General features: G+C 34.9%; 51 protein-coding genes, 1 tRNA gene and 1 other annotated feature (2 of these 53 only partly in view). Of the genes, 29 read left to right on the top strand and 23 right to left on the bottom strand.

The genetic code is table 11. The features are described 5' to 3' along the window. The 3 genes in view from trpD to trpE are tightly spaced (at most 11 nt apart) and all read right to left on the bottom strand, a layout consistent with a single transcriptional unit that may run on beyond the window. Positions 1-273, bottom strand: partial view of an anthranilate phosphoribosyltransferase gene (trpD, locus tag E5Z56_RS04150; protein ID WP_138156662.1) — the 5' portion only. Its footprint begins 738 nt before the window's first position; 273 of the gene's 1,011 nt are visible here — the first part of the coding sequence; the start codon lies at positions 271-273; its stop codon lies off the left edge, out of view. An 11-nt stretch (positions 274-284) separates the two neighbouring features. Beyond that, positions 285-854, bottom strand: a complete 570-nt coding sequence (locus E5Z56_RS04145) for an anthranilate synthase component II (RefSeq protein ID WP_138156661.1) — start codon at positions 852-854, stop codon at positions 285-287. Further along, positions 851-2,308 (bottom strand): anthranilate synthase component I, encoded by a 1,458-nt coding sequence (trpE, locus tag E5Z56_RS04140; protein WP_138156660.1) that lies wholly within the window; start codon positions 2,306-2,308, stop codon positions 851-853. Before trpE ends, E5Z56_RS04145 begins: the two co-directional genes overlap by 4 nt. A gap of 56 nt (positions 2,309-2,364) precedes the next feature. Next, positions 2,365-2,612: a binding site (T-box leader), on the bottom strand. Positions 2,613-2,735: 123 nt separating this feature from the next. Here trpE and E5Z56_RS04135 point away from each other — a divergent pair. Beyond that, the gene (locus E5Z56_RS04135) at positions 2,736-3,632 is read left to right on the top strand and encodes a DMT family transporter (RefSeq protein ID WP_408638846.1); all 897 of its coding nucleotides are present in this window, start codon (positions 2,736-2,738) and stop codon (positions 3,630-3,632) included. 13 nt (positions 3,633-3,645) lie between these two features. Here the strand turns inward: E5Z56_RS04135 and E5Z56_RS04130 are convergent, their stop codons facing one another. After that, a complete protein-coding gene (locus E5Z56_RS04130) occupies positions 3,646-4,740 on the bottom strand; it encodes a lipase family protein (RefSeq protein WP_175405370.1) in 1,095 nt (364 codons plus the stop codon). A 167-nt stretch (positions 4,741-4,907) separates the two neighbouring features. On the opposite strand from E5Z56_RS04130, the gene htpG reads away from it, so the two are divergent. The 11 genes from htpG (at position 4,908) to E5Z56_RS04075 (ending at position 16,824) form a co-directional block, all read left to right on the top strand. Next, a complete protein-coding gene (gene htpG / locus E5Z56_RS04125) occupies positions 4,908-6,803 on the top strand; it encodes a molecular chaperone HtpG (RefSeq protein WP_175405369.1) in 1,896 nt (631 codons plus the stop codon). Between the two features lie 136 nt (positions 6,804-6,939). Further along, positions 6,940-7,743, top strand: a complete 804-nt coding sequence (locus E5Z56_RS04120) for a putative RNA methyltransferase (protein WP_138156656.1) — start codon at positions 6,940-6,942, stop codon at positions 7,741-7,743. Between the two features lie 21 nt (positions 7,744-7,764). Further along, entirely contained in the window at positions 7,765-9,198 is a 1,434-nt protein-coding gene (gene pyk / locus E5Z56_RS04115; RefSeq protein ID WP_138156655.1) for a pyruvate kinase, read from the top strand. Positions 9,199-9,200: 2 nt separating this feature from the next. Then, entirely contained in the window at positions 9,201-9,698 is a 498-nt protein-coding gene (locus E5Z56_RS04110) for a shikimate kinase (protein ID WP_138156654.1), read from the top strand. A gap of 320 nt (positions 9,699-10,018) precedes the next feature. Continuing rightward, on the top strand, positions 10,019-10,231 hold the full coding sequence (locus E5Z56_RS04105) for a FeoA family protein (RefSeq protein ID WP_138156653.1): 213 nt from the start codon (positions 10,019-10,021) through the stop codon (positions 10,229-10,231). Between the two features lie 44 nt (positions 10,232-10,275). Continuing rightward, positions 10,276-10,497, top strand: a complete 222-nt coding sequence (locus E5Z56_RS04100) for a FeoA family protein (protein ID WP_022505945.1) — start codon at positions 10,276-10,278, stop codon at positions 10,495-10,497. Between the two features lie 60 nt (positions 10,498-10,557). Continuing rightward, the gene (gene feoB / locus E5Z56_RS04095) at positions 10,558-13,074 is read left to right on the top strand and encodes a ferrous iron transport protein B (RefSeq protein ID WP_138156652.1); all 2,517 of its coding nucleotides are present in this window, start codon (positions 10,558-10,560) and stop codon (positions 13,072-13,074) included. A gap of 32 nt (positions 13,075-13,106) precedes the next feature. Next, positions 13,107-13,277 carry a FeoB-associated Cys-rich membrane protein gene (locus E5Z56_RS04090; RefSeq protein ID WP_138156651.1) on the top strand — a complete coding sequence of 57 codons (171 nt, stop codon included), beginning with the start codon at positions 13,107-13,109 and terminating at the stop codon, positions 13,275-13,277. A gap of 169 nt (positions 13,278-13,446) precedes the next feature. Next, positions 13,447-14,145: an ABC transporter ATP-binding protein gene (locus tag E5Z56_RS04085; protein ID WP_138156650.1), complete on the top strand. Its 699-nt coding sequence runs from the start codon at positions 13,447-13,449 to the stop codon at positions 14,143-14,145. A 12-nt stretch (positions 14,146-14,157) separates the two neighbouring features. Then, positions 14,158-16,404 (top strand): FtsX-like permease family protein, encoded by a 2,247-nt coding sequence (locus E5Z56_RS04080; RefSeq protein WP_138156649.1) that lies wholly within the window; start codon positions 14,158-14,160, stop codon positions 16,402-16,404. A 24-nt stretch (positions 16,405-16,428) separates the two neighbouring features. After that, complete coding sequence (locus tag E5Z56_RS04075) at positions 16,429-16,824, top strand: heavy-metal-associated domain-containing protein (RefSeq protein ID WP_138156648.1); 396 nt, start codon at positions 16,429-16,431, stop codon at positions 16,822-16,824. A 19-nt stretch (positions 16,825-16,843) separates the two neighbouring features. On the opposite strand, the gene E5Z56_RS04070 is transcribed toward E5Z56_RS04075, so the two are convergent. The 3 genes from E5Z56_RS04070 to E5Z56_RS04060 form a co-directional block, all read right to left on the bottom strand. After that, positions 16,844-17,650: a DegV family protein gene (locus E5Z56_RS04070; protein WP_138156647.1), complete on the bottom strand. Its 807-nt coding sequence runs from the start codon at positions 17,648-17,650 to the stop codon at positions 16,844-16,846. Between the two features lie 107 nt (positions 17,651-17,757). Then, a complete protein-coding gene (gene trpS, locus E5Z56_RS04065; protein WP_138156646.1) occupies positions 17,758-18,753 on the bottom strand; it encodes a tryptophan--tRNA ligase in 996 nt (331 codons plus the stop codon). Between the two features lie 11 nt (positions 18,754-18,764). Then, entirely contained in the window at positions 18,765-19,958 is a 1,194-nt protein-coding gene (locus E5Z56_RS04060; RefSeq protein WP_138156645.1) for an aminotransferase-like domain-containing protein, read from the bottom strand. A 194-nt stretch (positions 19,959-20,152) separates the two neighbouring features. On the opposite strand from E5Z56_RS04060, the gene E5Z56_RS04055 reads away from it, so the two are divergent. Together E5Z56_RS04055 and E5Z56_RS04050 are read left to right on the top strand one after the other, a co-directional pair. Then, positions 20,153-21,451 carry a DHHW family protein gene (locus E5Z56_RS04055; RefSeq protein WP_175405368.1) on the top strand — a complete coding sequence of 433 codons (1,299 nt, stop codon included), beginning with the start codon at positions 20,153-20,155 and terminating at the stop codon, positions 21,449-21,451. Positions 21,452-21,481: 30 nt separating this feature from the next. Continuing rightward, complete coding sequence (locus tag E5Z56_RS04050) at positions 21,482-22,171, top strand: bis(5'-nucleosyl)-tetraphosphatase (protein WP_175405367.1); 690 nt, start codon at positions 21,482-21,484, stop codon at positions 22,169-22,171. A 1,538-nt stretch (positions 22,172-23,709) separates the two neighbouring features. Here the strand turns inward: E5Z56_RS04050 and E5Z56_RS04045 are convergent. Next, entirely contained in the window at positions 23,710-24,840 is a 1,131-nt protein-coding gene (locus tag E5Z56_RS04045) for a DHHW family protein (protein WP_138156642.1), read from the bottom strand. 104 nt (positions 24,841-24,944) lie between these two features. On the opposite strand from E5Z56_RS04045, the gene E5Z56_RS04040 reads away from it, so the two are divergent. Then, positions 24,945-25,340 (top strand): ComEA family DNA-binding protein, encoded by a 396-nt coding sequence (locus E5Z56_RS04040; protein WP_022505957.1) that lies wholly within the window; start codon positions 24,945-24,947, stop codon positions 25,338-25,340. Between the two features lie 45 nt (positions 25,341-25,385). Here E5Z56_RS04040 and E5Z56_RS04035 read toward each other — a convergent pair whose 3' ends face one another. Both E5Z56_RS04035 and E5Z56_RS04030 read right to left on the bottom strand, forming a co-directional pair. After that, positions 25,386-25,604 (bottom strand): helix-turn-helix domain-containing protein, encoded by a 219-nt coding sequence (locus tag E5Z56_RS04035; protein WP_138156641.1) that lies wholly within the window; start codon positions 25,602-25,604, stop codon positions 25,386-25,388. Between the two features lie 12 nt (positions 25,605-25,616). Then, a complete protein-coding gene (locus E5Z56_RS04030) occupies positions 25,617-26,093 on the bottom strand; it encodes a DUF2975 domain-containing protein (RefSeq protein ID WP_138156640.1) in 477 nt (158 codons plus the stop codon). 167 nt (positions 26,094-26,260) lie between these two features. On the opposite strand from E5Z56_RS04030, the gene E5Z56_RS04025 reads away from it, so the two are divergent. Next, on the top strand, positions 26,261-26,923 hold the full coding sequence (locus tag E5Z56_RS04025) for a hypothetical protein (RefSeq protein ID WP_138156639.1): 663 nt from the start codon (positions 26,261-26,263) through the stop codon (positions 26,921-26,923). A gap of 56 nt (positions 26,924-26,979) precedes the next feature. Here E5Z56_RS04025 and E5Z56_RS04020 read toward each other — a convergent pair whose 3' ends face one another. The 3 genes from E5Z56_RS04020 to E5Z56_RS04010 all read right to left on the bottom strand — a co-directional run bounded on the left by E5Z56_RS04020 (position 26,980) and on the right by E5Z56_RS04010 (position 30,147). Continuing rightward, positions 26,980-29,175 (bottom strand): polyribonucleotide nucleotidyltransferase, encoded by a 2,196-nt coding sequence (locus tag E5Z56_RS04020; RefSeq protein WP_138156638.1) that lies wholly within the window; start codon positions 29,173-29,175, stop codon positions 26,980-26,982. Positions 29,176-29,383: 208 nt separating this feature from the next. Then, the gene (gene rpsO, locus E5Z56_RS04015) at positions 29,384-29,647 is read right to left on the bottom strand and encodes a 30S ribosomal protein S15 (RefSeq protein WP_022505962.1); all 264 of its coding nucleotides are present in this window, start codon (positions 29,645-29,647) and stop codon (positions 29,384-29,386) included. Positions 29,648-29,793: 146 nt separating this feature from the next. Then, positions 29,794-30,147, bottom strand: coding sequence for a helix-turn-helix transcriptional regulator (locus E5Z56_RS04010; RefSeq protein WP_138156637.1), 354 nt, complete (start codon positions 30,145-30,147; stop codon positions 29,794-29,796). 404 nt (positions 30,148-30,551) lie between these two features. Here E5Z56_RS04010 and E5Z56_RS04005 point away from each other — a divergent pair. Beyond that, a tRNA-Thr gene (locus E5Z56_RS04005) sits at positions 30,552-30,626 on the top strand. A 1,096-nt stretch (positions 30,627-31,722) separates the two neighbouring features. Here the strand turns inward: E5Z56_RS04005 and E5Z56_RS04000 are convergent. From E5Z56_RS04000 to E5Z56_RS03975, 6 genes are all read right to left on the bottom strand, one after another. Then, complete coding sequence (locus E5Z56_RS04000) at positions 31,723-33,372, bottom strand: S1C family serine protease (protein WP_138156636.1); 1,650 nt, start codon at positions 33,370-33,372, stop codon at positions 31,723-31,725. A 24-nt stretch (positions 33,373-33,396) separates the two neighbouring features. Beyond that, a complete protein-coding gene (locus E5Z56_RS03995; RefSeq protein WP_175405366.1) occupies positions 33,397-34,764 on the bottom strand; it encodes a sensor histidine kinase in 1,368 nt (455 codons plus the stop codon). Positions 34,765-34,847: 83 nt separating this feature from the next. Beyond that, positions 34,848-35,537, bottom strand: coding sequence for a response regulator transcription factor (locus E5Z56_RS03990; RefSeq protein ID WP_138156634.1), 690 nt, complete (start codon positions 35,535-35,537; stop codon positions 34,848-34,850). 184 nt (positions 35,538-35,721) lie between these two features. Next, the gene (locus E5Z56_RS03985; protein ID WP_138156633.1) at positions 35,722-36,939 is read right to left on the bottom strand and encodes a DegT/DnrJ/EryC1/StrS family aminotransferase; all 1,218 of its coding nucleotides are present in this window, start codon (positions 36,937-36,939) and stop codon (positions 35,722-35,724) included. 213 nt (positions 36,940-37,152) lie between these two features. Continuing rightward, positions 37,153-37,422, bottom strand: a complete 270-nt coding sequence (spoIIID, locus tag E5Z56_RS03980) for a sporulation transcriptional regulator SpoIIID (RefSeq protein ID WP_138156632.1) — start codon at positions 37,420-37,422, stop codon at positions 37,153-37,155. 60 nt (positions 37,423-37,482) lie between these two features. Then, positions 37,483-38,349 carry a metallophosphoesterase gene (locus E5Z56_RS03975; protein ID WP_138156631.1) on the bottom strand — a complete coding sequence of 289 codons (867 nt, stop codon included), beginning with the start codon at positions 38,347-38,349 and terminating at the stop codon, positions 37,483-37,485. 252 nt (positions 38,350-38,601) lie between these two features. Here E5Z56_RS03975 and E5Z56_RS03970 point away from each other — a divergent pair, with 252 nt between their 5' ends. The 9 genes from E5Z56_RS03970 to secA all read left to right on the top strand — a co-directional run bounded on the left by E5Z56_RS03970 (position 38,602) and on the right by secA (position 53,404). Further along, positions 38,602-39,114, top strand: a complete 513-nt coding sequence (locus E5Z56_RS03970; protein ID WP_138156630.1) for a CYTH domain-containing protein — start codon at positions 38,602-38,604, stop codon at positions 39,112-39,114. A 22-nt stretch (positions 39,115-39,136) separates the two neighbouring features. Continuing rightward, positions 39,137-40,003 (top strand): methylenetetrahydrofolate reductase [NAD(P)H], encoded by an 867-nt coding sequence (gene metF / locus E5Z56_RS03965; RefSeq protein WP_138156629.1) that lies wholly within the window; start codon positions 39,137-39,139, stop codon positions 40,001-40,003. Continuing rightward, a complete protein-coding gene (locus E5Z56_RS03960; RefSeq protein ID WP_138156628.1) occupies positions 40,000-40,632 on the top strand; it encodes a vitamin B12 dependent-methionine synthase activation domain-containing protein in 633 nt (210 codons plus the stop codon). The genes metF and E5Z56_RS03960 overlap by 4 nt, the downstream gene beginning before the upstream one ends. Beyond that, positions 40,632-42,992, top strand: a complete 2,361-nt coding sequence (locus tag E5Z56_RS03955) for a homocysteine S-methyltransferase family protein (protein WP_138156627.1) — start codon at positions 40,632-40,634, stop codon at positions 42,990-42,992. Before E5Z56_RS03960 ends, E5Z56_RS03955 begins: the two co-directional genes overlap by 1 nt. 201 nt (positions 42,993-43,193) lie before the next feature. Then, complete coding sequence (locus tag E5Z56_RS03950) at positions 43,194-45,095, top strand: polysaccharide biosynthesis protein (protein ID WP_138156626.1); 1,902 nt, start codon at positions 43,194-43,196, stop codon at positions 45,093-45,095. Between the two features lie 28 nt (positions 45,096-45,123). Continuing rightward, positions 45,124-46,953 (top strand): glutamine--fructose-6-phosphate transaminase (isomerizing), encoded by a 1,830-nt coding sequence (glmS, locus tag E5Z56_RS03945; protein ID WP_138156625.1) that lies wholly within the window; start codon positions 45,124-45,126, stop codon positions 46,951-46,953. A 105-nt stretch (positions 46,954-47,058) separates the two neighbouring features. Next, positions 47,059-48,834, top strand: a complete 1,776-nt coding sequence (locus E5Z56_RS03940) for an FtsW/RodA/SpoVE family cell cycle protein (protein WP_138156624.1) — start codon at positions 47,059-47,061, stop codon at positions 48,832-48,834. A 39-nt stretch (positions 48,835-48,873) separates the two neighbouring features. After that, positions 48,874-50,301, top strand: a complete 1,428-nt coding sequence (locus E5Z56_RS03935) for a penicillin-binding transpeptidase domain-containing protein (RefSeq protein ID WP_138156623.1) — start codon at positions 48,874-48,876, stop codon at positions 50,299-50,301. 226 nt (positions 50,302-50,527) lie between these two features. Further along, the gene (gene secA / locus E5Z56_RS03930) at positions 50,528-53,404 is read left to right on the top strand and encodes a preprotein translocase subunit SecA (RefSeq protein WP_138156622.1); all 2,877 of its coding nucleotides are present in this window, start codon (positions 50,528-50,530) and stop codon (positions 53,402-53,404) included. Positions 53,405-53,596: 192 nt separating this feature from the next. Here secA and E5Z56_RS03925 read toward each other — a convergent pair whose 3' ends face one another. Genes E5Z56_RS03925 through E5Z56_RS03915 form a run of 3 tightly spaced genes read right to left on the bottom strand, consistent with a single transcriptional unit; the run spans position 53,597 to position 56,055 of the window. Next, on the bottom strand, positions 53,597-53,875 hold the full coding sequence (locus tag E5Z56_RS03925; protein WP_138156621.1) for a hypothetical protein: 279 nt from the start codon (positions 53,873-53,875) through the stop codon (positions 53,597-53,599). Beyond that, positions 53,862-54,734, bottom strand: coding sequence for a 16S rRNA (adenine(1518)-N(6)/adenine(1519)-N(6))-dimethyltransferase RsmA (gene rsmA / locus E5Z56_RS03920; RefSeq protein WP_138156620.1), 873 nt, complete (start codon positions 54,732-54,734; stop codon positions 53,862-53,864). Before rsmA ends, E5Z56_RS03925 begins: the two co-directional genes overlap by 14 nt. Position 54,735: 1 nt before the next feature. Beyond that, positions 54,736-56,055: an RsmB/NOP family class I SAM-dependent RNA methyltransferase gene (locus tag E5Z56_RS03915; protein WP_138156619.1), complete on the bottom strand. Its 1,320-nt coding sequence runs from the start codon at positions 56,053-56,055 to the stop codon at positions 54,736-54,738. 53 nt (positions 56,056-56,108) lie between these two features. On the opposite strand from E5Z56_RS03915, the gene E5Z56_RS11650 reads away from it, so the two are divergent. Next, positions 56,109-56,273: a hypothetical protein gene (locus E5Z56_RS11650; protein ID WP_022504740.1), complete on the top strand. Its 165-nt coding sequence runs from the start codon at positions 56,109-56,111 to the stop codon at positions 56,271-56,273. 109 nt (positions 56,274-56,382) lie between these two features. Here E5Z56_RS11650 and E5Z56_RS03910 read toward each other — a convergent pair whose 3' ends face one another. Continuing rightward, positions 56,383-56,922 (bottom strand): N-acetylmuramoyl-L-alanine amidase family protein, encoded by a 540-nt coding sequence (locus tag E5Z56_RS03910; protein ID WP_138156618.1) that lies wholly within the window; start codon positions 56,920-56,922, stop codon positions 56,383-56,385. Positions 56,923-57,066: 144 nt separating this feature from the next. Between E5Z56_RS03910 and E5Z56_RS03905 the strand changes: the two genes are divergently transcribed. Both E5Z56_RS03905 and E5Z56_RS03900 read left to right on the top strand, forming a co-directional pair. Continuing rightward, complete coding sequence (locus E5Z56_RS03905) at positions 57,067-57,468, top strand: Fur family transcriptional regulator (protein WP_138156617.1); 402 nt, start codon at positions 57,067-57,069, stop codon at positions 57,466-57,468. A 30-nt stretch (positions 57,469-57,498) separates the two neighbouring features. Continuing rightward, positions 57,499-57,671: the 5' portion of an NADH peroxidase gene (locus E5Z56_RS03900; protein ID WP_138156616.1), read on the top strand. 370 nt of this gene lie beyond the right edge of the window; only the first 173 of its 543 coding nucleotides appear in the window; the start codon lies at positions 57,499-57,501; its stop codon lies off the right edge, out of view.

Raw genomic sequence — 57,671 nt, 5'->3', positions numbered from 1 at the left:
GGAAATGTTGAATGTACCTGTACCGTCACCACCTGTACCTACAATTTCCATAACCTTTACTTTAGGGTTAATGTGTAGAGCCTTTTCTCTCATAACTGTTGCACAAGCTGTGATTTCGTCAATAGTTTCACCTTTCATCATAAGTGCTGTTAAGAATGCACCAATCTGTGCCTCAGTAGCTTCACCACTCATAATTTCGTTCATAACTTGCTTTGTTGTATCTATATCAAGATTTTCTCTTTTACTTAGTTTTACAATTGCTTCTTTAATCATTTTTTACATCCTTACTTTATGTCTAAAAAGTTTTCAAGTAGTTTCTTGCCACCAACTGTCAATATGCTTTCAGGATGGAACTGTAGTCCGTAGATTTCATAATCTCTGTGTTTTACTGCCATTATTTCACCCATATCATCAGTTGAAGTAACAATTAATTCTTGTGGTAAAGTTTCTTTTTTTGCAATTAGTGAATGGTATCTTGCACCTACCATTTTGTCACCCATACCATTAAATATTTTGCAAGTTGGGTCAATGTTTAGTGTGCTTTTCTTGCCATGCATTAGCTTTTTAGCATGAGTGATTTCTGCACCGAAAACTTCACAAATAGCTTGATGACCAAGGCATACACCTAAGATTGGTTTCTTGCCCTTAAAGTATCTGATTACATCTTCACAGATACCGGCATCCTTTGGATAACCCGGACCGGGAGAAATAATAATGTGGCTTGGATTTAGCTTTTCGATTTCTTCCACAGTCATTGTATCATTTCTGATAACCTTAATGTCCGGATTTACACTACCGGCAAGTTGAACAAGATTGTAAGAAAAACTATCGTAGTTATCAATTAGTAAAATCATACTTCTTCAACCTCCCCGGCATTCTTAATTGCATTCATTACTGCAAGTGCTTTGTTGTAGCTTTCCATATATTCATTGTGTGGGATACTGTCTGCTACAATACCACCACCGGCTTGAACATAAACTTTGTCTTTAATTTTTGATGCCATTCTGATTGCGATACAAGTATCCATATTGCCATTAAAGTCAATGTATCCGATAGCACCACCATAAACACCTCTTGGGCATTTCTCTAATTCTTCAATAATCTCACAAGCTCTAACCTTTGGTGCACCTGAAAGTGTACCGGCAGGTAGTACTGCCTCAATTGCATCAAATGAATCAACAGTATCAAGTGCATCACTTTGTACTTCTGAGCAAATGTGCATAATCTTTGAGTATCTTAAAACTTTCATATATTCTGTAACTGTAACAGAATTGAACTTTGAGATTTTACCAATATCGTTTCTGCCTAGGTCAACCAGCATATTGTGTTCTGAAAGTTCCTTTTCGTCTTGTAGTAGGTCTTTCTCTAGTGCAATATCCTCTTCTTCTGTTTTGCCTCTAGGTCTTGAACCGGCAATAGGGAATGTTGTCATTCTGCCGTTTTGGTATCTTACCAAAGTTTCAGGTGAAGTTGAGATAATCTCATTTTCACCGATTTTCATAAATACCATATAAGGACTAGGGTTTGTAACTCTAAGTACTCTGTAAGCATTTAGTAGGCTACCCTCATATTTTGTTTCAAATCTTCTGCTGATAACTGCTTGGAAAATATCACCGTCAAAGATATATTCCTTAGTTTTGTTTACTGTATCGGCATATTCTTCTTCGGTAAAGTTTGACTTAAACTCAACATCCTTGTAAGAAGTCAACTTGCTTACAGGTGTTGGGTCATTAATCATTTTAACGATTTCATCAATATCATTAATAGCCTTGTTGTACTGATTTTCAAGGTCATTGGTTTTCATATTTACAATAACAGTGATTTTCTGTTTTAGGTGGTCGTAAGCAATTATTTTGTCACAAAGCATAACATCAAAGTCGTTAAATTCACTTGACTTTAACTTTAGTGTTGGTTCAGCATAACCAATCATTGAATAACCGTAGTAACCAACCAAACCACCTGTGAAAGGAGGATTACCCTTGATTGTAGGTGTTTTGTAGTGACTTAGGTATTCTCTTAATACTGTTAGAGGTTTCTTGGTTTCTACTACCTTAGCACCCTCACCTTCAATAGTAACAACACCGTCTTTGCAGTAAAGTCTTGCCTTTGGGTCAAATCCAAAGAAACTGTATCTTGCCCACTTTTCTCCACCTTCGATACTTTCCAGTAGATAGTAGTTCTTGTATTTGTCTGCTATTTTTCTTAATAATGTAATGGGAGTGATAACATCAGCATAAATTTCCTTGCTAACAGGAATAACATCATATTCTTTATACTGTGCTACCTGATCAAAACTTGGTGAATACATAGGTTTCTCCTTTCTCTTTAGTAAAAATTATAATAAAAAAAGCCCTTGTCCCTAGATAAAGGGACAAAAGCTGTAATAAACTTCTGCGGTGCCACCCAAATTGGTACAATAGTACCCACTTTACATATGCTAACACATACTCCTTGTTGTAACGGTCAAGGTTTCCGTCAGTACCTACTTTATAAAAATATTTCAGTCTGCCCTCTTGAGTCCATTCCAAATGATTTTAATTATTGTCTTGCACCATCCGACAACTCTCTATAAATCTCCATCAAATGTACTTACTCTCAATCAACGGTTTGTGACAAATTATTTAACTACTAAAATTATAAAACTAAATTAAAAATATGTCAAGAGAAAATTGACACTAATTTTTATTATGATATAATTTATTAATGAAAATGTATTTTATATTTGTGGAAAAGAAGTGGAGTTTTTGAAAATTAATAAAAAGTATAAAGGTGTTATCTATATTATATTGTCAGCATTTTGCTTTGCCTTTATGAATTTCTTTGTAAAATTATCAGGTGACTTGCCAACAGGTGAAAAGGCATTTTTCCGTAACTTTGTAGCATTTTTCTTTGCACTGTTTATGGTACTAAAGGACAGGAAGAACTTTCACTTTAACCCTAAAAACTTAGGACCGTTGCTTTTAAGGTCATTGTTTGGGGTGTTTGGAATTCTGTGTAACTTCTATGCTATTGACCATTTGGTACTTAGTGATGCCTCAATCCTTAACAAAATGTCACCATTCTTTGTAATTATCTTTTCATTTATAATATTAAAAGAAAGGTTAACTTTGCCACAAGGTTTAATTGTGTTTGGTGCATTTATCGGTGCATTGTTTGTTATTAAGCCTGACTTTTCAAATGCAGATTGGTTTCCGTCATTAGCCGGATTTGTTGGTGGTGCTTGTGCCGGTTTTGCTTATACAATGGTTAGACTTCTTGGCACTAGAGGTGAGAAAGGTAGCTTTATAGTACTGTTTTTCTCAGGATTTAGTACAGTTGTATTATTGCCTTTAATGTTAATGGACTTTAAAATGTTTACACCGTTTCAGTTCTTTGCTTTGATAATGGCAGGTCTTTCTGCTGCCGGTGGACAATTCGGTATTACAGCAGCTTATACCTATGCACCGGCTAAGGAAGTTTCTGTTTATGATTATAGCCAAATTATCTTTGCTGCCGGTTTAGGATTCATTGTTTTCGGTGATGTACCGGATGTTTATTCATTTATCGGCTATGGAATTATTATATTAATGGCAATTATTATGTTCGCTTATAACAATAACTTGTGGATGTTTAAAAATAGGAAAGCTAAATAAAACTGACCTCCAACTAGGAGGTCAGTTTTATTTTTTGGGTATTTAATAATGAAAGGTAGGTTAGTGGTGAATGTGCAAACATAGCACAAGAGTTGTTTGCATTACCTTGAGAAAGTAGCATAGGTACATCAATACCACTTGAAAGAAATTCGGTAAGTGGTGCAAATTCCGATAGCTTTGTAGCAAGTAGTGTTATACCGGCAGAAAAACTTTCTTTGTCATTAAAAATATCACAAATTATTTGAAAGTATTTGTATAGAGTGATGTATTCTTCATCTACTAAATATCCTTTGTGGTAGTACTCATACGGGTTACTTGCCAGGTGTAATGTTGTATCTATAAAGTTATCCACACTTTCGTTGCAATCTTTGAAAGAAACAAAGTTACTGCCGGAAAGTTCATTGAAAGATTTTTTCAGCTTTTTGTAGTTAATATCCCTTAATTTAAATTTAATTGTGTTACCGTAACGGTTATAACCCCATTCTCTGAGGGGACAATGGGTAATAAAGTCATCTTCGTACACAAAGTTATATATATTGGAAAACCTATGACTGTAGGTGTCATCCTTTGAAGTAACATTAGGACAAGCAAAAGTATAGGCAAATACATTTTCTCTGCCATCTTTTATTAACTCAGATGCCAGTAAATTTGCCAATGCACCACCACGAGAATGACCGGTAAAAATAATGTTGTCTGTTGTGCTAATGTACTTCTTAATAAGTGGCTTTAAAAACCCTATTGTGTCGTAATAACCTTGATGAGTGTCCTCAAGTCCTGTACGAAAATTATTGTACCATTCTTCACCTAAAGTACCTCGGATAACAATAAACACATTGTTATCCTTTTTTGCTATGGCAATTGATGCAGTATTTTCTTGTGGCTTAAAGTAAAGAAGTTCTATGTGGGTAAATTCAGTATCTAAAAATGCCCTTTTCATACATTCTTCATCATAACTGCAACAACAGAAAGTGCAACATAACCTGGCTAAGTTAAGGTCAAGTGTCTTAGATTTTAAGTATTCATCACTGTAAATTACGGGAATAGTAATTTCTTTCTTAAAGTATTCATCAGTAAATTTAACATTATACTTGCTTAAAGTTTCTATCATAATCATCACCACTAAAAGTATGCCCTGTATTGTGTATATTTTTCATAAAATGTATATTTTTTAATATTTATTCTTGACTTTATCTGCCCTTAGTTGTATATTAGTTTATAGAGTTAGCACTCTAAAGTTGAGAGTGCTAAAAATTATTTAAAAGAGGATTGATTAAAGTGGCTAAGAAACAGTTTAAATCAGAGTCAAAAAGACTACTTGATCTTATGATTAATTCAATTTATACAAACAGAGATATTTTTCTAAGAGAAATTATTTCTAACGCAAGTGATGCCATTGACAAACTTTGTTTTAAGAGTTTAACTGACCAAAATGTTGGTATGAGTAGAGAAGATTTCAAAATTGAAATCGGTACAGATAAAGAAAACCGTACAATTACAGTTAGTGATAATGGTATCGGTATGGATGAAGATGATTTGGAAAATAACCTAGGTGTTATTGCTTCTTCAGGTTCATATAAGTTTAAGCAAGAAATGGACAAGGACGATAAGGAAGACATTGATATTATCGGTCAGTTCGGTGTAGGTTTCTACTCTGCATTTATGGTAGCAAAGGAAATCACAGTTATCACTAAGAAGTATGGCAGTGACAAGGCTTATAAGTGGCAGTCAACAGGTGCTGACGGTTACACAATTGAAGAATGTGACAAAGACACAGTTGGCACACAGATTATTATGAAGTTAAAGGATAACACAGATGAAGAAAACTATGATGAGTACCTAGAACAGTACAAGTTGTCTTCATTGATTAAGAAGTACAGTGACTATATCCACTATCCAATTGAAATGGAAATGAAGAAGTCCAGAGTAAAGGAAGACAGTAAGGATAAGGAACATCCTGAGTATGAGGATTACTACGAAAAGGAAACTCTAAACTCAATGGTTCCAATTTGGCAAAAGCCTAAGAAAGATGTTACAGAAGAAGAGTACAACAACTTCTATATGGAAAAGTTTATGGACTATAACCCACCACTAAAGGTTATTACAACTTCAGTTGAGGGTGTTGTAACATACAAGGCTATGCTATTTATCCCATCAAAAACTCCATTTAACTACTTTACTAAGGAATACAAGAAAGGTTTGCAACTTTATTCTTCAGGTGTCCTAATTATGGATAACTGTGAGGATTTGCTACCTGAACATTTCCGTTTTGTAAAGGGTGTTGTTGATTCTCCTGATGTATCTCTAAATATTTCAAGAGAAATGCTACAGCAGGATAGAGTTCTAAAGCAGATGGAAAAGACTCTTGAAAAGAAGATTAAGAACGAACTTGCATCAATGCTAAAGAAGGACAGAGAAAATTACGAAAAGTTCTATTCAGCATTTGGTGTTCAGCTAAAGTATGGTTGTGTTGCCGATTACGGTATGCATAAGGGTGAACTGCAAGACCTATTAATGTTCTATTCTGCTAAGGAAAAGAAGAACATTACTCTAAAAGAGTATGTTGAAAATATGAAGGAAGATCAGAAGTATATTTACTATGCAACAGGTGAAAGCATTGAGTCTATTGACAGACTACCTGTACTTGAACTTCTAAAGGAAAACGACTACGATATTCTTTATATGACTGATGAAGTTGATGAATTCTGTATGCAGGCACTTAGAGAATACGGTGAAAAAGAAATTCGTTCAGTTCTTAACGATGACCTTGGTTTACCTGAAGAAAATAAGGAAGAAACCGAAGAAGAAAAGTCACAGAGTGAGGGTACAATCAACTTTATGAAAGAAACTCTCGGTGACAAGGTTGCTGATGTTGTTGTAAGTAAAAAGCTAAAGAATTACCCTGTTGTACTGACTGCAAAGGGTGGAGTTAGCTTTGAAATGGAAAAGTACTTTGCACAGATGAACCCTGAGGGTGGTATGAAAGCACAGAGAGTACTTGAAATCAACCCTAACAGTGACAGTATCAAGGCTATGATGAGCTACATTGATACAGATATGGAAAAGGCAAAGTCCTACTGTAAGCTACTTCTTGCACAGGCTGAACTAATGGCAGGTCTTGAAATCGAAAATACTGCCGAATATAGTGAACTTGTACTATCATTGATGAAGTAATTTTTAAAAAATAAAAATAAATTTTTAAACTACCTTAATTTTTGCCAAAATTAGGGTAGTTTTTTTGTTATTTAACCTTAATTTATCTTGAAGTATTACCTTTCCCGTGATACAATAAACAGAGGAGTTGGGTAATATGTTCACTTGTCCTATTTGTAAGGAAAGTTTACAGTTAAATGGAAAATCTCTTGTATGCCATAATAACCATTGTTTTGATTATGCAAAACAAGGTTATGTAAACCTTCTGCCTGTACAACAGAAGAAAAGTTTACATCCGGGAGATAATAAAGAAATGCTACTTGCAAGAAAGAATTTCTTGTCAAATGGTCATTATGAGAAAATTTTAGATAAAGTTGCAAGTCTGATTAAAGAGTATTGCAGTTCTTTTGATTGCTACTTGGATTGTGGTTGTGGAGAAGGCTACTATACTTGTGGTATAAAGGAAAGAACAAATTTTGCTAATGTTATCGGCACAGATATTGCTAAAGATGCAGTGAGAATGTGTTGTAGCAGAAGTAAAGAAATTAACTGGGCAGTTGCTACTGCCTCCCATCTACCTATAAAGAGTAACAGTGTAGATGCAATTACTGCAATATTCTCACTTTTAGTACCTGAAGAATATTTTAGGGTGCTAAAAAGTGGTGGTATAGTGGTAGAAGTTACTGCCGGTAATAACCACTTAATTGAATTGAAACAGCAGATTTATGATACTGTTTTCAAACAAGATAAGCATCAAAAAGATGTTGGTGACATTTTTGATACATTGTATCAAGGTAACATAGATTTTAAACTTCATTTGGAAGGTGATGATTTAAAAAATTTGCTTACTATGACACCACATATTAATAGAATAAAGGAAGAGAAGAAATCAAGGCTATTTTCTCTTAACTCGTTGGACTTAACAGTTGACTGTCAGGTCAGAGTTTTGAAAAAGCCATAAAAGAAGTGAGGTACAAGGATTATGAGACAAACAAAAATCATTTGCACTATTGGCCCTGCATGTAATGACAAGGAAACTATCCTAAAGATGATTGATGCAGGTATGAATGTTGCCCGTTTCAATATGTCACATGGTGACTATGGGGAACTTGAAAAAACTTTTGCTACTGTAAAAGAAGCTATTGCCGAAAGTGGCAAGAATGTGGCACTTCTTTTGGATACAAAAGGTCCTGAAGTAAGAATCGGTCACATTGATGGTGGCAAAACAGAAATCGTTGAAGGTCAAGACTTTACTTTCTTTAGAGATGAAGTTGTTGGTAACAACGAGGGTGTTTCTATTAGTTATCCTAAACTTATTAAGAAACTAATGAAATACAATAAGGCAAAAGGCTTGAAGCTACTTCTTGATGACGGTAAAATTTCTATGCAAGTCAAGAAAGTGCTGGAAGACAGAATTGTTTGTAAGGTTCTTGTTGGTGGTGAACTTGGTTCTCGTAAGAGTATCAATATTCCTGATTACAACATTGATATGCCTTATGTTAGTAAGAAAGACAGAGAAGATATTGATTTTGGTATCAAAATGGGTATCAATGTTATTGCAGCATCATTTGTTAGAAACGGTGATGATGTTCGTACTTTAAGAGATTATGTTGAGTCTATCGGTGGTGAACATATCGGTATTATCTCAAAGATTGAGTGTCAGTCCGGTGTTGATGATATTGATGAAATTCTTGATGAATCCGATGGTATTATGGTTGCCAGAGGTGACATGGGTGTTGAAATTCCATTTATGGAAATTCCTGAAATCCAGAAGGCACTTATCTTTAAGACTGTTTTAAGAGGTAAGTTTGTTATTACTGCTACTCAGATGCTAGAAAGTATGACTACTTGTCCTAGACCTACAAGAGCAGAAATCTCCGATGTAGCTAACGCAGTTTATGACGGTACTTCAGCAGTTATGCTTAGTGGTGAATCTGCTGCCGGTATGTATCCTGTAGAAAGTGTTCAGGCTCTGTCATCTATCTGTGAAGAAGCTGAAGCACATAGAGAATTCTCTAACCTAGAGTCTTTAATTCAGACATATGAAATCGGTTCTTCACTTCGTCAGAACCTATGCTATAGTGCAAAGCAAATTGCCGAAAACATTGGTGCAAAGGCAATTATTGTAGAGTCAGCAACAGGTCATGTACCAAGAATTATGGCACACTTTAGACCAAAGTGTCCTATTATTGCAGTTGTTACTGATGAAACAGTATGCAAGAAACTTTGCCTATATTGGGGTATTGTTCCTATTCTTTGTGATGAGAAAAAGACTGTTGAAGAAATCACAAATCAAAGTAAAAAGAAAGCACTAGAAACAGGTCTTGTTAAGAAAGGTGACACAGTTATTGTTCTTACTTCAACTCGTGCATTAAACAGAGCAGGAACTGACACTCTAGTTATAAGAGATATTTAAGTATGAATAATATAGTTTTGATAGGTATGCCAGGCAGTGGTAAAAGTACAATAGGGGTAATCCTTGCAAAGAGGCTGGGATACGACTTTGTCGATACTGATAACTTAATCAGCGACAGAGAAAAAACTACATTACAAGATATAATTGATAAAAAAGGTGTTAGCGAATTTTTGAAGATTGAGGGTATTGTGGGTGAAGAACTGAACATTGACAACACAGTTATTGCAACCGGTGGTTCAATGGTTTTTTCCGACAGTGCTATGAAAAATCTTTTGAATGGTAGCAAGTGTGTGTTTATTGATGTTCCTTTACCTGAGATTAAACGCAGAGTAAAGAACATTGATACAAGAGGTATCGCTATGGAAAAGGATGATACCCTTGATACTTTGTATGAAAAGCGTATGCCAAAGTACAGAGAATATGCCGACATTACAGTTGAAGTTAAGCAGAACAGCAAGATTGATAATGTTGTCAGCAAAATACTTGATAAGCTAAAATAATTTTCATCCCTGCAACAAGGAAGTTGCAGGGATTTTTTGTTTTCTATAGTATTTTAATTTTCATAATTTGAATATGAAACTAGATTTGTAAAAATGTACAATAGGTATAGTAAGCTATGACTAACTTATTTAATAATATGCTGAAAATCAGTCTATATGGGAAAAATTCAGCTTTTATTGTTGACATTAGCACTAGCTAACTATATAATTAAGTGTAGGTTAGCTGGTACTAACCTTTTATTTAGACTTATAGGTTAGTCTAAACTAATTTAAATTAGTCTAAGCTAATCGTAAAAACCATATGAATTAGAGGGATGATTATGATGCCATTAACATTTCTAAACCCAGGTGAACAGAACATTATCAAAAGAGTAGGTGGCACACCTGAAATGAAGAAACATCTTGCTGACCTAGGATTTGTAGTAGGTGGTAATGTTACAGTAATTAACGCAGTAGGTGGTAACATTATCGTTAATGTTAAGGAAACAAGAGTAGCCATCAGTAAAGAAATGGCTCAAAAAATTATGGTCTAATATTTTTAATAATAAATATACATTTATTAGCGAGGAGGAAAAGTATGAACACATTGCGTCAGGCTAAAGTAGGCGACACAGTAAAGGTAAAGAAACTCCATGGTGAAGGTGCTGTTAAGCGTAGAATTATGGATATGGGCATTACCAAAGGTGTAGATGTAAAAATTCGCAAGGTTGCTCCACTTGGCGATCCTGTTGAAGTTACTGTTCGTGGTTATGAGCTTTCTCTAAGAAAAGCTGATGCCGAAATGATTGAAGTAGAATAATTTTTTTACATAATAGTTAGCTTTTGCTTACTATGATTATGAAAGAGAGGAAATTACACAATGGATTTGAGAATTGCCCTTGCCGGTAACCCAAACTGTGGTAAAACAACATTGTTTAATGCCTTAACCGGTTCTAATCAGTTTGTTGGTAACTGGCCAGGTGTTACAGTAGAAAAAAAGGAAGGTAAGCTAAAGAAACATAGTGGTGTTGTTATCACTGACCTTCCGGGTATTTATTCACTTTCTCCTTATACTCTGGAGGAAGTTGTTGCAAGAAACTATCTAATCGGTGAAAGACCTGATGCAATCCTAAATATTGTTGACGGTACTAACCTTGAAAGAAACCTATACTTAACAACTCAGCTTGTTGAACTTGGTATTCCTGTTGTTGTTGCTATCAATATGATGGATGTTGTTAAGAAAAACGGTGACACAATCCGTACAGAACAACTTGCTAAGGAACTTGGTTGTAAGGTTGTTGAAATCTCTGCTCTAAAGGGTACAGGTATTTCAGAAGCTGCCGAAGCTGCTATTGCCAGTGCAGAAAGCAAGAAGATTGCTCCTATTCATCCATTTACAGGTTCTGTTGAACATTGTCTTGCTCATATTGAAGAAGCTGTTGTTCACGATATGCCTGAAGAACAGCAGAGATGGTATGCAATTAAGTTGTTTGAAAGAGATGAAAAGGTATTAGCTCAGCTAGACCTTTCTGATGAAATCAAAAATCACATTGAACACGATATTGCAGAAGTTGAAACTGAACTTGATGATGACTCAGAAAGTATCGTTACTAACGAAAGATATATTTATATTTCTTCTATTATCCACGATTGCTACAAGAAGAAACATAAAGACAAAATGACAACTTCCGATAAGATTGATAGAGTTGTTACTAACAGATGGGCTGCTCTTCCAATCTTTGCAGTAATTATGTTTGCAGTTTATTACATTGCAATTTCAACAGTTGGTGCTTGGGGTACTGACTGGGTAAACGATAACCTATTCGGTGACGGTTTCCACCTATTCGGTATCGGTTCTTCTCAGTATGAAGAATTAAATGATGAATATTCAGAAGCTGATGAAATCGTAAACGGTTATATTTCATATGCTGAAGAAAAAGGCTATGATACAGAGGCAGTTTCTACTGCTCTTGATACTGAGGCTGATGACTTTGACTCAGCTAAAGCAAAATCAGCTTTAACTGCTTTTGCAACAGATATTGAAAACTACAAGGGTATTGACTTCTCAAAGGCTACATATTCAGTAGAAGATGAAGAAACTCTTGCTACAGAAGATGTTACTGCTACACTTGCTGAATTTAAGGATGCAGTTGCTACAGTTGAAAAGTATAACTGTGAAGCTCCTGACCCTGCAGAATACGGTGTATGGGTTCCGGGTATTCCTGAGCTTGTTTCTAACGGTCTTGATAGCATCGGTTGTGCTGATTGGCTATCAGGTCTAATCAATGACGGTATTGTTGCCGGTGTTGGTGCTGTTCTTGGTTTCGTACCTCAGATGCTTGTTCTGTTTATCCTACTTGCTTTCCTAGAAGCTTGTGGTTATATGGCTAGAATCGCATTCGTTATGGATAGAATTTTCCGTAAGTTCGGTTTATCAGGTAAGTCCTTTATCCCTATGCTAATCGGTACAGGTTGTGGTGTTCCGGGTATTATGGCATCAAGAACAATCGAAAATGAACGTGACCGTAGAATGACAATTATGACAACTACATTTATCCCATGTAGTGCTAAGACACCGTTTATCGCTATGATTGCCGGTGCATTGTTCGGTGGTTCTGCTTGGATTGCTACATTTGCTTACTTCCTAGGTGTTGCTGCAATTATTGTTTCAGGTATTATCCTAAAGAAAACTAAGATGTTCTCAGGTGATCCTGCTCCATTCGTTATGGAACTTCCTGCTTACCATCTACCAACAGTAGGCAATGTTCTTCGTTCAATGTGGGAAAGAGCTTGGTCATTCATTAAGAAAGCCGGTACAGTTATCCTACTTGCAACAATCCTTGTTTGGTTCTTATCATACTTCGGTTTTGTAAACGGTTCATTCCAGATGCTAACAGAAGACCAGATGGATAGTAGTTTACTTGCTATTATCGGTAATGCAATTTCTTGGATTTTTGCACCACTTGGTTGGGGCAACTGGCAAGCAGCCGTTGCATCAGTTACAGGTCTTATCGCTAAGGAAAACATTGTTGGTACAATGGGTATCCTATACGGTGGTGCAGGTGGTACTGTATATCAGGCAATGGCAGATGCATTCACTCAGGTTAGTGGTCTATCATTCCTAGCATTCAACCTACTATGTGCTCCTTGCTTTGCTGCTATCGGTGCTATGAAGAGAGAAATGAACAACGCTAAGTGGACACTATTTGCAGTTGGTTATCAGTGCGTATTTGCTTATGCAGTAGCACTAATGATTAACCAGTTTGGTAACCTATTCACAGGTAATGTTCAGGTTGTTGGTCTAATCTTTGCAATTCTTGTACTTGCATTCATTATCTTTATGCTTGTTAAGCCTTACAAAGAATCTAACAAACTTACAGCTAAGGTTAAAGTTTAATATAAACTAAAATTTTAAGGGAGGATTTATATATGCTTACATGGTTAGTAAATAATTTAGCAACAATTATAGTTGGTCTTATTGTACTTGCAGTAGTTATCTTGATTGTAAGAAAGCTACGCAGTGACAAGAAAAAAGGTAAATCTTCCTGTGGTGGTAATTGCTCAGGATGTGCAAACTGCCAATATTGCCATCATAAATAAGAAGAAGGAGATACGGTGGTATCCCCTTTATTTGCCTTTATGGTTAGTTTAGGCTAACTAATTCTTAAAAACCTATTGACTTTGGAAGAAATTGAGAATATAATAAAAATAACATATGAGTATATATTCATATGAATAAATATTCATAAATTAAAATAGAGGTGAGATTATGACATTAATCCTTGAAGATATTAAGAAATCTTTTGGTGAGGAAGAGAACAAAACAGAAGTACTAAAGGGTATCTCTTGTGAAATCAAAGACGGCAATATTTGTGTATTGCTTGGACCTTCCGGTTCAGGTAAATCAACACTACTTAACATTATCGGTGGAATTGAAAATTCCGACAGTGGCAAAATCAAAATCGGTGATGAAGTTGTTGGTGAAATGAAAGAGAAAAAACTAACTCAGTATAGAAGAAAGCATTTGGGTTATGTTTTTCAGTCCTACAACCTTATTCCTAACTTAACTGTTAAGGAAAATATTGAAGTAGGTGCTTATTTAAGCGACAAGCCACTTGATATTGATGAACTGTTAAAGACTTTGGGACTTTGGGAACATAAGGACAAGATTCCTAATCAGCTTTCAGGTGGTCAGCAACAGAGAACTGCTATTGGCAGAGCAATTGTAAAGAACCCTGATATTCTGCTATGTGATGAACCTACAGGTGCTTTGGACTATAACACTTCTAAAGAAATTCTAAAGTTGATTGAAGATGTTAACAAAAAGTTTGGTAACACAGTTATCCTTGTTACTCATAACGATGCAATTAAGAATATGGCAGACCAGGTTATTAAACTAAAGGACGGTCAAATTCGCCATAATGATATGAATGAAAAGAAAATTCCTGCTATGGAACTTGATTGGTAAGGGGGAATAAAAATGAAAAACCCTTTGTATAAACGAGTTCCCAGAGAGTTGAAAAGTGATTTTGGTAAGTACATTGCATTGTTCCTATTCTTGTGCTTAACTATCACTTTAGTTTCAGGCTTCTTAGTTGCCGACGGTAGTACACTTGCTGCTTATAATGAAAGTTTCAGTAAGTACAATATTGAGGACGGTCACTTTACTTTAGCACAAAAAGCAGACAATAAATGGCTTAGTGACCTTGAGGATAAGGAAGATATTAAGGTTTATCCTATGACTTATAAGGATAAAACCATCAACAAAAAACATACAATTAGAATTTACAAAAACAGAAAAGATATTAACAAAGTTGATGTAATGAGTGGAAAACTTCCTAAGGAAGATAACGAAATTGCTATTGATAGATTGTATGCAGAAAATAATAACCTTGAAATTGGTGACAACCTAAAGATACAAAACAAAAATTACAAAATAGTAGGTTTAGTTGCACTTTCCGATTATACTGCATTGTTTAAGAATAATACGGATATGATGTTAGATGCAAATAAATTTACAGTATCTGTTGTTACCGATAAAGGCTTTAACAGACTAAATGACAACGGCGTTAAGTATTGCTACTCTTGGGACTACAACGATAAGCATATGTCTGAGGATGAAATCAATGACAAGGCTGATGATATACAAGATGAAGTAGCTAAAACCGGTATGGTAACTGACTTTGTAAAAGAAGCCGACAACACTGCAATTCACTTTGCAGGTGATGATATGGGTGGTGACAGAGTTATGTTTATCTGGTTACTGTATATCATTATGATTGTACTTGCATTTGTATTTGCAGTAACTACCCGTAATACTATTGAGAAAGAAAGTTCTGTTATCGGTACACTTAGAGCCTCAGGTTACTCAAAAGGTGAATTGCTAAGGCACTATATTGTACTTCCTGTTGTGGTAACAATTCTATCTGCTATTGTAGGTAATATTTGTGGTTATACATTTATGAAAGGCTATATGGCCGGTATGTACTACCACAGTTATTCACTTCCAACATATGTTACAAGGTGGAATGGTTATGCCTTTGTAATTACAACTATTGTACCGGCATTAATTATTCTTGTGGTAAATGTTATTGTACTTGCCTATACACTTTCACTTTCACCACTTAAATTCTTAAGACATGACTTAAAGAGAAAGAAAAAGAAAAAGGCAGTTAAACTTCCTAACTGGAAGTTCATTACAAGATTTAGAGTGAGAATAATTTTACAAAACCGTTCAGCATATATTATGATGTTTATTGGTATTATTCTTGCCAATGTGCTACTTGTATTTGGCCTGATGATGGCACCACTGTTAACTCATTTTAAGTCAGAAGTTATGGACTCTAAGATTGCAAACTATCAGTATATTCTAAAAGCACCTGTTGAAACTGACACAAAAAATGCAGAGAAATATTGTGTTAGAACACTAGAAAATGATAAGGGTGAAGAAATTACCGTTTATGGTATTGAAGAAAATTCAAAGTACCTAAAGGATAAGGACTTGCCAACAGGTGATGGGGAAGTTCTAATGGCTAGTAGTGTTATTGAAAAGTACAGTCTAGATACTGACACTGACTACACTTTAACAGATAAATATACTCACGATAAATACAAGTTCAAAATAAAGGACAGTTATAAATACCCTGCAACAATGGCAGTATTTATGACTAGAAGTGAGTTTAATAAAGTATTTGATAAGGACAAGGACTACTACACAGGTTACTTCTCAAATACAAAGATTAAAGATATTGACGAAAGCTATATAGCATCAACTATAACCGAACAGGACTTAACAGTTATGGCTGATCAGCTTGATGACTCAATGGGTCAGATGTTTATTATAATCGGTGGTTTCTCTATAATGCTATTTATCTTGGTAATTTATCTACTTGCAAAGATAGTGGTAGAGAAAAATGCAAAGTCAATTTCTATGGTAAAAATTCTTGGATATAATGACCATGAAGCAAGTAAATTGTACAACACCTCAACTGCAATTGTAGTTGCAATATCATTACTGTTAAGTATGCCAATATGTAATTATATTATTAAGGGTTTGTACTTTGCTATGATGCAAGACTTTAACGGTTGGTTAACTTATTATATTGCACCGTATGTACTGCCTTTAACCGTGGTTATCGGTGGATTAAGTTACATTGTGGTTCACTTTATCCAAAGTAAAAAGATTAAGAAAATCCCTATGTCACAAGCACTTAAGGATATGGAATAATTTTAAATCAAGGAGAGAAGATTTATGGATGTTTTTCAGAAACCTGCTTTTTGGGGAATTATTGCAGTTGTACTGATTGTAGTATTTGCAATTTTCGTAATAAAAAGCTATGTGAAAAAACTGTCAGAAGGATGTTGTGGTTCTTCCGGTGGGGATAAAGTAAAGAAAATTAAGGTTAAGGATAAGGATAAAAGTCACTATCCATATAAAGCAATTCTTACTGTTGACGGTATGGTGTGTCAAGGATGTGAAAGCAGAATTGAAAACACCCTCAATAACCTTGAGGGTGTGTGGGCAAAGGCAAATGCCTCTACCAAAGAAGTAACCGTATTGATGAAAAATAAGATTGATGAAAAAACCTTAAAGAAAACAGTAAACACCATCGGTGCTTATACTGTTATGAAATATAAAGAAGTTTAATTTATAGGCAGTTGTACTGTTACCTTTTTACATATGCTACACCAAAAGCATTAGGTCCGGTATGACTGCCTATTACTGCACCTACATTTACTAAGGAATGGTTGTTAATTGGTAGTTTGTCCGATAGTAGCTTTTCTTTCAGCTTAACACCCATTGAGTGGTTATCGGCATACATAATGTGAAATGGATAGGAAAAGTCAGGGTGATTTTTCATAACCTTATTTGCAATATAGTTTATTCCTCTTTGAGTGCCGATACACTTGTGAATAAGTGTGATTTTTCCATTCTCAATAGCTACAATAGGCTTAATTGTTGACATCATAGAGGTTTTGATTCTGCCACCTTTCAGTAGGTATTCAGGTGAATCAACACAAGCCATAACCACAATTCTTTTCTTTAGTTCCTCAATTTTCATAACAATTTCTTTAGCTGAAATACCTTGATTTTTCAGTTTGATACTTTCTTCAATAAGTATCCTCATACCGGCAGATGCACTTTCACTGTCTATAGGGTAACAGTTAAAATTGGTACAGCAGTATTTTGCATTTTGATAAGTGCCACTTATTTTGGAGGATAAGAAAATTCCAATATAGGTGTCACCGTTATTCTCAAGTAAATTGAAGAAATCCTCAGGGGATGGTTGTGATGTTGTTGGCTTTTCTTTCTTTAGCTTTAGCAGTTTGTAGAAACCTTTTTTGGTAAGGTTAATGTTCTCTTTGTAAGTAATATTGTCAAAGGTAACTGAAAGTGGAACACACTTAATATCAAGAATTTCAAGTTCATTTGGCTCTAAGTCAGCACCTGAGTCGGTAATAATTTTTATCATTTTTATCCCTCATAATATAAATTTTACCTTAATATTATTTACAGAATTTTTTTGAATATTAAAAAAGCGACCTTCCGTTTTGAAAGGTCGCCATAATTTTATGTTGATTATTTAATGTAACCGATTTTCTTCATTACCTTGTCAAGAGTTCTTTGGCTGAAGTTCTGAGCAAAGGCATCTGCCTTTTTCCATGTTTCTTCCATATATGCTCTATCCTTGATAATTCTGTTGTATTCATCTTGGATTGGTCTTAGGTGTTCAACAACTGCTTCACCTACAGCAGTCTTAAAGTCACCGTAGCCTTTACCGTCAAATTCCTTTTCAATCTGTTCCATTGTTTTGCCTGTAACTGCACCGTAAATTGTCATTAGGTTGCTGATACCCGGCTTATCTTCGCTAAAGTAAACCTTAGTGTCTGTGTCTGTGATAGCTCTCTTAAACTTCTTCATAATAGTTTCAGGCTTATCAAGCATATATACACAACCATTAACATTTTCATCACTTTTACTCATCTTGCTTGATGGGTTTTGTAGTGACATAACTCTTGCACCGTTCTTAGGTACAAAGCCCTCAGGAATCTTAAATACATTGCCGTATAGACCATTAAATCTTGTTGCAATATCACGAGTGATTTCAAGATGTTGCATCTGGTCAGCACCAACAGGAACTTTGTCTGCCTGATAAAGTAGAATATCGGCAGCCATTAGTGCAGGGTAAGTAAACAGACCTGCGTTAATGTTGTCAGCGTGTTTACGGCTTTTATCCTTAAACTGTGTCATTCTTGAAAGTTCACCGAACTGTGTATAGCAGTTTAGAATCCAAGCTAACTGTGCATGAGTTGTTACATGGCTCTGAATGAAGAAAACACTTTTCTCAGGGTCAATGCCACAAGCTAAAAGCAATGCGTACATATCAAGAATATGCTTTCTCATTTCTTTAGGGTCTTGTCTTACTGTAATTGTGTGTAGGTCAGCAAGAGCATAAAAGCAGAAGTATTCGTCCTGCATTGTAATCCAATTCTTAATTGCTCCAAGATAGTTACCAAGAGTCATTGAGCCACTTGGCTGAATAGCACTTAAAACAATAGGTTTCTTTTCTCCCATTTTATTTTACCTCACTTAATATAATTTTCAGCAGTTTTTGCAAGTAGTTTAATTCCCTTTTCCAACTGTTCATCAGTAGGTGTTGAGAAGTTCACTCTAAAGGTGTGACATTCTTCACTTTCGTCAGTTAGGAAAGCGTTTCCGGGAACAACACAAACTTTGTTTTTGATTGCGTCTTTACAAAATTCTTGCATATCTACATAATCCGGCAAAGTACACATTGTGAATAATCCACCGGTAATTTTTGCATAAGTAATGCCCATTGGTACAAGATATTTGTCCATAAGGTCCATCATAAACTGTGCTTTTTTTCTGTATAGGTTTCTTAGCTTTTCAAGGTGAGCGTCAAAGTCATACTTTGTCATCAGTTCGTTACAAACCATCTGTGACCAAATGTTTGTATGAACATCATTACCTTGTTTGCAGACAACCATCTTCTGGAAAATAGGCTTAGGTGCAATAACATAAGCAACTCTAATTCCCGGAGAGATAACCTTACTCATTGAACCGGCATAAAGCACAATACCCTCATCATCAAAGCTTTTGATACAAGGAATGTACTCACCACTGTATCTAAGGTCACCGTATGGGTTGTCCTCCAGAATAAGCACATTATATTTTTTAGCAAGTTCATACATTTTCTTTCTTTTCTCAAGACTCATTGTAATGCCTGATGGGTTCTGAAAATTAGGAATAGTGTAGATAAATCTTGCGTTTTTGTGTGTTTGCAGAGCTTTTTCGAGCTCTTCCATATTCATACCGTCATCATCAATCTTTACACCTACAAGTTTTGCGTTATAACTTCTAAATGTGTTTAATGAACCGATAAATGAAGGTGCTTCTGTAATAACCACATCACCCTCATTTACAAGGGACTTTGTAGCTAAATCCATAATCTGTTGTGCACCTGTTGTGATTAAAATATCATCAAAGTCTTTGCCGACATTGTGGTGACTTTTCATATATTCCTTTAGTGTTTCTCTTAGCTGAGGATAACCCTCGGTAACACTGTACTGTAAAACACCGATTGGGTTTTCTTCTAATAATCTTGAAGATATTTCCTTGATTTCTTCAATAGGAAAAGCCTCAGGACTGGGATTACCTGCTGATAAAGATACAACCTCAGGATCAGCAGCATATTTAAAAATTTCTCGAATGGCAGATGGCTTTAGTGCCTGAACTCTGTCGCTGAAAGAGTATTCCATAAGTTTTACCACCTTTATTTATATAGAATTATTCTATCATATTATTGTGAAAAGTGCAACAATCTAGGTTTCTATAATATGTTTTGCAAATTATCGTATTTTCTGTTGTAATTATGTTGATTTTGTATTATAATTATGTTACCTATCTATGGGATATTATTTATATGAAATATGAGCAAAACGGAGAGAATAATATGTCAAGTAAAAGATACTCTGATGAAGACAATGTAACTCGTTCTTATAGTGACGATTTTTATAAACAATTTGCTGATAAATACGGTGAAGTAGATTTAGAAAGCAGTGCTAAAAGAAGAAGAGACAGAGCAAGAAAAAGAGAAGCTAAGCGTAGAAGAAGAAACAACAGAATTAAACTTATTGTTTCCGGTATTGTGCTTATTGCAATCGTAGTGACAATTGTTATATTTATTTGCACAGGTATCAAAAGTTGTGTAAACAGTAATAAGGATACTCAAACAGGTGGATTTAAGACAGTTGAAAGTTCTAAAGTAAGCAAGACAAGCAGTTCTTCAAAGGCTACTTCAAGTAATATTGATGACAGTGATCCACTTCAATTTGTTACACCTAGTATTAAGGATGACAACAGTAGTGGTACATTTAGCTCAGTAAACGGTGCAGTTTATTTATGGAAAGACTCAGCTTATGAAATCTTTGGTGCATCTGCTGACAGAAGTGATATGTACTCAGATGTTATTAACAAAGCTACCGAAAAGCTGGGTGACAGCATTAAGGTATACAGTATGATGATTCCACTTCATACAGAAATGAATCTACCTGAAAGATTACAGAGTGAAGCCGGTGCAACTTCTGAAGCTGACAACATTAAGAATGCTTACAGTAAGTTTGACAAAGCTCAGCCAATTAATATTTATAATACATTAGCAAAACATAATAGTGAATATTGCTACTTTAATTCCGATCACCATTGGACAGGTCTTGGTGCATATTATGCATACACAGCATTCTGTGAACAAACAAACCAAAAGCCAATGACAATTTCAGAAGAAGGTACACACAAGATTGAGGGCTTTACAGGTTCATTCCACACATATGGTTCAGGTCTGACAGATACTGTTTATTATTATGATTTACCATATGACACAACTTGTAAACTATATGCCGACCCTAACGGTGAACCACAGGATGCTGACATTTACTACGAAAATGAAACATCAGGTGAAAACACATACGGTGTATTTATTAACGGTGACCAGCCTAAGTTTATTATTAATTCTCAGTGTGGTACAAATAAAAAGATTGCAGTTGTTAAGGAAAGTTTCGGTAATGCATTCGTTCCGTATCTATCAGCTAACTATAGCGAAATCCATGTTCTTGATATGAGGAGTTGTGGTGTTACCGATTTGAAGAAATATTGTGAGGACAACGGAATTACAGAAGTTCTGTTTATGAACAATGTAATGTCGGCTAACTCTGCTGACAGAATTGCCGATATGGAAACTGTTATCGGTAAATAAGATACTTTGTTTTTTAAGGAGGTGAAATCAGTGCTTGGAAGAAAGGTAAGCGTAAATTTATTTGGACAACTAACAGATGGTTTGTATAGTGGTTACTTTACCGATGAAAAAGGTGATAATGTAAAGGCATTTGTACTTTCAAAGAACGAAGTTGAATTTGTAGTGTCAGGTCAAGTTATCGCCATTATTACCCTAAAGAATAACGAACAAAGAGCCATTGTTGCACCGGATAGAGAGATTTACTATGAACCACAGATTCTTGATATTATCAGCAAATCAAGTAGTGTTGAGATTAGTAACATTAACTGCCTTTACGAAAAAAGTTGTGGAGCATTGATTTTCTACCGTAATAAACAAGGTGTCAGAATACTATTGGTTAAGAACCACAATGGCCGTTATTGGAGTTTTCCAAAAGGTCATATGGAACTTAATGAGTCCGAAAAAGCTACTGCTATTCGTGAAATCAAGGAAGAAACAAACCTTGATGTTAAGATTATTGACGGCTTTAGAGAGGTTAGTGACTATTGCCCATTTGGTAATATTAAGAAGAGAGTTGTCTTTTTCTTAGCACAAGCCTTTACAGATGATGTTGTTGACCAACCGGAAGAAATCGACAGTCATATTTGGGTTGATATTCAACAAGCAAGAAAGAATTGTACCTACGAAAATGACTTGCGTGTAATTGATAAAGCCGAACTTCTTATTAATCAGTCAAAGTGATTTTTAGTAAGTGGTGTGTTGATTTTATAAATTTGGGTTTTATCGGTTAGTGGATAAAATAGCCGATAATAAAAAATTAACTTGTAGATATAATTGATAAATCAAGAATAGAATTTAATTCAATTTAGTCCAATAAAGATAAATAACTAAAATTCTAAGGCGTACATTGTACGCCTATTTTTTTACCCTTTTATTTGATAAATTAGTTTTTTAATTTTGTTTCTGCGTTACGATAAATTAATTTTGCAAATTTGGGTTTTTCAATTTTGTCTGTTGGTAAAGGTGAGAATGATAAATTTGGGTTTGTGGAGATGTTGTATTATAAAAAATGTAAACTATGTGCTTGTATAAACTGTAAATTATGTGATTGCACAATTAATAATATAACAATATTTTGTAGCATAAACAGTACCGATTTTTATATCATATTATGGCTCACAGTTGTAGGGGCGAACAGTGTTCGCCCGTTTAATAGTAAAATGTTTTATGTAACTTAGTCCTATGTAGAAACTAAAAATTATAACTTACCATATAGGGCAAAGTACCTATATAAAGGTTAGTTTGTAACGGGACATCAATGATGTCCCCTACACCTGTAACTCATAATTTTTCTTATATTTTATAGTTAGAAATAGAGGAAAGTTTCAGCTATGATGATATTTTAAACAAGTTTAAAATATCAATCACTCCTTCAGTCGATTTATAAAAGGTAAATTGCCGTACCGTCAATTTACAATCGACAGCTCCCTCAGCGAGGGAGCCTTTGTCTTTACTATAATTTTAATTATTTATTAGTCTGTACTATTTAAAAAATTTGTGTACTAGTTTTTTAGATTTGTACAAACTGTGTCTGCCTCCCTCGCTGAGGGAGGTGTCACCGAATGGTGACGGAAGGAGTGATTGGAATTGTAAATTCATTTACAATTCCATATTAACTGAAACTATCAAATAGCACCACAAACCCTAATTTATATAACTAACCTTATTTCATAACCAACATAAAAAGAAAATTAATAACTTAAAACTACAAAGAAAAATATCAAGCAGACCGAGAGGGAGCAAAAGGGACTTTTGCCTCACAGTCTTTGATTTATTAATTTATTTTATTTATTTAATTTATTATATTGTTGGGTTTTGATTGGGAAGTGATTGGGTTCTGTTTGGGTTTTTAATGTGTTTTGACTGTTTGTAAAAAAATAATTATCCGGAAAAAACTAGATAAAATCTATCCTACGGAAATTAAATTGAATGTTAGAAAATTAATAAATAATTGGGTGATGGGTGTTGAAGAATTTAACTTTAGTAAATGTAATGAAAACCAATAATTGGTGTAATTATTCCGATTATATATAATGAAAAATCAAGAAATAGGTGCAATTGCTTTAAATATATACATATAATTGTAGGCTGATAATACAATCATCTCAATGCAATTATTGCATTTTCATAAGAAAATTTTCATAAAAATAACGGCTATAACTTGTGATTATAGCCGTTTAATTATGTGGTTATTAAGTTGAAATTCACTTAAAATAAAATCATTCAAGGAATGCAAAGTCCTTGTCAGCTAGGAAGTTGTCAAGTTCCATACAAACTAAAACTTTGTCAAATTTAGTCTTTGAACAGATTTCTTCACTGACAGATTTCTTGTAATATCTCATATCAACCAAAGTAACTTCACTAAAGTTTTCACTAAGGAATGGTGCTAAACAATGACTAAAGCTATCTTTGATGATTAGTAGCTTTTTGTTGTTTTTACAATCAGGATTCTTAATTGTAGTAATAGGGTTGTTGCCGTTTAGAAATACTGCATATTTGTCAGCACCCTTTAGCTGGTCAGTAAAGTACATTGAATTGTACTTTGTTGTGATACCGTTTGCAGTAATACTGCAAGTTGACTTGTTGTTAAGATTGTTCCAAATCTCGATAGTATCACTTTCGTTTAGCCAAAAACCTGATGTGTTGTATGTTGTGCCTAGGAAGTCATTGGCAGTTTGAATAGTGAACTTGTCCCTAGTTGCAGGTTTAATATTCCATTTACTGCATAGCTGATTATAAGCTAAATAAGCACCCTTAGTAGTCCAATGGTGGTCTGTTTTGTAGTAAATCTGAGTATTATCCTTGTTGGCATTAAAAGTGTTTCTAAGGTCAATATTAGAAAGATTATTCTCACTGCAATACTTGTTTATTGTGCTGAAATATTCATCATCATTGTACTTTTCGTGAATATGTGGTAGCACATTATCCATTATGTAACCTGTTGACGGTACAATCATCAGAGAAGTATCAATGCCTGTCTTTTGCTGAAAATCAGATACAACAGAAAGGTTAAGGTCAAGCCTTTCATTAGTAGCAGGTTTGTTGATTAAGTAGCCGTTTTTGCACTTATAAACACCATCACTGCCGTTGTTAAGTACAATCAAGTTAGAGTAACTGTTGATACCCATAAATGCATCACGCATAACCATATGGTCGTTTATGTAGTCCTCAAACTTAGATTCAAAAGAACCATCGGTTAATGTTGTGGCTGAAACTTCCGGAAAAGTCTGTAAGTATCTTTTTTCTTTTGGGCTAAAGTCACTTTTAGGTACAACCCAAAATAGTATAGCAAATACCCCGATAAAGGCAAGGAACATTATAGATATAAAATATTTTGATTTGTTGGTCATAACTCCACTCCATTCTCATTTAATTTTATATCTTTTCACATATTAAGTCAATTAATTAATTGTATTAATTTTTGGTGCAGTGTATAATTATATTGGTGATTTTTATGAAGAAAAAGTTATCTCCCGAAAAATTAATTGTAATAGTTGGAATTATCTTTGCTACAGTTCTTGTTTTGGTCAATGTGTTCTTTGACTTTGTACCTCATACAGTAAAAACTGAAAATATTAATGCTACTGCTACAACTGAGTTTTCCACATATTACAACCAAAATGTGAATAAAAAGACCTATACAACTACCCAAAAAGTAATTGTAAATATAAATACTGCATCGGTACAGGAGCTTTGCACTATAAGAATGATTGGTGAAACTAAAGCTAAAGCAATTGTAAATTATAGAGAAAAGTATGGTGCATTTAAGGATAAAGGAGATATTGTAAAGGTTTACGGTATCGGTGAAAAGACTTATGAAAAAATAAAGGATAGTATTTGTGTAAATTAAAGTTTATAATTACAAATCCCCTCTCAATGAGAGGGAAATTTTTTGTCATTTTTCAGTTTTTCTATATTCCAATAAATCTGCCGGTTGACAGTCAAGTGCCTCACATAACTTTGCTAAGGTGCTAACTCGAATTGCTTTAGCCTTGCCGTTTTTCAGTACAGATATGTTGGCTATAGTTATTCCTACTTTGTTGGCAAGTTCAGTAACACTCATTTTCCTTTTAGCCAACATAACATCTATGTTAAAAATTATTTCTCCATCCATTTTATATTCTCCTTATATTGTTAGGTCATTTTCTTCTTTAATTGTTGTTGCCTTACTTGTGAGATATGAAAGAATAAATGAAGTAATAGCAATGGCTATGCCAATAACAAATATTAAAATCTCACATAGGTATAGTGGAGTATTGATTGTGCCTAGTAACAGAAAAGTTGTGTCACCGATAAAGTGACATACTGATGTGATTAATGCCAAAATACCTATAACTTTAAGCCTTCTGGAATTATCCTTGCAAAAAGCACCATCTGTTGAAATTGTATTAGCAATTCTCCAACCATGATATAAAACTGCATAGCATGGAATACCGGTAATAAGGAGAAAAATCATCCAAGGTAAATTTTCTGTTGTGTTAAGTGGATAGCCGTTTATAAAGTCAAAACCTTTGAAAACAGTAATGCCATAAAGGACTATACCACATATACCGAAGATTATAATTATAACTTTCATAAGGTTAGATAAATTTTTGCTTGTCATAAAATCACCACAAAATCATATTTTATTACACATATATTATAACAACTACTATCCTATAAGTCAATAATTATTTATCGTAATTCAATAAATTATTATTGACATTTGTGATTTTGTGGAATATACTTTAGCTAAAGAAAATAGTTTTTCTATAGAATGAGGTGCATTTTATGAAAAGTAGCAAAGGTAAAGCTATATTAATAAGCATAGGTGCTTGGGTACTGATAGTTATAATTTTAATTATGAGATTTTATCTTCCTTTCTTTGCTTTTTTTACAGTTAGTGATGTAATAGATTTTTTTACCAAAACACCTATTATTGATGTGGTGACTGTAGATAAAGGTGATGTACTTAGTAAATATGATATTGATATTTTGAAAAGTGATGTTATAAAGAATAAGTCAATTGAGAAAAATTATTACAGAATTTACTCTTCAAAAGACCCTATAGATAATCTTCTTGACACTGATGTTGACTTAAAAACAATAGAACCTTTTGAAATAGATAATGCTGAGATATATTCTTATAGCTATTTTACTTCCTATAATGATGATGAACCTGTACCACCAAGTAAATTATCTGACGAAAATGGAAAGACAGTAGAAATAACACCTGTACTGGATGATATTCTTGATGCAGTTGAAAAGGAAAAACATAATAAAATTAATATGAAAATATTTAATGACAACGGTGACTATTATGTTTATCTTGAACTTAATACAAATTGGTGGTATCCTTGTGAACTGTATCATTATGATAAGGGCAGTAAGTCTTTGGATTTGATTTATCAATTTGATGGGGAAGAAATTGTTGGAATAAAGAAAATTAAGTAACAGAAAAGGGTTGAAGTTTTAAAACTTCAACCCTTAATTTATTAGCTTAGATTAAATTATCTTCTGCCGTTTCTGTTGTGATTGTTATGAGGTCTTCTTGGTCTATCTTCAAAAGTATTTTCAGGAGTTAAACCGTCAACTTCAATTAGAACAGCTCTTCTTGAAAGATTTAGTCTGCCCTTATCGTCAATTTCTTCAACCTTAACTCTGATAACATCACCAACATTAACAACATCAGTAACCTTTTCTGTTCTCTTAACATCAAGCTTACTAATGTGGCATAGGCCTTCCATACCCGGAGCAATTTCAATAAATGCACCGAAGTCCATAATTCTTGTTACCTTACCAATATAGATAGCACCGATTTCAGGACCATTAGCAATCATTTCAATGATTGAAAGAGCCTTCTTGCACTTTTCTGTATCAATACCGGCAACAAATACATTTGCACTTTCGCCTTCTTCTGTAATGTCAATCTTAACTTCACATTCAGCCTGAATTTCCTTGATAACCTTACCACTCTTACCGATAACTTCAGAAATCTTATCTGCAGGAATCTGAGCAGTGAACATCTTAGGAGCATACTTGCTTAGTTCATGTCTTGGTTCAGGAATAGCCTTTAGCATAACTTCATCAAGAATGTAATTTCTTGCTTTGTGAGTCTTTGCAAGAGCTTCCTTAACCATTTCAGGTAGTAGACCTGAAATCTTAAGGTCCATCTGAATGGCTGTGATACCGTCCTTAGTACCGGCTACCTTAAAGTCCATATCGCCGAAGAAGTCTTCAACACCCTGAATGTCAACCATTGTCATCCAGCGTTCGCCTTCAGTAATAAGACCACAAGAAATACCTGCTACAGGAGCTTTGATTGGAACACCTGCGTCCATAAGTGCAAGTGTTGAACCACAGATTGAACCCTGAGAAGTTGAACCGTTAGAAGAAAGAATTTCTGATACAAGTCTTAATGTGTATGGGAATTCTTCAACTGATGGAATAACAGGCTTTAATGCTCTTTCTGCTAAAGCACCGTGACCGATTTCTCTTCTACCGGGACCTCTGCTTGGCTTTGTTTCGCCTACTGAGTAACTAGGGAAGTTGTAATGGTGGATATATCTCTTTGTTTCTTCTTCATCAATACCGTCAAGATACTGCTGTTCAGAAACAGAACCTAAAGTAGCAACTGTAAGAACCTGAGTCTGTCCCCTTGTGAACATACCTGAACCGTGAACTCTTGGAAGAATACCAACTTCAGAAGCTAGTGGTCTAATATCGTCCATACCTCTGCCGTCAACTCTCTTCTGTTCGTCAAGTAGCCATCTTCTTACGATTGTCTTCTGAGTTTTGTACATACATTCGTCAATCTTTGCTTCTTGTTCAGGATAGATTTCGTCGAACTTTTCATGAACTGCATCATAGATTGGAAGTAGTCTTTCGTCACGAATGTTCTTGTCGTCTGTATCCATAGCAACCTTAACATCAGCTTCAGCAAAGTTGTAAATTGCTTCAAACATATCGTGATCAGGTTCATTTGATGGATAGTCAAACTTTGGCTTACCGATTTCTTCCTGAATATTCTTGATAAACTGGATAATTGGCTGGTTAGCTTCGTGACCTGCCATAATTGCCTTGTACATTGTGTCATCATCAACACAGTTTGCACCTGCTTCAATCATAGCAATTCTTTCTGATGTTGAAGCAACTGTTGTTGCCATATCAGAAACTGCTCTCTGTTCAAGTGTTGGGTTAATAACGATTTCGCCATCAACTAAACCTACTGAACAAGAAGAAACAGGACCGTTCCAAGGAACATCAGAAATTGAAATAGCAATTGAAGTACCAATCATAGCAGCAATTTCAGGCTGACAATCAGGGTCAACTGACATTACTGTACATACGATTGAACAGTCATTTCTCATATCCTTAGGGAATAGAGGTCTGATTGGTCTGTCAATTACACGAGAAGTAAGGATAGCCTTTTCTGAAGGACGACCTTCTCTCTTTAGGTAAGAACCCGGAATCTTACCTACTGAATACATTTTTTCTTCATAGTCAACAGATAGTGGGAAGAAGTCAACTCCTTCTCTTGGCTTTTCAGAAGCAGTACAAGCAACATGTACAACTGTTTCGCCATATCTTACAAGACAAGCACCGTTAGCTAGCTGAGTCATTTTACCTGTTTCAACAACCAGTGGTCTGCCTGCAAATTCTGTTTCAAATTTTCTGTACTTATCAAATACCATTGCTTTGTTCATATTTGCAATACCTCCTATAAATAAATTTTGTTTACAGGATTTTCGGTTTTAGCAATAAAACCACCACATAAAATATAAATAAAAAGCATAAATATGTGTTCGTTTTACTGCTAAATGCACTGGGAAAATCCTGTAACTACTTATTGCAAAAAAGTTTTTTTATCAAAACAAGGGCAAAGGGAAAACCCTTCGCCCTAAATTTTTACTATTACTTACGGATACCAAGTCTCTTAATGATTGAACGATATCTTTCGATGTCAACCTTTGTAAGATACTTAAGTAGGCTCTTTCTCTGACCGATCATCTTGTATAGACCTCTTCTTGAGTGATGATCCTTTGGATGCTGCTGTAGGTGAGCAGTTAGGTCCTTAATTCTCTTTGATAGAAGTGCAATCTGTACTTCAGGAGAACCTGTGTCGCCTTCGTGAGTAGCATATTCCTGCATAATAGCAAGCTTTTCTTCTTTTAGCATTGTGTTTTCCACCTTTCATTATTTATCGCTTTTTTCACAGGTTAAGGAAACAGGAAATCCACATTGTGGCATACTCCATAATCCGTGATTAAGCTATCTTGTGTATTATAACACAGTAAAGATAATTTGTAAATAATTATTACAAATTATTTTAAATTCTTTAGAAATTCTGCTCTCTCTTCAGGACTCATTGCTCTTAGAGAAATAATGAACTGTTGTTCCTCTTTAGTAAGGTTATAAATCGCCTCATCACCCTTTGCTCTTAGGAAAGAATCCTTAATACTCTTAGGGTTCTTTTCTGACGGTAATAAATCATCATATGTGATACCGAAAATCTTGATAAGCTTGTGTAAGGTATCAATAGATGGTTCTGTCTTACCGGTTTCGTAATAAGTATAGGTTGTACGATTTATGTTTAAAGCGTCAGCAACCTGTTGCTGAGTCAGTAAAGAATTTTTACGGTAAATCTTTAATAGATTACCTAGATTTTTATTTGCCATAACAACACCCCTATTTTAGTATTAGATTTCAGCTATTTTAATATTACTTAAACAAAAGTAATTGTTGTTAGGTGAATTTTCTATACTAAATGATTATAAGTTTATTATAGCTTTTTATTATTGGTATGTCATATATTTGTCTTATTAATTTCACTTTTAGTGAATAAGTTTTACTGTTCTTTGAATAAATATATTAATATCTTTCTATATATTGACAAAATAGTGAGGAAAGCTTATATTATTTATGTTGCTTAGTGTTAAATAATTATTAGTATTTGTACTTAAACATATAATCAATCACATATTGTGCTGGAGTAATTCAGTGATATTATGCTAGAATAGTTTAGTGATATTGCGCTAGAGTAATTCAGTGATATTATGCTAGAATAGTTTAGTGATATTATGCTAGAGTAGTTCAGTGGTAGAATAATTGCCTCGTAATCAATAGGTCGTGGGTTCAATTCCCATCTCTAGCTCCAAAATCCAGTAGGGAAACCTGTTGGATTTTTTTCTTTTGTCTTTTAATTTTGATTGTGTTAATTTATAAAATTAGGGTTTTTCAATTTTGTCTGTGGGTAAAGGTTAGTTTAATAAACTTATCTTTTCAATTTTGATTGTGGGTTAAGATAAATCAGCAATATAAATTAGGATTTGTGGGGATGTTTATGTAATATAGGTTAATTAGATATTAACCGATTAATTCAACTAATTAATAGCTTTTTCCCTCCTTCAGTCATTCTTTAAAAGGTGAATTGCTTTGCAATTCACGAATGACAGCTTCCTCGTCTGAGGAAGCCTTTGTCTTTACCGTAATTTCTACTAAATAATAAAGTCTGTATTATTTCAAAAATTGCGTATTATTTTAGATTTGTACAGACTATTTTGCCTCCCTCGCTGAGGGAGGTGGCTTTGCGTAAGCAAAGACGGAAGGAGTGATTGGAATTGTAAATTCATTTACAATTCCATATTAACTGAAACTTTTCTCTATTTCTAACTATAAAATATAAGAAAAATTATGGGTTACAGTTGTAGGGGCGAACATTGTTCGCCCGTTTAATAGTAAAATGTTTTATGTAACTTCGTCCTATGTAGAAACTAAAAATTATAACTTACCATATAGGGCAAAGTACCTATATAAAGGCTAGTTTGTAACGGGACATCAATTAAGTGAACATCAAAGAAAACGAGCCATAGGCGAAGTTTGATTTGCTAATGTGAACTTATGCAAAAGTTTTTGTAAAAAACTTTTGTTGAAAGACCCTACACCTGTTAGCCACACTTTAACGATAGTATAAGGTATGATATTTTTGTAAATTTTTCTTTATATTAAATAAAAAATAAACTTTTCTTTAACCACAATAAAAGCTAAAAAACAAATTCACCTTAATTCACAGACAAAATTGAAAACCCAAATTTACCTTAACCCACAATTAAAATTAAAAAGACAAACCCTAATTTGTCTTGCTCTGAAATTGAAAATATAAAATATAAATCTCATAAATAAAGTGAAAATAGCCGATAGGGGATACCTATCGGCTATTGTGTTATAAAACTTAGTATTTGACTTAATTTAAATTACTTCTGGGTTTCACCTTTATCGGCTACTAGAGTAACATTGATTGTAGCAGTTTTGCTATTGCTTGGATTGGAACTATCAACCTTACAGATTTCAACATTGATTTTGTCACCGACTTTATGTTTGGCAAGAACAGAATAAACTTGATTAAATGTTTTTACTCTTGTACCGTCAACCTTAGTGATAATGTTCTTAGGTTTTGCACTTGAATTAGCAAAACTACCATCATCGGCAATTTCAGTAATCAAGATACCTTCAGGAATACCAAGAGCAGTAGAGGCAGTTTCATCAACTGCAACACCCACAATGCCCAGTCTTACTCTGTTTTCAACATAACCGTATTTGATAATGTTGTTTACAACTGTTTCTACTGTGTCACTAGGAATTGCAAAACCCATACCTTCATATGTTGCAGAGTTAATTTTTGCAGTTGTGATGCCGATTACTTCACCGTAAAGGTTGCATAATGGACCACCACTGTTGCCCGGATTTACTGCTGCATCTGTCTGAATATATGATACTGTACTGTCATCCAATGTTCTGTCTTTAGCTGAAACAATACCCTTAGTTAAGCTATTCTGAAAGTCTAGTCCACCGGGATTGCCAACTGCAATAATATCTTCACCAACTTGAAGATGACTTTTCTTAACAAAGTGAACCGGCTTTAGGTTTTTACCTTTGATTTTTAGAACTGCAAGGTCTGTACGAGTATCATAACCAACAACATTAGCAGTATATTTCTTGCCATCATTGTTGATTACTTGATATTTGTATGCTGTCTTGCTGTCACCGATAACATGACTGTTTGTAACAATATAACCGTCACTACTAACAATAATACCTGTACCCTGACCCTTAGCATTTTCTTCACTTGAGATTTTGTCTTCAAAAGTTAGAATTGCTACAGTAGAGTCGGAAACCTTTTCATAAGCTGATTGTGCTGACTTTTCACCACTTGACTTAGTGTCAATAATAATGCCATCAAAGTTTTTGTCTGTGTAGTCCTTTGCAGTAGTGTTTGTAGTTGTTGTACTGTTTACTGCATTTTTTACAAGGTCATTATAGTACTGGTCAAATGTATAGTCGGAGGTGTAGTTGCCACCTGCAGGGTTTGTAGCCTGTTGTTCATACATATTGCCACTTGTATTGCCCTCAACCTTAACGGATAATCCTTTGCTACCTGTCAATACAGAATAAGCAAAGAAACCACCTGTCATAATAAGTACGGTAACTATAACAGTTATAAGGATTGTTACACCTTTTTTGGAACTTTTTTTCTGTACAGTAGGTACATTGAATTTACCAACAACATTTTTTTCAATATTTTCTGAGTTATCGGTAGTTTCAATAGGCTTAGGGTCACTTAGAAAACCATTGTTATTTGGCTTTTCTTCAGTAGACTTTTCAGCTACAATGTTTTTTTCTTTCTTTGGTGTAAAAGAAAATGTGTCATCAGGTCGGTTAGGTCTTTCCTCACCAACAGTAAAGATTGGCATTTCTTTTACCGGTGAAGGCTTTTTATCGGTACAAAATCTATTTGCTACACCGTTAAAGCCACCATCTTTAGTTTTTTTCTGTAATTCCGGCAATGGCTCAGGAATAGGAGCAGGTGTCGGATTATTTAGTTCAAAATCATTATTGTTTTCCATATATATTTCTCTTACTTCTAAAATTTATTTGTTAGGTATCCAGAAAGCAAAACAGGTTTCCTTGTCAATTTCACTGGTAACAGTAATTTCCCCACCATGTAAGTTGACAATAGTTTTTACAAGGTAAAGACCAAGACCCATAGACTTTTTGTCCTCACTTCTTGATTTGTCTGTTTTGTAGAATTTATCAAAGATAAACGGTAAATCTTCCTTAGAAATACCCTTACCTGTATTTTTAACACTAAAGTAAAGTTTATCACCTTTGCTTTCGGCATGGAAAGTGATTTGTCCACCTTGTGGTGTAAACTTTGTAGCGTTTTCAATAAGGTTATAAAGAACTTGATGTAACAGTGCTTGGTCACCATAAACAGAAAGACCATCAGCAGATTCAAGTCCTACAATTTCAATTTCCTTTTCTTCAAGTCTATCTTCAAATGTTAGAAGAATATTTACAATAGTAGAAACTAAGGAGAATTTAGTTTTGTAAATTGTAGTTTTGCCACTGTCAATTCTTGCAAGGCTTAGCATTGATGCAACAAGTCCTGAAAGTCTGGATATTTCTTCAGAAACAATAGTTAGGTAATGCTTCTGCTTACTTTCCGGAATAGTTCCGTCAAGAATACCGTCAATAAAACCTGCAATAGTTGTCATAGGTGTCTTTAATTCGTGACTTATGTTTGCAATAAAGTCTCTTCTGACTGATTCTTCCTTGTCAAGAGCATCAGCCATATCGTTAAAGGCTCTGGTTAGCTGACCAACTTCATCCTTACCTTTTACAGGAATACGACCTGAAAAATCACCCTTTGCAAATTTCTTAGCTTGTTCGCTCATTTGCTTTAGCTGTTTAGATTGAGTGTAAGAGAAGACACCGGCTAATATGCAAGATACAAGTACAGAAGCCAAAACTGCATAAATTAGGATTTGGAAAATTTGGTCAGGCAATTCATTATTTATTGTATGTTCAGGTACACAAACAAAGATATAACCGGCTATTGCTATACCTTCTTTTGTACCTTCGGTTAATTTTAACTTGAAAGGTGAGGCAACAGCTAATTTTGTATCACTATAGAAAAAGTCTGTTTTCTGTTCACTTTCGTAATACTGGTCTTTTATTAGTGTATTGGTTACATAATAAGGCATTTGGTAGCCTGTTTTAATGTTTTTGTCTTGTCTTGTAATTCTGTAAACTGTACCTGCTGCATCTGTAATAATAAGATTGTAAGAATTGTTTTTGCTTAAATCAATCATTAGGTTAAAGGTTTCTTGGTCTTTAACCTCAAGTTTACCATCTTTATTTTCCAGAGCTTGTGTGGTTAGCAGAACATAGGAATTAAGGTCTTCCTTAGCTTTGTTTAGGTTTCTTGTGTCCCAAAACTGATTGACAAAAACCATAAGAAAAGTGCCTAGTATAATAAAGGCTATTAATATAATACCCATTGTTATGGATAGGTATTTTTTAAACAAAGAAATTTTCATTATTTTGCGTCAAACTTGTATCCAACACCCCATACAGTCTTAAGACTCCATTGGTCGGATACACCATTAATTTTTTCTCTTAATCTTTTAATATGTACATCAACTGTACGGCTGTCACCGTAATAATCAAAACCCCATACTTTGTCCAAAAGTTGGTCTCTTGTAAATACCTTGTTAGGGTTACTTGCCAGGTAGTAGAGAAGTTCCATTTCTTTTGGTGGAGTGTCAATATACTTACCGTCAACTCTCAGTTCATAATTAGTTAGGTTGATAGAAAGTTTATCCCAGTTGATTTCCTTAACCTTTTCCTTTTCTTCATTAGTTCCTGTTCTTCTAAGTACTGCGTGAATACGGGCAATAACTTCCTTTGCTTCAAAAGGTTTAATAATGTAGTCATCAGCACCTAGCTCAAGTCCTAGAATTTTATCAAAAAGTTCACCTTTGGCAGTTAACATAATGATAGGTCTGTTACTTGTTTTACGAATTTCTTTACAAACTTGCCAACCGTCCATCTTAGGTAGCATAATATCAAGCAAAACAAGGTCAGGTTGTTCTCTGTTGAAAAGTTCAACAGCCTGTTCACCGTCATTGGCGATTACAACCTGATAGTCATCTCTTTCAATATATAAACGCAAAAGTTCGCAAATGTTGACATCATCATCAACAACTAATATTTTTTCTTTGCTCATTGTTTCCCTCTTTTCGATTTTTATTTCAAAAATCCTTTTCTTTGAAATAGTACAAACTATCCCTTATAACTACATTATAATATAAAATTAGAAAAATTCAATGAATAATATTTTAAATTTGATTTATTTTTAATAAAAATAACACCACTTGCATTTTACAAGTGATGTTATAGAAGTTTTACTGTTAATTTTCTTCAGCAGTCAGTTCTTCATAAACTTTTTTGAATGTATCAATTACATATTGTGCATCATCAAAGCTCATTTTACTGTTCATTGGTAATGTTAGCTGATTTTTATGCATATTGTATGCGTTAGGATAATCGGTAATGTCAAAGCCCTTTACTTTATAAGCAGTAAGCATTGGTAAAGGCTTAAAGTGTACATTACACATAACACCATTGTCAGCCATTTTGTGGTAGAATTTATTTCTAAATTCAGCACCTTTACCTAAAAATCTTACAAAGTAAAGGTGACCTGATGAACGACTGTTTTTATCATGATGATTTAGTACCTGTAGGTTCATATCCTTAAATGCCTCATTGTACATATCAATCATCTTGTGTCTTTTATCAAGAATTTCATTGTATCTGCTAAGTTGTGCAAGACCTAAAGCACCAAGTACATCAGGCATATTACATTTATACTGTGTATCTACTACATCATATTCCCAAGAAGTACCATGGTTTTTAGCAAAGGCATCCTTAGTCTGTCCATGTAGAGAAAGTAGCATATACTGCTTATAAAGTGCCTCATTGTCAATGCCTTTGTGGTTACGCCAAGTAACTGCACCACCTTCGGCAGTAGTCATATTCTTAACTGCATGGAAAGAAAAGTTAGTAAAGTCAGCTACAGAACCACACTTTTTGCCGTTTCTCATAGCACCAAAAGCATGAGCACCATCAGCCATAACAATAATTCTGCCAAAAGCATCTTGAATAGGACTGTTAGGTCTGAACAAATCTTTCTTGCTTTCTACAATGTCAAAGATTGTGTCATAGTCACACATAACACCTGCAAGGTCAACAGGAATAATAACCTTAGTCTTTTCGGTAATGGCATTGGCCATTTTGTTGTAATCCATTTCAAATGAATTTTCTTTACAGTCTATCATTACAGGTGTAGCACCAACATGACAGATAACAGAAGCAGAGGCTGTGTATGTGTATGCAGGTACAATAACCTCATCCCCTGGGCCTACTCCTAAAATTCTAAGTGTCATTTCGGCACAAGCAGTTTGACTGTTTAAACAAACTGCAATATCTGTATTACACCAATTTGCAACGCCTTTTTCAAAGGCTTTTGTTTTTGGTCCGGTTGTAATCCATCCTGACTTTAATACTTCTACAACAGCATCAATCTCTGTCTGTGTAATATCAGGAGGAGAAAAAGGTATATTTCTCATAAATAAATCCTCACTTAATGACAAATTGTCAAAATACCTATATAGGAGTGATTATACTACTATTATTTCCAAGTGTAAAGTAAAGGTATAGAAATATATGTAAAATGTTGCTTTTAGTCGAATATTTATGTGTGGAAATTTACGAAAATATACAAAAAACAGAAGCCTTTTTATGTAAGACTTCTGTTTTTATAATGTGATATTTTGTTTTGTTTATGTATTTTCTCTTTGCTTTCTAAGGTTAAGATACTTGTTTTTTGTGGCAATTCCACCACGGATATGACGCTCACTTTTATTTATTTCAAGAACTTTTTTTACATCAAGATACAGTGATGGGTTGATTTTTTGTAATCTTGAAGATACATCTTTGTGAACGGTACTTTTGCTAATGCCGAATTTTTTGGCAGTTTGCCGTACAGTATCTCCACTTTCTGCAATATAATTGCCTAGGGTAACAGCTCGTTCTTCCACAATTCCTTTCACATATTAACCCTCCCTTTAAGGATAGTTAAATTTATGCTATGGGAATTTCTTTTATTACTGTTATTTGCCCTTAATTGTAACTACTGCAACATCAAGTGGATTGAAAAATCTTGGAATACCTCTTGAAGTGTTTAGTCCGGAAGTGATAATTAGATTTACATTTTTTTCTTTATAATAACCTTTGGTGTATTTTGGAAAGTACCCTTGTTCCGGTGCATATACACCACCAACAAATGGAATTCTGATTATGCCACCATGGGTGTGACCTGAAATCATTAAGTCAATGTTATAGTCCTTAAAAGACCAAGTGTAGCACTCAGGCTTATGACAAAGTAAAATTGAGAAATGACTGTTATCTTCTTGCTTTAGGTAGCTTTGAAAAAGTTTATTTTCATTATTATTATAGTCAGGTGCATAGTATTCAAAGAATGGATAGTCCTTTATACCTGCTATTGTTAATTTATCACCTGACCTAGTTTTGTAGTCTACCATTTTATTGTCTAGTAGAGTAATACCTGTTTCAGAAATTGTCTTTTCAAATGACTTTAGTTTATCGTTTAGTCCTACTTCGTGATTACCCAGTGCATAATATGTTGGATATTTTTTAGCCAGACTTTTACAGATAGAAATTGCACTGTCAAAGTTATCAGAACCTTTTTCTACCATATCACCAACAATACAAACTATCTCAGGGTTTGCGTTATCAATTTTTTTTAGCAATCTTTTGTTGTCTTTACCGATAAAACCACCCTCAGTATCGGAAATTACAACCATCTTTACCGAACCCTTGATTTTGTTAGTTTCAACAGTATAATTGCTATATGTTAAACAGTAGTTGCTATATATTATGTTGCCTATTGTAAATAGAATAATTGCAAGAAAAATGCAAAGTAAGGTAAAAGCAACCTTATGTTTCTTAATCTTCATATATACCACCAAAAATATTTTATCACTATTTTTTATAATATGCAAAAAACTATGAAAAATAATATGGTAAATTTCAGCTTTATATGTTACAATAAATGTGTGTATTTAAAAATAGAATTTGTATAAATTTTGATTTTGCTATAGCTTTTAACTATATCAAACCATAAATAATAAGTATTTTGTATATACTAAAAGCTATGGTAAAATACTAAATGTCTTAAAGATATTAATTAGAAAAGACAAGGTGAAAAAATGAGTGAACCATTAGAGATAGAGAGAAAATGGCTGATTGAGTATCCATCTGTTGATATGATGAAAAATATGACAGATTACGATTATTCGGAAATTGAGCAAACCTATACTAATTATATGGAACATTCTGCTTACGGTAGAATTCGTAAAAGAGGTAAGAATGGTAATTATAAATTCTACAAAACTTTTAAGAAGAAAATTACCAACCTAACCAGAGTTGAATACGAAGATGAAATTACCGAAGAAGAATACAACAATATAATGAAGTATAAGAGGGAAGGCTTTAATACTATTAATAAGGTTCGTCATACTTTTATTTATGAAGGGTTAAAATACGAAATAGATGTGTTTCCTTTTTGGGATGACAGGGCATTTATGGAATGTGAGGTAAATAGCGAAGATGTAAAAATTCCTATTCCTCCTTGTGTAAAGGTTATTAAAGAAGTAACCGATGACAAGAGATATACTAACTCAAACCTTGCACAAAAAATTATTACTGAGGATTTAAACTAAGGAAAGACATAGAGGTATAATTATGAAACTAAGTAACTTATATACAAAGGCTAAAGAAGAGGGAAAGACAGTATTATCATTTGAAGTTTTCCCACCTAAAAAGACAAGTGGCATCGAAACAGTTTATAAAGCACTTGATGAACTTGCTAAGATGAATCCGGCTTATATTTCTGTTACATATGGTGCCGGTGGTACTGAGGCTAACAATACTGCTATTATTGCCGAGAAAGTAAAGTCACTTGGTGTTGAACCACTTGCACATTTAACTTGTGTTAACAACGACAGAGTTTCTGTAGAAAAGGAACTTGATGAATTTAAGTCAAAGGGCATTGAAAATATCCTTGCTTTAAGAGGTGACATTGTTCCCGGTATTGAGCCAAAGAAGGACTTTTTACACGCAAGTGACTTGTGTAGTTATATTAAGGCAAGAGGTGACTTTGAACTTGCCGGTGCTTGTTATCCTGAAGTACATATGGAAGCAAAGGATATGGTTGAAGATATTAAGAACCTAAAGCATAAGGTTGAATGTGGTGCAGAACACCTAATTTCTCAGTTATTCTTTGACAATGAAGTGTTCTATAAATTCCAAGATATGGCTAGATGTGCCGGTATTGATGTACCTATTGCGGCCGGTATTATGCCTGTAACAAATACAAAGCAGATTCAGAGAATGGTATCAATGTGTGGAGCAAGTCTTCCGGCTAACTTCTCAAGAATTATGCAGAAGTATGAGAATAATCCGGAGGCTCTTCGTGATGCCGGTATTGCTTATGCAATTCAGCAGATTATTGACTTAATTGCAAACGGTGTTGACGGTATTCACCTATACACAATGAACAATCCTTATGTAGCCGGAAAAATTACAGAAGCAATTGGAAGTATGTTATGATAACATTATCGAATTTAAATAGGTCAGAGGCACTTCGTTATATGGGGGCTAAAGCACTTAACCCTGACAAAATGACAAGTGACATTATGGATGAAGTGGAAAATGAACTGTTAAAGGTTTGCAGACCTGCATATACCTTTACAGAAATTCCAAAGGATAGTCCGGCACTTGGTGGCAATGACATTAAGAAAGTTGTAGCAGAAAGCGAGAAGGTCTTGCTTATTGCTGCAACTTTAGGCATATATGTAGAAAAACTTTTGAGGAAAACTCAGATAACCGATATGGCAAAGGCTGTTGTAGTTGATTCAATGGCATCTGTTGCTATTGAACAGTTTATGGATAAGATTGAGGATGAACTAAAGGAAAGATACAAAGGTCTTTACTTTACCAACAGATTCAGTCCCGGTTATGGGGATTATCCTCTTGAAAAACAAAGAGAAGTTGTTAAAATCTTAAATACAGAGAAAAAGTTGGGACTAAGCCTATCAGACAGTCTGTTGCTTAATCCTACTAAGTCTGTTACAGCAGTAATCGGACTAAATAAAAATGAAGTAAAGGGAAAAATCAACTGTACTTCAAAGTGTATGAAGTGTGGAAACAAGAATTGTCCATATAGAAGGGAGAACTAATGGATTTCAAAACATTACTACAAAAAGACTTTATTATATATGATGGTGGTATGGGTACAATGCTACAGGACAGAGGTCTTGAGATGGGTCATAACCCAAATGTACTTAATATTACTAATCCTGAAACTATTGTTGAAGTACACAGAGAATATGTAAATGCAGGTAGTGACATTATCTGTTCAAACACATTTTCTACCAACAAATATAAATTGGAAGATACAGGCTATGGTGTTAAGGAAGTTGTAAAGGCTGCCCTTGATTGTACAGAAAAAGCAGTAGAAGGTACTGATGCTTTAGTAGCACTTGATATTGGTCCTATCGGTCAGCTACTTCAACCTAACGGTACTTTATCACCGGAAGAAGCATATGAAATTTTTAAGGAAATTGTTACTGCCGATGATAGATATGATGTTATTGCCATTGAAACAATGACAGACTTACTTGAAATGAAAACTGCACTTTTAGCTTGTAAAGAAAACAGTGACAAGCCTGTTCTTTGTACAATGAGTTTTGAAGAAAACGGAAGAACATTCCAGGGTGTTTCACCGGAAGCTATGATTCTTACACTAGAAGGACTAAAGGCTGATGCTATCGGTCTTAACTGTTCTTTAGGTCCTGACGAAATTGCTCCTATCCTAGAACGAATTTGTAATAAGTGTAATGTTCCTGTTATTGCAAAGCCAAATGCAGGACTTCCTGACCCAGTAACCAACACTTATACAATGGGTGCTGAAGAATTCGGTGAAAAACTTTCTGCACTTTCTAAGTTAGGTGTAAAGGTACTTGGTGGTTGTTGTGGTACAACTCCTGAATATATTAAGTGCCTAAAGGAAGATTTAAAGAACTATAAATATGAAAAAAATGTTCACCCATATGTAACTGCAGTTTCTTCCGGTACTACTGTAGTGGAAATCAATCAGCCAAGAATTATCGGTGAAAGAATCAACCCTACAGGTAAAAAGTTATTTAAACAAGCACTTGTAAATAATGATATGGACTATATCTTAGGTCAGGCTATCAGTCAGCAAGAAGACGGTGCTGAAATTCTTGATATTAATGTAGGTCATCCTGAAATTGACGAAAAAGAAATGATGGTTAAGGTTGTTAAAGCAGTACAAGGTGTTGTTGACTTACCACTTCAGCTTGACTCAACAAAACCTGAGGTTCTTGAAGCCGGACTTAGAGCATATAACGGTAGAGCAATTGTAAACTCTGTAAACGGTGAAGAAAAGTCTTTAACAGAGATTTTACCTATTGTTGCAAAGTACGGTGCATCTGTTGTAGGTCTAACCCTTGATGAAGACGGTATTCCTGAAACGACCGAAAAGCGTGTTGAAATTGCAGAAAGAATTATTAAGAGAGCAACTGCCCTAGGCATTAGAGAAGAAGATATTTACATTGACTGTCTGACACTTACTGTTTCTGCTCAGCAAAGTGGTGCAGTACAAACCCTTGACGCTATTGAAATTGTTAAGAGTAAATACAAGGTAAAGACAGTTCTTGGTGTTAGTAATATTTCATTCGGTTTACCTCACAGACCTTTGCTTAACCAAACATTCCTAACAATGGCTATGGAAAAAGGTCTTGACTTGCCGATTATCAATCCTAGTGTATTCGGTATGGCAGGTGCAGTCAGAGCCTTTAGAGTGCTAAAAGGTTTTGACCAAGAAAGCCGTGACTTTATTGAAAAGTACAGTGACTATGTAATTGAAACAGTTAAGGATAGTCACGAAATGACTTTAACTCATGCAGTTATGAAAGGCTTAAAGAAAGAATGTCACGATATTACTGCAAAGAAACTTGAAGATACTGACCCTATGGAAATTATCGACAAGGAGCTTATTCCGGCACTTGATAAGGTTGGTGACCTTTTTGAACAAGGTAAAGTTTTCTTACCGGGACTACTTTCATCAGCTACTGCAGCACAACAGGCATTTGAGATTATTAAGGAAAAGTTAGCTTCATCAAATGAAGAAAGTATATCAAAGGGTAAAATTATCCTAGCTACTGTTAAGGGCGATATTCACGATATTGGTAAAAATATTGTTAAGGTATTGCTTGAAAACTACGGTTATGATGTAATTGACCTTGGCAGAGATGTTGAACCGGCACTTGTTGTTGAAACTGCAGTAAAAGAAAATGTTAAGCTTGTTGGGCTTTCTGCACTAATGACAACAACTTTAAAGAGTATGGAAGACACAATTGCACTTATCAGAAAAACACCTGAACTAAAGGATACAGCAGTTTTAGTAGGTGGTGCTGTGCTTACCGAAGAATATGCTAAGAAGATTGATGCCGATTATTACTGCAAAACTGCTGCTATTTCAGTAGAAACTGCCAATAAGTTTTTTGGTAATTAAAACATAAACAACGCATAAACATTTTATGTAGCAAATGTTTTAAAAACTTTATATCATATATGAACAAATTATTATCACTGTATTAACATATGTATAGAAAAAATCACTTTACATTGACTTTACTTGCCAATAGTAATATAATTTATCTATGGAGTGCCTTTATGTGAGTTGAGGTTTAGAGGGGACTTCGGAGAGGTAAATATGCGAGTTTCAAATTTTAACTTTAGAAAAGTGATGCTACTTATTGTTGATGCAGTGATTATTTCAATTTGTGGCGTTATATCAAACTTTATTTTACAAGTATTAAATTTCCAAACAGGATTTAGAAGTATTGTGGAAACACCTTATGTTGTTGTTTCTATACTTATAAATGTGATTATATGTATTTTCTGCTTGTTTATATGTGGTGCATATAACAAGGCTTGGAGATACTTTAACGCAAAGGACTATCTGTCTTGCCTTATTGGTATGGTAGCCGGTGTTGCTTTAAGTGCATTAGTCCTTTCTTTAAGATACAATTCATTTAACTATGTTCTTCCATATACACTTATCAGTGGTGGACTTTCAGTAGTTGGTGTTGTATTATTCAGATTGATTTTTAAGAGAGCATTTATTAAGATTAATGATGCCGGTGCTATTGATGTAGGAGAAAGAACCCTTATTGTTGGTGCAGGTAATGCCGGTAAAATTATTCTTGAAGATATTTTCAACGCAAAGCAAGACTCAAATAACCCATCAAAATCAATTTTCCCTGTAGGTTTTGTTGATGATGACAGACTAAAGCAGGACAATGTTATTAGCAGTGTTAGAGTTTTGGGACAAACTACCGATATTCCTGATATTTGTGAAAAAGAAAATATTTCACTTATTATCTTTGCTATTCCTTCTTGTGAAGAAGAAGAAAGAAAGAGAATTCTTGATATTTGTTCTAAGACAAAGTGTAAAATCAAGATTATTCCTTATATTTCAAAGCTGCTGTTTGACGAAAATGAAGACGGTACAAGACTATTAAACCAAGTTAAGGATATTAGGATTGAAGATTTACTTGGCAGACCACCTATTACATTTGATAAGTCATCAATCAAAACTTTAGTTGAAGGCAAGGTTTGTATGATTACCGGTGGCGGTGGTTCTATCGGTTCTGAACTTGTAAGACAAATTGCACAATATAACCCTAAGAGAATTGTTATAGTTGACATATACGAAAATAACGCATATGATATACAACAAGAATTACGCCTTGAATATGGCGATAAAGTAAACCTTGATACAATTATTGCTTCTGTTAGAGATTATGACAAGATGGAACAGATTTTTGCTCAGGAAAGACCTGACCTTGTGTGGCACGCAGCTGCTCATAAGCATGTTCCACTTATGGAAACAGTTCCTTGTGAAGCAATTAAGAATAATATTTTCGGTACATATAATGTTGCAAGACTTGCACAGAAATACGGTGTTAAGAGATTTGTAATGATTAGTACTGATAAAGCAGTAAACCCTACTAATGTTATGGGTGCAACAAAAAGATGTTGCGAAATGATTATTCAGTATATGAGCCAAAACACAACAGGTACAGACTTTGTAACAACTCGTTTCGGTAATGTACTTGGAAGTAACGGTTCGGTTATTCCTATTTTTAGAAGACAAATTGAAAACGGTAAGCCTATTACCGTAACTCACCCTGATATTATCAGATACTTTATGACAATACCTGAGGCTGTATCCCTTGTACTTCAAGCTGCAAGTATGGCTAAAGGTGGAGAAATCTTTGTACTTGATATGGGTGAACCTGTTAAGATAACAACTCTTGCTGAAAATCTATGTAGAATGTACGGCAAGATTCCTTATAAAGATGTTGAAATTAAGTTCACAGGTCTTCGTCCCGGTGAAAAGTTATTTGAGGAACTTTTGATGGATGAAGAAGGACTTAAACAGACAGATAATGAAAAGATTTTCATTGGTAATCAGATTCACATTGACAAGGATAAGTTACTTCATTCACTTGATGAACTTAAGGAATGTGCAAGTGAAAATGATGATGATGAGGCTCTTAAGCTGTTGGCTGAGATTGTGCCAACTTTCAACCATCAAACAAACAAATAATTAATTTTAAGTATTGGAGAAAAAATATATGTGTGGTATTGTAGGTTATGTAGGACCTAGAGATTGTAGTGATGTGCTTGTTTCAGCTTTAACAAGACTTGAGTACAGAGGCTACGATTCTGCCGGTATTGCTGTTTTTGAAAATGGCAAGATTGAAGTTGCTAAGACTAAAGGCAGACTAAAAGATTTATCAGAAAAAATGGAGAGAGAGGGTAAGCCCCTTGGTCATGCCGGTATCGGTCATACTCGTTGGGCTACTCACGGTCAGCCTTCTGACATTAACAGTCACCCTCATTCCGGTAAGAGAGTAACTATCGTACATAACGGTATTATTGAAAATTATATTGAACTAAAGGACTATCTACTAAAGAAAGGCAGAACTTTCCTTTCCGAAACAGATACTGAGGTTGTAGCTCAGCTCCTTGACTATAAGTACAACGGTGATCCTATTGATACAATTCACAATGTTATCCGTATGCTAAAGGGTAGCTTTGCTTTTGGTATTGTGTTTGCAGATTATCCTGATGTTGTATATGCAGTCAGAAGAGAAAGTCCTTTGATTGTCGGTATCGGTGAAGAGAAGAAAGAATGTTTCATTGCTTCTGATGTACCTGCAATTCTAAACTATACTAAGAAGTATTACCTAATGGACCATGATGAAATTGTTAAGCTTTCTCATGATGGTGTTGAGTTCTTTGACAGTCATATGCTACCTGTTACTAAGGAACTTCAAGAGGCTGATTGGGATATGGATGCTGCCGAAAAGGGTGGCTACCCACACTTTATGATTAAGGAAATCCACGAACAGCCTGACTCAATTAAGAGAACTATTATTCCTAGAATTGTAAACGGTATGCCTGATTTATCTGAATGTGGCATTACTGTTGAAAAGCTAAGAGAATTTAAGAATATCCACATTGTAGCTTGTGGTACTGCTATGCATGCCGGTATGGTTGGTAAGTATGTTATTGAGCAACTTGCAAGAGTTCCGGTTAATGTTGATATTGCTTCGGAATTTAGATACAGAAACCCACTTGTTGGTGAAGGCGACCTTGTAATTATTATTTCTCAAAGTGGTGAAACTGCCGACAGTAAAGCAGCAATGGCACTTGCTAAGGAATATGGTGCAAAGACACTTGCTATTGTAAATGCAAAGGGTAGCTCAATTGCAAGAGAGGCTGATATGCTTATCTATACTCATGCAGGTCCTGAAATTGCCGTTGCGTCTACAAAGGCTTATATGGTGCAGATTGCAGTTATGTATCTGTTTGCTTTCCAACTTGCTTTTGCAAAGGGCAAGATTACTGAAGAAGAATGTAAGTCACTTGTTTCTTCTTTGCTAGAAGTTCCTGATAAAGTTAAGGAAACACTGGACAAGGTTATGGATGATTGTCAGTATGTTGGCAGTACTTTAATCAATGCCGATAGTCTACTATATATAGGTAGAGGTCTTGACTATACACTTTCTATGGAAGGTTCACTAAAGCTAAAGGAAATTTCTTATATCCATAGCGAAAGCTATGCAGCAGGTGAACTAAAGCATGGTACAATTTCTCTGATTACTAAGGATATGCCTGTTATTGCAGTTGCAACTCAGAACCAACTTCTTGAAAAGACAATTTCCAATGTTAAGGAAGTTAAGGCAAGAGGTGCTTATGTTATCCTTATTTGTGATGAAGATAACACATTTGGTGAGGATGTAGCTGACCAGATTATCCAAGTACCTAAGTTTAGAGAAGAACTTATGCCTATGCTTGCTATTGTTCCACTTCAGCTTATCGCTTACTATACTGCTTTATCAAGAGGTAACGATATTGATAAACCAAGAAACCTTGCAAAGTCAGTAACAGTTGAATAAGAATTTTTTAGGTCGGGAATAGGTTAAGTCTAGTCCCGACTTATGTTATTTGTTGACAATTTTTAAGAATGATGTATAATAACCACAAGGAGAGGTGGTGCATTAATGAGCTTTCAGTGGCTACTAGATACCGGTGTAGTTGCAGTCAGAGTGGTACTTCCACTATATGCACTGGTAATTATTTATTCAATTTTTGCATCAATGCGTCGTCACAGACGACCACAAAAACCACTGCTTACTTTACATAATGTAGAAACCGGTGAGAAAATTCCGGTTCTGTTTTGGGAAAATTCTATCGGTAGAAGTAGAGGCAGTGATATAAGGGTTAACGACCCTGCCGTTTCCAGAGATCATTGTATTCTTTTGCGTAGACAAGAGGGTTGGATGATTACCGATGTTGGCAGTACACAGGGTACTTATGTTAACGGTGAAAAAATAGTCAGTAACGGCAGAGAGAGAAAGTTATCTTTCTTTGCAAGTATTATCGACTCAGTAAAAAGTAATATTCAAAAGGGGATCAAGGCAGTAGATGATACTACTGTTAACCGTACCAAACTTTTGATTGGTGATGAAATTCAAGTTGGCTCAAACCTGTTCAGAGTTGAACGAGGTGACGAGTATATTGAGCCTATTAAACCAAATAGATTTATGGGAAAAATCAGCAATAAGCCTTCTATGAAACAGTATAAGCTTATGATTATGATTACTATTTTTCATTTTCTAATGGCTATAGAGGCATCATGGGATTATTATGATAAAGACTTAATGCCATTTGTTTATTGTGGTGTTTTCTCAATTATCGGTTGGGTACTGTTCTTTGTATCCAGCAATATTCTAAAGAGAACTAACTTTGAGTTAGAGGCTTTGGGACTTTTCTTGACGGGACTTGGACTGATGTTGCAAGTTCGGCAAGAGGCAAAAATGTCTATTGTAACTATTGTAACTGCTGTTGCAGGTATAATAGGATTTATGATAATTGTTAAGTTGCTTGAAAAACCTGATTGGGTTCAGCGTTTCCGTTTTTGGGGAATGATTTGTGCCGTAGGTTTACTAGGACTTAACCTTGTATTTGGTACTGTACAGAACGGTGCTGCTAACTGGATTTCTGTTGGTGGTATTTCAATTCAGCCATCAGAAATTGCAAAGATTCTTTATATCTTTGTAGGTGCCGGTACTCTTGACTCAATTATGACAAGAAGAAATAAAATTGAGTTTATCATTTTCTCAGCAATTTGTGTTGGTGAACTTGCCCTAATGGGTGACTTTGGTACTGCACTTATTTTCTTTGCTACATTCCTATTTGTTGCGTTTATGCGTTCCGGTGATATTAAGACAATTTTACTTGCACTTGGTACTGCCGGTGGTGGTGGTGCTTTGATACTAAAGATTAAGCCATATATTGCAAAGAGATTTAAAACTTGGGGACATGCCATTGAGTATGCCTCAGATGGTGGCTTCCAACAGGCCCATGTGCTAACTTATTTAGCATCAGGTGGACTTTTTGGTGTTGGTATCGGTAACGGCTTTTTGAAGTATGTATTTGCTTCCGAAAGTGACCTTGTATTTGGTATTGTTTGTGAAGAACTTGGCATAATCGTAGGCTTTGTCCTTATTATTGCAATTCTTTGTCTAGCAATTTATACAAGAGATATTGCCACAAGAAGTAGAAGTACATTTTATTCTATTTCTGCTTGTTGTGCTGCCGGTTTATTTATTGTGCAGATGTCACTTAATGTTTTTGGTGCAACAGATATTTTGCCACTAACAGGTGTTACATTCCCATTTGTATCAGCCGGTGGTTCTTCAATGATTTCTTGTTGGGGACTTTTGGCATTTATCAAGGCAGCAGACGAAAGAACTTATTCTCAGAAACGAGGATAAATTTATTTGATTATTTAGTTAAAGGAGGAATTGTATCCGATGAAAAGAACATTACGCAGAAGTGGTATGATATTTATTGTTGTGCTGCTTATTATCGGTGGATTAGGATACCTTTCCTATAGAATATTCTTTAATCAAAACACTTGGATTAATATGGCATATAACCGTCATATTTCTTCTGATGGTGGTTTAACTCAGGCAGGTACTATTACAGATAGAAACGGTGTTGAACTTGCAAAGTCGGTTAACGGTAAGAGACAGTACAACGATGACGAAAATGTCAGAGAAAGTATGCTTCATATTGTTGGTGACGATACAATCAACATTGGTACATCTATTCAGTCAATGTACCGTATGAGCCTAACAGGTTACAGTCCATTATTTGGTCTTGGTCTGCCATCATCACTAAAGGCCAACAGTGATATGCGTCTAACTGTTGATGCAACAGTTAATTCGGCAGTACATCAGGCTTTTGGTGACAAAACAGGTTCTTGTGTTGTGTTTAACTACAAAACAGGTGAGATACTGTGCGATGTATCAACACCTTCATATGACCCTAACGCACCACCTACAATTACCGAAGATAACCAGGATGACTACAAGGGTATCTATATTGATAACTCTGTAAGTAGTACATATACTCCCGGTTCTATCTTCAAGATTGTAACAACTGCCGCTGCACTAAAGTACATTGACGATATTGATACTCGTACCTGGGAATGTGCCGGTGTAGAAAAAATCGGTGGTGATGACGATAGTAGTGAGGTTTACTGTAATGACGGTGAGGCTCACGGTACAGAAACTTTAGCACAAGCACTTGGTAATTCTTGTAACATTGTTTTTGCTGAGATTGCTACAGAGCTTGGTAAAGAAAAAATGACTGAAGTTGCCAACGAAATGGGTATTAACGGCTCATTCTCTATTGGTGATATTCCTATAAAAGACGGCAGTTATGATGTTAGTAAAGCAAGTAAGAACCAACTTGCATGGTCAGGTGTGGGTCAGTATACCGACCTTGTAAACCCTATGCAAATGGCTATTATTTGTTCAGCTATTGCAAATGACGGTAAACCTGTTTTACCATATTTGCTAGGTAGTGACGAAAGCATTTTAACTTCACTTCATATTACAACCGGTGGTGGCACAGGTAGTAGAATGATGGACAGCTCTGTTGCAAAGAAAATTGCAGAAATGATGCGTAACAATGTTCAGAACTACTACGGTGACGGTAGTTTTCCGGATGGTCTTGAAGTTGCAGCTAAGACAGGTACAGGTGAAACTGTAAAGTCAGATAGCTCAAGTAGTGACAAGAACAACGCTTGGACAATCGGTTATTGTCAGAACAAGGATTACCCACTTGCCTTTGCAGCAGTTGTAAGTGATGTTGAGGGTTATGGCTCTACTAACGCTATTCCTATTCTAAATACAGCACTGTCTGCTTGTATGTCTTCTATGGATAAAAAGTAATTCTTTACAAGAAGTCGTTAAAGTTTTTGTATAAAAATAATAGATTTTTCTATATGCGACCTCTTGCAAATTAAGATATACAATATTTGATATAAATAATTGTGTTATAAATATTATTAAGGGGAAGTATTTGTGTACTTTCCCTTTATTTTTTGTAATTACTATGCTATAATATAACCTATAATCGGAAATTATAGGCAAATTTCTAAATAAAGGATGAGAAAAAATGAACATACTTAGAAAAATGTTTGGCTCTTACAGTAAGAAAGAGTTGAAGAGAGTAGAACCTATCACACAGAAGGTACTTGCTCTTGAAGAAAAATATACAAATATGTCTGAAGAAGAACTAAAGAATCAGACTACAGTTCTTAAAGAAAGACTTGCTAACGGTGAAACAACTGACGATATTCTACCTGATGCATTTGCTACTTGTAGAGAAGCATCATGGCGTGTACTTGGTATGAAGCACTTCCCTGTACAGATTACCGGTGGTATTATTCTACACCAAGGTAGAATTGCTGAAATGAAAACAGGTGAAGGTAAAACTTTGGTTGCTACACTTCCTGCTTACCTAAATGCCCTAACAGGTGAAGGTGTTCATGTTGTTACAGTCAACGATTACCTAGCTACTCGAGATAGTGAATGGATGGGTAAGGTATATAGATACCTAGGCTTAACAGTAGGTCTTATTACTCAAGATATGGACAACGATACAAGAAAAGAAATGTATGGTTGTGACATTACATACGGTACAAATAACCAGCTAGGCTTTGACTATCTTCGTGACAATATGGTTGTTTATAAAGAAGATAAGGTTCAGCGTGGTCATGCATTTGCAATCGTGGATGAAGTTGACTCAATCCTTATTGATGAAGCCAGAACTCCACTTATTATTTCAGGTCAAGGTGACAAGTCAACTGACCTATACACAAGAGCAGATAAGTTTGCTAAGACTCTAAAGAAATATGTATTTACAGAAGTTGACGCTAAGGAAGATAAAGAAGACTTCTATGCTGAAAACAACATTGACTACATTGTTGATGAAAAAGCTAAGACAGCTACACTAACTCAGGTTGGTGTTAAGAAAGCTGAAGAATTCTTTAACCTAGAAAACCTAACTGACCCTGACAACCTAACAATTCAGCACCATATTAATCAGGCTATCAAGGCTAACGGTGTTATGAAGAATGAAGTTGACTACATCGTAAAAGACGGTGAAATCATTATCGTTGATGAATTTACAGGTCGTCAGATGATTGGTAGAAGATATAACGAAGGTCTACACCAGGCTATTGAAGCTAAGGAAGGTGTAGAAGTTCAGAATGAAAGCAAAACACTTGCTACAATTACATTCCAGAACTACTTCCGTCTATACAAGAAACTTTCCGGTATGACAGGTACTGCTCTTACAGAAGAACAGGAATTCCAGGAAATTTACAAACTTGATGTTGTTGAAGTTCCAACAAACAAACCTCTATTGCGTAAGGATTTACCTGACCTAATCTTCCCAACAGAACAGGGTAAGTTCCATGCAATTATTGAAGATATTATTAAGTGCCACGAAAAGGGACAGCCTGTTCTGGTTGGTACAGTATCAATCGAAAAGTCAGAATTACTATCAAAGATGCTAAAGAAGCGTGGCATTAAGCACAATGTTCTAAATGCTAAGCATCACGAAAAAGAAGCTGAAATCGTTGCTCAGGCAGGTAAACTTGGTGCAGTTACTATTGCTACTAATATGGCCGGTCGTGGTACTGATATTATGCTTGGTGGTAATGCTGAATATATGGCTAAGACTCAGATGAAGAAGATGAAGTTCTCTGAAGAACTTATTGCTGAGGCTGATGCTTATTCTGAAACAGATGATAAGGATATTCTATTTGCAAGAAATACATTTAAAGAACTTCTTGACGAATATAAAGATGAAATCAGTGAAGAAGCTGAGAAGGTTCGTGAAGCCGGTGGCCTTTACATTATGGGTACAGAAAGACACGAATCTCGCCGTATCGACAACCAGTTAAGAGGTCGTGCAGGTCGTCAAGGTGATCCGGGTACTTCAAGATTCTATCTATCAACAGAAGATGACCTAATGCGTCTATTCGGTGGGGATAGAATGAAGTCAATTATGAGCACACTAAAAGTTTCTGACGATACTCCTATTGAAAACAAGATGCTTACAAACATTATTGAATCTTCACAGGAAAAGGTTGAAGCAAGAAACTTTGGTATTCGTAAGAATGTTCTACAGTATGATGATGTTATGAACAAGCAGAGAGAAATCATTTACGGTCAGAGAGATCAGGTTCTTAATGGCGAAAATGTTCATGATGACATTATCAAGATGCTAAAGGATACAATTGAAGAAAATGTTAGCCTATATGTAAATGACCATATTCTTCGTGAATCTTGGAACTTGTCTTCACTAAAGGAAACTTACAAGTGGTTAGTTCCTGATAAGGACTTCCTAGTATTTACAGGTGATGAACTTGATAAGCTAGACAAGAAGGATATTATTGAACTTATCACAAACAAGGCTCTTGACTTGTACAAGGAAAATGAAGAAGTGCTTGATGCTGAAACAATGGAAGAAATGGAAAGAGTTTATCTTCTAAAGTCAGTTGATACACATTGGATGGATCACATTGATGCTATGGAACAGTTAAAGCAGTCAATTTACCTAGCATCATACGGTCAGAAAGACCCTGTTGTTGAATACAAACTTGTTGGTTTCGATATGTTTGACGAAATGATTGCAGCAATTCGTGAAGATACAGTAAAACTTTGCCTACTTCAGCCAAAGAGAATTGCAAGAGTTAAGGCTCAGCAAGAAGAAATGGCTAGAATTCGTGAAGAAGAAGAAAAGAAAGCAGCAGAGGCTCACCAGGTTCTACTTGATAAGCAGAGCAAAGCTCCAATGCCAAGCCCAATCAGCCTAGCACTAAAGAGAGAACAGGTAGCAGTACCAACTCAGGCAGGTGTTAGTGACAATGGTGAAAAGCCAAAGAGAAAGCCAATTGTTAAGAAAAATAAAGTTGGCAGAAACGACCCTTGTCCTTGTGGTTCAGGTAAGAAGTACAAGAAGTGCTGTGGCAGAAACGAATAATTTTTAATTCATTTTCTAATTAAAAACAAATAGCTTTATAGCAAAAAATTACACCACTTACCTTTCGGTAGGTGGTGTTTTTGTTACTCATTTTTCCTATGTTATTAACATTTTGAATCAAAATTGTGGAAAAATAAAAGGTGATGTACAATGTACACCACCAATATAACTTTTAATTTTATGTAATTATAATCAATCTACTTTCTTAACCTTACCACAGAACAGGAAGAAAAATCCCACAACTGCAACTAGGCAAGATGCCATACCTGAATATGTAGAAACATCATTAGGTTCTAGTGAAAATATTTTTAGACCGTCAATATTTCCAAGTGCAGTACAAGTGATTGAAAATATCAGTAGCAAAATGCTAAGTGAAAATAGCATTACACCAACTCGGAAAATCCAATTCCACTTTGTTTCTTTTTCTCTTTTTGTGAAAATTTTAAAAAATAGTGTTTTAATTTTCTCCATTGCAATACTCCGTATAGCAGTCTGTCAATCTGCCAAAATCTTCAAGTGAAAGTTTCTCTGCTCTAATGGACGGTGCAAGGTTTGCCTTTTCAATAAGACTGTTTGCATCTTGTTTAGAAATGCCTAAGCCTGATGAAAGACTGTTTGAAAGTGTCTTTCTACGCTGAGAAAAGCCTGCCTTTACTACCTTTCTAAAGTCCTTTTCATTCTTAACTTCAACATTAGGTTTGTCCGAAATATTTAGCTTAATAACTGCACTGTCAACATTAGGACTAGGCATAAATGAACCTCTTGAAACATTAAACAGAAATTCAGGTGTACTGTAATATGCCACAGCAACTGTTACTGCACCACTTTCTCTTGAACCTACCTTTGCAGTTAGTCTGTCTGCTGCCTCTTTCTGTACCATTACAGTTAGGGACTTTATCGGTAGCTTTTCTTCAAGAAACTTCATAATAATTGGGGAAGTAATGTAGTAAGGTAGGTTAGCACATACCACCACATCAAGACCGTTGAATTCTTCTTCAATTAGCTTTCTAACATCAATTTCCATAATGTCGCCACTGACTAATTTGAAGTTCTTGTGTTCTGCTAAAGTTTCAGCCAATACCTCCGGTAGCCTTTGGTCAAGCTCAACAGAAACAACCTTGTCTGCTCTTAAACAAAGTTCGTGAGTAAGTACACCGATACCCGGACCTACTTCCAGAACACCAACTCCACTATCTGCACCACATTCTTCTGCCATTCTAGGGCATACTGATGGGTTAACAAGGAAGTTCTGTCCCAGTCCTTTGCTAAAGGTAAAACCATGCCTACCTAAAATTTCTTTAATTGTACCAATGTTTGATAGTCCATTCATATTATAAATTCCTTAATCCCTTTGGATATTTGTTTTTTAGTGTGCCGTTACTTGCTTTGCCAAAGCCTGTAACAATGCCGTTTACTGCAACTGCTGTGTAACCCTTGGTTTCTTTAGGTACAGGAATTTCCTCACCATGTAGAAACTTTTTGATTTCTTCACTGTTAATATCAAGGTCAACATAGTTTTTGCAATCTTCTGTTTTACTTGCCATAAATGCACTATGACAAGGTTCAATTCTATTTTTCTTGATTTCACCTAGCAAGATACCTGCCCTTAGAACATTCAGTCCTTTAATGTTAGGCATATTGTTTGGCAATAGATAAATCTTATCCTTAATAACTTCTAGGTTACTGCCAAATGGTCTGTTATTAAAAATACTGTCGTAAAATTCAAGATACTTCTTTTCGTCTTTCGGCTTAGTATATTTGTATGGCTCTGTGTAGCCGTCATTTGCAGATGTTTTTCTAAGTCTGCAACAGAAGTGTCCCTCACCACCATCATTGATGAAAATTCTCTTTGCATATTTTAGGGTGTTTCTACCGTAAGTTTTGCCACTGTCTTCAATTACAAAGTTAGGATTTTCTTCAATAAACTTTGTGATAACACCCTCATTTTCTCGCTTATTGTATGTGCAAGTTGAATACACCAGCACACCCTTTTCTTTTAAACAGGTTTTTGCACTGTTTAAAATTTCTAATTGTCTAACACTACAAGTTACTGTGTGTTCGTAACTCCATTCTTGCTGAGCCTCATTGTCTTTACGGAACATTCCTTCCCCTGAACAAGGTGCATCAACTAGAATTTTATCAAAAAAGTTTGGTAACTTTTCTGCAATTACTGTTGGATGGTTTGAAGTTACAATTGCATTTTTAACACCCATTCTCTCTATATTAGAAAGGAGAATATTTGCTCTGCTTTTTATAATTTCATTACAAACTAAAAGCCCTTTGCCATTTAGCATAGATGCAATCTGTGTACTTTTGCCTCCCGGTGCTGAACACATATCAAGTACAAAGTCACCTTCTCCTACACCAAGCATAGGTACTGCCGATGTAGCTGATGGTTCTTGAATATAGAAAGCACCTGCATGATGAAGTGGATTTTTTCCAAGTCCTTTTTCTTCATTTGGATAGTAGTAACCGTTGTCACAGAAAGGTGTTTTCTTTAGTGGGAAGTTTAGAAGTGACTGTAATTTTTCACCGGTACATTTTAGGGTATTTACCCTTAAACCTTTGTATGGTTCTTCATTGTAGCATTTTAAAAATTCATCATAATCATCCGGTATTAAATTTTTTATTTCTTCAAAAAATTTTTCCATATGTATATTTCCTTTATATTTACAGATACTGTTTCTGTAAGGGAGGTGTTCTTATGAACAATAGATACAGACAGAATAACAATCAGAATCAGAACCAGAACAACAACCAGAACCAGAACAATAATCAAAATCAAAATAACAATCAGCAGAATCAGAACCAAAATCAGAACTGCCACAAAAATCAGTCTAACAATCGCAAGAACAATCAGAACATTTAATCTTAGCAATATGATTTTACATTTTAGCGTGTAGAAAGTTAATTCTACACGCTTATGTGCTGAATTTACATAATTATATTTTACCTTATTTTACGGTGTAAATCAATGTTTATTTAGGTTCTACAAATGGCACATTAAAATATTCTGCAACACTCATTGCAAGTACCCTAGCAATGTTTCCAATGTTATCCCTAATCCATTGTGCATCTTGACGGTTATCGTGATAAGCAACTTCAATCAGCACACTAGGGGCTTTTGTCTGTCTGACTTCACCTAAAGATGTAGTAGGAATAATCTCTACACTTCTAGGGTAAATGGTTTTGTAGTTTCTTGCTATGATTTCAGCAAACCTTTTGCCATTAACGGAAGTAGGGTAGTAGTAAATATCTGCACCTGTATTTTGTCCTTTCACACTTTTAGGAGAGGCGTTACTGTGTATTGCAAGGTGTAGGTCATAGTTGCCACTGTTGCTTTGTGCAATAACCTGTCGCACATTATCGGTAGGGTTATTGCGAACAAAATTAATGCCTGATGCATAAAGGTAAGGTTCCATTGCATCAGCAATAAGGTTCATATAATATTCTTCATTGCCACCATCAACAAATGGATTGAATTCTTGTGTTGAGGGACTTAAAAATAAAGTAGGCATAAAAACACTCCTTTTCTGTTATCTTTAAAGTTTATGAAAAAAATTTAAAAAAATTACTAAAAAGGTCTTTACAAATCAAAAACTTTGTGCTAATATAATATCAAATCAGTAATGATTATCAATTTTATAGATAGGAGGGTGTTTATGAGAAGAAACTTTAGTGCTAAGCGTCAAGCTATTTATGATATGCTTATAAATAGAACTGATCATCCATCAGCTACTCAGATTTATGAGGACCTAAAGGAAGATTATCCTGACCTTAGCCTTGGTACTGTTTATCGCAATATCTCACTTTTTAAGGATGAGAAAATGGCAATTTCTGTTTGCTCCCTAAACGGTGAAGAAAGAATAGACGGTAACACTACACCTCATACACATCTGGTATGCACCTATTGTGGTAAGATTACTGACTTATTCACAAACGATGTTGGCACAAGAAACAATGTTGTAGGGGATGGCTTTATAATAGAGAAAAGAGCTATCACTTACTATGGCAGATGTAGAGAATGTGACAATCGTTTAAAAAGTAAAAACATAGAAAATTAAAATTTATATTATCTTAGGAGGAAAATTATTATGGCAAAATGGGTTTGTGCAGTATGCGGTTATGTTCACGAAGGTCCTGAACCACCGGAAAAGTGCCCACAGTGTAACGCACCGGCATCAAAGTTTAATGAACTAAAGGAAGGTGCAGGTTTCGCTTGTGAACATCAGGTAGGCATTATTGACGGTGTTTCAGAAGATATTAT

The organism is Ruminococcus bovis, from assembly GCF_005601135.1.
Classification (GTDB): Bacteria; Bacillota; Clostridia; order Oscillospirales; family Acutalibacteraceae; genus Ruminococcoides; species Ruminococcoides bovis.
The sequence above is the reverse complement of the archived record's forward strand: the minus strand, read 5'-3'. Positions and strand labels throughout refer to the sequence as shown.

Excerpts from the sequence above, each read along its gene's own strand:
- E5Z56_RS04075 (WP_138156648.1), top strand. The coding sequence starts at position 16,429 with ATGGATGTTTTTCAGAAACCTGCTTTTTGGGGAATTATTGCAGTTGTA.
- E5Z56_RS04045 (WP_138156642.1), bottom strand. The coding sequence starts at position 24,840 with ATGACCAACAAATCAAAATATTTTATATCTATAATGTTCCTTGCCTTT.
- E5Z56_RS03935 (WP_138156623.1), top strand. The coding sequence starts at position 48,874 with ATGAAAAGAACATTACGCAGAAGTGGTATGATATTTATTGTTGTGCTG.
- E5Z56_RS04080 (WP_138156649.1), top strand. The coding sequence starts at position 14,158 with ATGAAAAACCCTTTGTATAAACGAGTTCCCAGAGAGTTGAAAAGTGAT.
- E5Z56_RS03940 (WP_138156624.1), top strand. The coding sequence starts at position 47,059 with ATGAGCTTTCAGTGGCTACTAGATACCGGTGTAGTTGCAGTCAGAGTG.
- E5Z56_RS11650 (WP_022504740.1), top strand. The coding sequence starts at position 56,109 with ATGAACAATAGATACAGACAGAATAACAATCAGAATCAGAACCAGAAC.
- E5Z56_RS03915 (WP_138156619.1), bottom strand. The coding sequence starts at position 56,055 with ATGGAAAAATTTTTTGAAGAAATAAAAAATTTAATACCGGATGATTAT.
- E5Z56_RS04085 (WP_138156650.1), top strand. The coding sequence starts at position 13,447 with ATGACATTAATCCTTGAAGATATTAAGAAATCTTTTGGTGAGGAAGAG.
- rpsO (WP_022505962.1), bottom strand. The coding sequence starts at position 29,647 with ATGCTAAAAGAAGAAAAGCTTGCTATTATGCAGGAATATGCTACTCAC.
- E5Z56_RS04110 (WP_138156654.1), top strand. The coding sequence starts at position 9,201 with ATGAATAATATAGTTTTGATAGGTATGCCAGGCAGTGGTAAAAGTACA.
- E5Z56_RS03955 (WP_138156627.1), top strand. The coding sequence starts at position 40,632 with ATGGATTTCAAAACATTACTACAAAAAGACTTTATTATATATGATGGT.
- E5Z56_RS04060 (WP_138156645.1), bottom strand. The coding sequence starts at position 19,958 with ATGGAATACTCTTTCAGCGACAGAGTTCAGGCACTAAAGCCATCTGCC.
- E5Z56_RS04030 (WP_138156640.1), bottom strand. The coding sequence starts at position 26,093 with ATGACAAGCAAAAATTTATCTAACCTTATGAAAGTTATAATTATAATC.
- E5Z56_RS04055 (WP_175405368.1), top strand. The coding sequence starts at position 20,153 with ATGTCAAGTAAAAGATACTCTGATGAAGACAATGTAACTCGTTCTTAT.
- rsmA (WP_138156620.1), bottom strand. The coding sequence starts at position 54,734 with ATGAATGGACTATCAAACATTGGTACAATTAAAGAAATTTTAGGTAGG.
- E5Z56_RS04130 (WP_175405370.1), bottom strand. The coding sequence starts at position 4,740 with ATGATAGAAACTTTAAGCAAGTATAATGTTAAATTTACTGATGAATAC.
- feoB (WP_138156652.1), top strand. The coding sequence starts at position 10,558 with ATGGATTTGAGAATTGCCCTTGCCGGTAACCCAAACTGTGGTAAAACA.
- E5Z56_RS04070 (WP_138156647.1), bottom strand. The coding sequence starts at position 17,650 with ATGATAAAAATTATTACCGACTCAGGTGCTGACTTAGAGCCAAATGAA.
- E5Z56_RS04040 (WP_022505957.1), top strand. The coding sequence starts at position 24,945 with ATGAAGAAAAAGTTATCTCCCGAAAAATTAATTGTAATAGTTGGAATT.
- pyk (WP_138156655.1), top strand. The coding sequence starts at position 7,765 with ATGAGACAAACAAAAATCATTTGCACTATTGGCCCTGCATGTAATGAC.
- E5Z56_RS03975 (WP_138156631.1), bottom strand. The coding sequence starts at position 38,349 with ATGAAGATTAAGAAACATAAGGTTGCTTTTACCTTACTTTGCATTTTT.
- E5Z56_RS04145 (WP_138156661.1), bottom strand. The coding sequence starts at position 854 with ATGATTTTACTAATTGATAACTACGATAGTTTTTCTTACAATCTTGTT.
- glmS (WP_138156625.1), top strand. The coding sequence starts at position 45,124 with ATGTGTGGTATTGTAGGTTATGTAGGACCTAGAGATTGTAGTGATGTG.
- secA (WP_138156622.1), top strand. The coding sequence starts at position 50,528 with ATGAACATACTTAGAAAAATGTTTGGCTCTTACAGTAAGAAAGAGTTG.
- E5Z56_RS04100 (WP_022505945.1), top strand. The coding sequence starts at position 10,276 with ATGAACACATTGCGTCAGGCTAAAGTAGGCGACACAGTAAAGGTAAAG.
- E5Z56_RS04025 (WP_138156639.1), top strand. The coding sequence starts at position 26,261 with ATGAAAAGTAGCAAAGGTAAAGCTATATTAATAAGCATAGGTGCTTGG.
- E5Z56_RS03905 (WP_138156617.1), top strand. The coding sequence starts at position 57,067 with ATGAGAAGAAACTTTAGTGCTAAGCGTCAAGCTATTTATGATATGCTT.
- E5Z56_RS03910 (WP_138156618.1), bottom strand. The coding sequence starts at position 56,922 with ATGCCTACTTTATTTTTAAGTCCCTCAACACAAGAATTCAATCCATTT.
- E5Z56_RS03985 (WP_138156633.1), bottom strand. The coding sequence starts at position 36,939 with ATGAGAAATATACCTTTTTCTCCTCCTGATATTACACAGACAGAGATT.
- metF (WP_138156629.1), top strand. The coding sequence starts at position 39,137 with ATGAAACTAAGTAACTTATATACAAAGGCTAAAGAAGAGGGAAAGACA.
- E5Z56_RS03950 (WP_138156626.1), top strand. The coding sequence starts at position 43,194 with ATGCGAGTTTCAAATTTTAACTTTAGAAAAGTGATGCTACTTATTGTT.
- E5Z56_RS04035 (WP_138156641.1), bottom strand. The coding sequence starts at position 25,604 with ATGGATGGAGAAATAATTTTTAACATAGATGTTATGTTGGCTAAAAGG.
- E5Z56_RS04020 (WP_138156638.1), bottom strand. The coding sequence starts at position 29,175 with ATGAACAAAGCAATGGTATTTGATAAGTACAGAAAATTTGAAACAGAA.
- E5Z56_RS04120 (WP_138156656.1), top strand. The coding sequence starts at position 6,940 with ATGTTCACTTGTCCTATTTGTAAGGAAAGTTTACAGTTAAATGGAAAA.
- E5Z56_RS03970 (WP_138156630.1), top strand. The coding sequence starts at position 38,602 with ATGAGTGAACCATTAGAGATAGAGAGAAAATGGCTGATTGAGTATCCA.
- E5Z56_RS03990 (WP_138156634.1), bottom strand. The coding sequence starts at position 35,537 with ATGAGCAAAGAAAAAATATTAGTTGTTGATGATGATGTCAACATTTGC.
- E5Z56_RS03995 (WP_175405366.1), bottom strand. The coding sequence starts at position 34,764 with ATGGTTTTTGTCAATCAGTTTTGGGACACAAGAAACCTAAACAAAGCT.
- E5Z56_RS03925 (WP_138156621.1), bottom strand. The coding sequence starts at position 53,875 with ATGGAGAAAATTAAAACACTATTTTTTAAAATTTTCACAAAAAGAGAA.
- E5Z56_RS04010 (WP_138156637.1), bottom strand. The coding sequence starts at position 30,147 with ATGGCAAATAAAAATCTAGGTAATCTATTAAAGATTTACCGTAAAAAT.
- trpE (WP_138156660.1), bottom strand. The coding sequence starts at position 2,308 with ATGTATTCACCAAGTTTTGATCAGGTAGCACAGTATAAAGAATATGAT.
- E5Z56_RS04105 (WP_138156653.1), top strand. The coding sequence starts at position 10,019 with ATGATGCCATTAACATTTCTAAACCCAGGTGAACAGAACATTATCAAA.
- E5Z56_RS04000 (WP_138156636.1), bottom strand. The coding sequence starts at position 33,372 with ATGGAAAACAATAATGATTTTGAACTAAATAATCCGACACCTGCTCCT.
- E5Z56_RS03960 (WP_138156628.1), top strand. The coding sequence starts at position 40,000 with ATGATAACATTATCGAATTTAAATAGGTCAGAGGCACTTCGTTATATG.
- trpS (WP_138156646.1), bottom strand. The coding sequence starts at position 18,753 with ATGGGAGAAAAGAAACCTATTGTTTTAAGTGCTATTCAGCCAAGTGGC.
- E5Z56_RS04090 (WP_138156651.1), top strand. The coding sequence starts at position 13,107 with ATGCTTACATGGTTAGTAAATAATTTAGCAACAATTATAGTTGGTCTT.